The sequence below is a fragment of the Streptacidiphilus jeojiense genome (genome assembly GCF_000719095.1).
Taxonomy (GTDB): Bacteria; Actinomycetota; Actinomycetes; order Streptomycetales; family Streptomycetaceae; genus Streptacidiphilus; species Streptacidiphilus jeojiensis.
Map to the genome: position 1 here is coordinate 1 of NZ_JOEH01000009.1, position 57,671 is coordinate 57,671.

Annotated in this window: 45 protein-coding genes and 1 pseudogene (1 of these 46 running past the window's edge); 17 read left to right on the top strand and 29 right to left on the bottom strand. The window is 71.7% G+C overall.

The features are described 5' to 3' along the window. From cydC to IF29_RS0112595, 3 genes are all read left to right on the top strand, one after another. Window positions 1-1,813, top strand: a 1,813-nt coding sequence (cydC, locus tag IF29_RS0112585; protein WP_030253468.1) for a thiol reductant ABC exporter subunit CydC, incomplete at its 5' end; no start/stop codon positions are given. Window positions 1,814-1,906: 93 nt separating this feature from the next. Further along, a complete protein-coding gene (locus IF29_RS0112590; protein WP_157623706.1) occupies window positions 1,907-3,718 on the top strand; it encodes a GAF domain-containing sensor histidine kinase in 1,812 nt (603 codons plus the stop codon). Window positions 3,719-3,839: 121 nt separating this feature from the next. Beyond that, window positions 3,840-4,220, top strand: a complete 381-nt coding sequence (locus tag IF29_RS0112595) for a hypothetical protein (RefSeq protein WP_030253472.1) — start codon at window positions 3,840-3,842, stop codon at window positions 4,218-4,220. Between the two features lie 110 nt (window positions 4,221-4,330). Here the strand turns inward: IF29_RS0112595 and IF29_RS0112600 are convergent, their stop codons facing one another. The 7 genes and pseudogenes from IF29_RS0112600 to IF29_RS0112630 form a co-directional block, all read right to left on the bottom strand. After that, window positions 4,331-5,155: an HAD family hydrolase gene (locus tag IF29_RS0112600; protein ID WP_157623707.1), complete on the bottom strand. Its 825-nt coding sequence runs from the start codon at window positions 5,153-5,155 to the stop codon at window positions 4,331-4,333. A gap of 89 nt (window positions 5,156-5,244) precedes the next feature. After that, window positions 5,245-6,945 (bottom strand): MFS transporter, encoded by a 1,701-nt coding sequence (locus IF29_RS0112605; RefSeq protein ID WP_063757487.1) that lies wholly within the window; start codon window positions 6,943-6,945, stop codon window positions 5,245-5,247. Window positions 6,946-7,067: 122 nt separating this feature from the next. Next, the gene (locus IF29_RS0112610; protein ID WP_380521381.1) at window positions 7,068-9,311 is read right to left on the bottom strand and encodes an ATP-binding protein; all 2,244 of its coding nucleotides are present in this window, start codon (window positions 9,309-9,311) and stop codon (window positions 7,068-7,070) included. Window positions 9,312-9,476: 165 nt separating this feature from the next. Further along, window positions 9,477-10,091: pseudogene (locus tag IF29_RS48955) on the bottom strand (AfsR/SARP family transcriptional regulator); the annotation flags it as partial. A gap of 226 nt (window positions 10,092-10,317) precedes the next feature. Then, the gene (locus IF29_RS0112615; RefSeq protein ID WP_030253479.1) at window positions 10,318-11,205 is read right to left on the bottom strand and encodes an LLM class flavin-dependent oxidoreductase; all 888 of its coding nucleotides are present in this window, start codon (window positions 11,203-11,205) and stop codon (window positions 10,318-10,320) included. A 76-nt stretch (window positions 11,206-11,281) separates the two neighbouring features. Further along, a complete protein-coding gene (locus IF29_RS43440) occupies window positions 11,282-13,804 on the bottom strand; it encodes a right-handed parallel beta-helix repeat-containing protein (protein ID WP_198037427.1) in 2,523 nt (840 codons plus the stop codon). Between the two features lie 230 nt (window positions 13,805-14,034). Next, window positions 14,035-14,427, bottom strand: a complete 393-nt coding sequence (locus tag IF29_RS0112630; protein ID WP_030253487.1) for a winged helix-turn-helix transcriptional regulator — start codon at window positions 14,425-14,427, stop codon at window positions 14,035-14,037. A 158-nt stretch (window positions 14,428-14,585) separates the two neighbouring features. Between IF29_RS0112630 and IF29_RS0112635 the strand changes: the two genes are divergently transcribed. The 10 genes from IF29_RS0112635 to IF29_RS0112680 all read left to right on the top strand — a co-directional run bounded on the left by IF29_RS0112635 (window position 14,586) and on the right by IF29_RS0112680 (window position 24,812). After that, entirely contained in the window at window positions 14,586-15,431 is an 846-nt protein-coding gene (locus tag IF29_RS0112635; protein WP_030253488.1) for an SDR family oxidoreductase, read from the top strand. A 126-nt stretch (window positions 15,432-15,557) separates the two neighbouring features. After that, entirely contained in the window at window positions 15,558-17,144 is a 1,587-nt protein-coding gene (locus IF29_RS0112640; protein ID WP_198037428.1) for a hypothetical protein, read from the top strand. A gap of 363 nt (window positions 17,145-17,507) precedes the next feature. Beyond that, window positions 17,508-18,221 carry a hypothetical protein gene (locus IF29_RS45940; RefSeq protein WP_030253492.1) on the top strand — a complete coding sequence of 238 codons (714 nt, stop codon included), beginning with the start codon at window positions 17,508-17,510 and terminating at the stop codon, window positions 18,219-18,221. Between the two features lie 212 nt (window positions 18,222-18,433). Continuing rightward, window positions 18,434-19,405, top strand: coding sequence for a hypothetical protein (locus IF29_RS0112650; protein WP_157623708.1), 972 nt, complete (start codon window positions 18,434-18,436; stop codon window positions 19,403-19,405). Next, window positions 19,402-20,259, top strand: coding sequence for a hypothetical protein (locus IF29_RS0112655; RefSeq protein WP_030253495.1), 858 nt, complete (start codon window positions 19,402-19,404; stop codon window positions 20,257-20,259). The genes IF29_RS0112650 and IF29_RS0112655 overlap by 4 nt, the downstream gene beginning before the upstream one ends. Then, a complete protein-coding gene (locus IF29_RS0112660) occupies window positions 20,256-21,152 on the top strand; it encodes a hypothetical protein (RefSeq protein WP_051725227.1) in 897 nt (298 codons plus the stop codon). Before IF29_RS0112655 ends, IF29_RS0112660 begins: the two co-directional genes overlap by 4 nt. Window positions 21,153-21,285: 133 nt before the next feature. Next, window positions 21,286-22,236, top strand: a complete 951-nt coding sequence (locus tag IF29_RS0112665) for an ABC transporter ATP-binding protein (RefSeq protein ID WP_030253499.1) — start codon at window positions 21,286-21,288, stop codon at window positions 22,234-22,236. Next, window positions 22,229-23,137 (top strand): ABC transporter permease, encoded by a 909-nt coding sequence (locus IF29_RS0112670; RefSeq protein ID WP_051725229.1) that lies wholly within the window; start codon window positions 22,229-22,231, stop codon window positions 23,135-23,137. The genes IF29_RS0112665 and IF29_RS0112670 overlap by 8 nt, the downstream gene beginning before the upstream one ends. Window positions 23,138-23,146: 9 nt before the next feature. After that, window positions 23,147-24,070: an ABC transporter ATP-binding protein gene (locus tag IF29_RS0112675; RefSeq protein WP_030253503.1), complete on the top strand. Its 924-nt coding sequence runs from the start codon at window positions 23,147-23,149 to the stop codon at window positions 24,068-24,070. Window positions 24,071-24,095: 25 nt separating this feature from the next. Next, window positions 24,096-24,812 (top strand): ABC transporter permease subunit, encoded by a 717-nt coding sequence (locus IF29_RS0112680; RefSeq protein WP_030253505.1) that lies wholly within the window; start codon window positions 24,096-24,098, stop codon window positions 24,810-24,812. A gap of 122 nt (window positions 24,813-24,934) precedes the next feature. On the opposite strand, the gene IF29_RS0112685 is transcribed toward IF29_RS0112680, so the two are convergent. From IF29_RS0112685 to serS, 5 genes are all read right to left on the bottom strand, one after another. Beyond that, a complete protein-coding gene (locus IF29_RS0112685; RefSeq protein WP_037595093.1) occupies window positions 24,935-26,185 on the bottom strand; it encodes a CynX/NimT family MFS transporter in 1,251 nt (416 codons plus the stop codon). Between the two features lie 32 nt (window positions 26,186-26,217). Next, entirely contained in the window at window positions 26,218-26,928 is a 711-nt protein-coding gene (locus IF29_RS0112690) for a FadR/GntR family transcriptional regulator (RefSeq protein ID WP_030253509.1), read from the bottom strand. 91 nt (window positions 26,929-27,019) lie between these two features. Then, window positions 27,020-27,757 (bottom strand): SDR family oxidoreductase, encoded by a 738-nt coding sequence (locus IF29_RS0112695; protein WP_030253511.1) that lies wholly within the window; start codon window positions 27,755-27,757, stop codon window positions 27,020-27,022. A gap of 165 nt (window positions 27,758-27,922) precedes the next feature. Next, window positions 27,923-28,759 (bottom strand): HAD family hydrolase, encoded by an 837-nt coding sequence (locus tag IF29_RS0112700; RefSeq protein WP_030253513.1) that lies wholly within the window; start codon window positions 28,757-28,759, stop codon window positions 27,923-27,925. Further along, window positions 28,756-30,033 carry a serine--tRNA ligase gene (gene serS, locus IF29_RS0112705; RefSeq protein WP_030253515.1) on the bottom strand — a complete coding sequence of 426 codons (1,278 nt, stop codon included), beginning with the start codon at window positions 30,031-30,033 and terminating at the stop codon, window positions 28,756-28,758. Before serS ends, IF29_RS0112700 begins: the two co-directional genes overlap by 4 nt. A gap of 238 nt (window positions 30,034-30,271) precedes the next feature. On the opposite strand from serS, the gene IF29_RS41830 reads away from it, so the two are divergent. Continuing rightward, window positions 30,272-31,087: a polysaccharide deacetylase family protein gene (locus tag IF29_RS41830; RefSeq protein WP_030253516.1), complete on the top strand. Its 816-nt coding sequence runs from the start codon at window positions 30,272-30,274 to the stop codon at window positions 31,085-31,087. Between the two features lie 504 nt (window positions 31,088-31,591). Here the strand turns inward: IF29_RS41830 and pheA are convergent. From pheA to IF29_RS0112755, 9 genes are all read right to left on the bottom strand, one after another. After that, the gene (gene pheA / locus IF29_RS0112715) at window positions 31,592-32,524 is read right to left on the bottom strand and encodes a prephenate dehydratase (RefSeq protein WP_030253518.1); all 933 of its coding nucleotides are present in this window, start codon (window positions 32,522-32,524) and stop codon (window positions 31,592-31,594) included. Window positions 32,525-32,672: 148 nt separating this feature from the next. Then, window positions 32,673-35,537, bottom strand: a complete 2,865-nt coding sequence (locus tag IF29_RS47520; protein ID WP_030253520.1) for a hypothetical protein — start codon at window positions 35,535-35,537, stop codon at window positions 32,673-32,675. 40 nt (window positions 35,538-35,577) lie between these two features. Further along, window positions 35,578-38,406, bottom strand: coding sequence for a PKD domain-containing protein (locus IF29_RS0112725; RefSeq protein ID WP_030253523.1), 2,829 nt, complete (start codon window positions 38,404-38,406; stop codon window positions 35,578-35,580). Window positions 38,407-38,532: 126 nt separating this feature from the next. Further along, window positions 38,533-39,792 (bottom strand): iron uptake transporter deferrochelatase/peroxidase subunit, encoded by a 1,260-nt coding sequence (efeB, locus tag IF29_RS0112730; RefSeq protein ID WP_030253525.1) that lies wholly within the window; start codon window positions 39,790-39,792, stop codon window positions 38,533-38,535. A gap of 1 nt (window position 39,793) precedes the next feature. Next, entirely contained in the window at window positions 39,794-41,806 is a 2,013-nt protein-coding gene (locus tag IF29_RS0112735) for a copper resistance protein CopC (protein WP_037595170.1), read from the bottom strand. A gap of 14 nt (window positions 41,807-41,820) precedes the next feature. Beyond that, complete coding sequence (locus tag IF29_RS0112740) at window positions 41,821-42,351, bottom strand: copper chaperone PCu(A)C (RefSeq protein WP_157623709.1); 531 nt, start codon at window positions 42,349-42,351, stop codon at window positions 41,821-41,823. Further along, entirely contained in the window at window positions 42,348-43,028 is a 681-nt protein-coding gene (locus IF29_RS0112745) for an SCO family protein (protein ID WP_051725233.1), read from the bottom strand. The genes IF29_RS0112740 and IF29_RS0112745 overlap by 4 nt, the downstream gene beginning before the upstream one ends. 145 nt (window positions 43,029-43,173) lie before the next feature. Continuing rightward, on the bottom strand, window positions 43,174-43,986 hold the full coding sequence (locus tag IF29_RS0112750) for a YcnI family copper-binding membrane protein (protein WP_198037429.1): 813 nt from the start codon (window positions 43,984-43,986) through the stop codon (window positions 43,174-43,176). Between the two features lie 94 nt (window positions 43,987-44,080). Beyond that, window positions 44,081-44,989 carry a hypothetical protein gene (locus IF29_RS0112755; RefSeq protein ID WP_030253534.1) on the bottom strand — a complete coding sequence of 303 codons (909 nt, stop codon included), beginning with the start codon at window positions 44,987-44,989 and terminating at the stop codon, window positions 44,081-44,083. A gap of 244 nt (window positions 44,990-45,233) precedes the next feature. On the opposite strand from IF29_RS0112755, the gene IF29_RS0112760 reads away from it, so the two are divergent. Then, window positions 45,234-45,884 carry an ATP-binding protein gene (locus IF29_RS0112760; RefSeq protein ID WP_030253536.1) on the top strand — a complete coding sequence of 217 codons (651 nt, stop codon included), beginning with the start codon at window positions 45,234-45,236 and terminating at the stop codon, window positions 45,882-45,884. An 85-nt stretch (window positions 45,885-45,969) separates the two neighbouring features. Then, entirely contained in the window at window positions 45,970-46,731 is a 762-nt protein-coding gene (locus IF29_RS0112765) for a MerR family transcriptional regulator (RefSeq protein WP_030253538.1), read from the top strand. A 184-nt stretch (window positions 46,732-46,915) separates the two neighbouring features. Here the strand turns inward: IF29_RS0112765 and IF29_RS0112770 are convergent, their stop codons facing one another. The 4 genes from IF29_RS0112770 to IF29_RS0112785 form a co-directional block, all read right to left on the bottom strand. Further along, entirely contained in the window at window positions 46,916-47,914 is a 999-nt protein-coding gene (locus IF29_RS0112770) for a helix-turn-helix domain-containing protein (RefSeq protein ID WP_030253540.1), read from the bottom strand. Window positions 47,915-47,923: 9 nt separating this feature from the next. Beyond that, window positions 47,924-49,417, bottom strand: a complete 1,494-nt coding sequence (locus IF29_RS0112775) for an aminopeptidase P family protein (RefSeq protein WP_030253542.1) — start codon at window positions 49,415-49,417, stop codon at window positions 47,924-47,926. A 173-nt stretch (window positions 49,418-49,590) separates the two neighbouring features. Beyond that, the gene (locus tag IF29_RS0112780; RefSeq protein ID WP_030253544.1) at window positions 49,591-51,144 is read right to left on the bottom strand and encodes a PP2C family protein-serine/threonine phosphatase; all 1,554 of its coding nucleotides are present in this window, start codon (window positions 51,142-51,144) and stop codon (window positions 49,591-49,593) included. A 228-nt stretch (window positions 51,145-51,372) separates the two neighbouring features. Next, window positions 51,373-52,233: a glycosyltransferase family 2 protein gene (locus IF29_RS0112785; protein ID WP_084714038.1), complete on the bottom strand. Its 861-nt coding sequence runs from the start codon at window positions 52,231-52,233 to the stop codon at window positions 51,373-51,375. A gap of 401 nt (window positions 52,234-52,634) precedes the next feature. On the opposite strand from IF29_RS0112785, the gene IF29_RS0112790 reads away from it, so the two are divergent. After that, a complete protein-coding gene (locus IF29_RS0112790; protein ID WP_084714041.1) occupies window positions 52,635-53,333 on the top strand; it encodes a bifunctional DNA primase/polymerase in 699 nt (232 codons plus the stop codon). A gap of 262 nt (window positions 53,334-53,595) precedes the next feature. Here the strand turns inward: IF29_RS0112790 and IF29_RS0112795 are convergent, their stop codons facing one another. The 4 genes from IF29_RS0112795 to IF29_RS0112810 all read right to left on the bottom strand — a co-directional run. Then, on the bottom strand, window positions 53,596-54,591 hold the full coding sequence (locus IF29_RS0112795; RefSeq protein ID WP_030253549.1) for a DUF5926 family protein: 996 nt from the start codon (window positions 54,589-54,591) through the stop codon (window positions 53,596-53,598). Window positions 54,592-54,724: 133 nt separating this feature from the next. Further along, window positions 54,725-55,222 carry an ATP-binding protein gene (locus IF29_RS0112800; RefSeq protein ID WP_232242125.1) on the bottom strand — a complete coding sequence of 166 codons (498 nt, stop codon included), beginning with the start codon at window positions 55,220-55,222 and terminating at the stop codon, window positions 54,725-54,727. 332 nt (window positions 55,223-55,554) lie between these two features. Beyond that, the gene (locus IF29_RS0112805) at window positions 55,555-56,403 is read right to left on the bottom strand and encodes a glycerophosphodiester phosphodiesterase family protein (RefSeq protein ID WP_030253552.1); all 849 of its coding nucleotides are present in this window, start codon (window positions 56,401-56,403) and stop codon (window positions 55,555-55,557) included. 176 nt (window positions 56,404-56,579) lie between these two features. Beyond that, on the bottom strand, window positions 56,580-57,671 hold the 3' portion of the coding sequence (locus tag IF29_RS0112810; RefSeq protein ID WP_030253554.1) for a purine-cytosine permease family protein. The gene runs 243 nt beyond the window's last position; 1,092 of the gene's 1,335 nt are visible here — the last part of the coding sequence; the start codon falls outside the window, past its right edge; its stop codon occupies window positions 56,580-56,582.

Below are 57,671 nucleotides of genomic sequence, written 5' to 3' on the forward strand. Positions count from 1 at the left end.
CCCCGCCCCGGCCCGCCCCCGCCCCACTGCACCAACAGCGCCGCAGGCAAACCCGAACCCCCTGTCCCGCATCCGCATAGCCGCCCACCGCAAGGGCCAGTCCCCCCGCACCGCCCTGGCGGTAACCCTCTCCGCCCTGGCCCTTCTCAGCGCCACCGCCCTCCTCGGCACCTCCGGCTGGCTGATCGACCGCGCCTCCCAACAGCCGCCGATCCTCTACCTGATGGTCGCCATGACCGCGGTCCGCACCTTCGGCATCTCCCGAGGCGTGCTCCGCTACGCCGAACGCCTGCTCAGCCACGACAACGTGCTGCGCTCCCTCGGAGAGCTCCGCACCACCGTCTACCGCCGCCTGGAACGCCTCAGCCCCGACGGCGCCGACGGCCGCCTCCGCGGCGACCTGCTCTCCCGGATGGTCGCCGACGTCGACGCGATCCAGGACTACGTCCTCCGCTACCGCCTCCCCGCCGCCGCAGCAGCCCTCACCGCCACCGCCACCGCCGCCGCCCTGGCAGTGATCCTCCCCACCGCCGGAGCGATCCTCGCCGCGGGCCTGCTCCTGGCCGGCGTCGCCGTCCCCGCCCTCACCGCCCGGCTGTCCTCCCGAGCCGAGGAACTCCACGCCCCCGCCAAGGGAAGACTCACCGCCGAGGTGGTCGACCTCCTCGACGGCACCCCCGAACTCACCATCAGCGGCGCCCTCCCGCACCGCCTGGAGACCCTCCGCCGAACGGACGCCACCCTCACCGCCCTCTCCCGCCGCTCCGCCGCCGGCGCAGGCGTCGGAACCGGCCTCAGCACCGCCCTGACCGGCCTCACCGCCGCCGCCTGCGGTGCCGCAGGCGTGGCCGCGGTAGCGGCCGGCACCCTCCAGGGAGTCTGGCTGGCCGTCGTCGTCCTCACCCCCCTCGCCGCCTTCGAGGCCGTCACCGGCCTCCCCGTCGCCGCCCAGATCCGCCGCCGCAGCGCCCGCTCCGCAGCCCGCGTCCTGGAACTGGTCGACGCCCCCGAACCCATCACCGAACCCACCACCTCCAACGACCTCCCCACCACCCCCCTCCCGCTCCGCACCACCGCCCTCACCGCCCACTGGCCCGGCTCAAAAACCGAAAACCCGGCCCTGACCGAAATCACCCTGGAACTCCCCCAGGGCCACCGCATCGCCGTAGTCGGCCCCAGCGGCTCCGGCAAGACCACCCTCGCCCACGTGCTCCTCCGCTTCCTGGACCCCACCTCCGGAACGGTCACCCTCAACGGCACCGACACCACCACCCTCCTCAGCGACACCGTCCGCACCGCCGTCGGCATCTGCGCCCAGGACGCCCACATCTTCGACAGCTCGCTCCGCGAGAACCTCCGCCTGGCCCGCCCCGACTGCACCGAGGACGACCTCTGGCAGGCCCTCGACATCGCCCGCCTTGGCGACTGGATCCGCGACGACCTCCCCGAAGGCCTGGACACCATGGTGGGGGAGCACGGCGCCCGCCTCTCCGGCGGCCAGCGCCAGCGCCTCGCCCTGGCCCGGGCCCTGCTCGCGGACTTCCCGGTGCTGCTCCTGGACGAACCCGCCGAGCACCTGGACCTCGCCACCGCCGACGCCCTCACCGCCGACCTGCTGACCGCCACCGAGGGCCGGACCACGCTCCTGATCACCCATCGGCTGGCTGGCCTGGACGCCGTCGACGAGATCCTGGTGCTGGACCACGGCCGCATCGTCCAACGCGGCACCTGGACCGAACTGGTCGCCACCGACGGCCCGTTCCGCCGCAGCTGGGACCAGGAACGCCAGGCCGAAACACTCCTCCCCGTCTGACCTCCCGGTCTGACCTCCCGGCCTGACCTCCCGGTCTGACCAACCGGGCTAATCGACCAACCACCCTGAACAACCGCAAAATACCCTTTCCCCATGGAGCACCCCCCGCCCCCCCTGGGCCTGGACGCCCTCGTCACCGAGGTGTCCGAACGCCTCCACGCCGTCGCCGCCGTCAACGACCGGATGCGGGAGCTGCTGGAGGCCGTGGTCTCGGTCAGCTCGGGGCTGGACCTGCACGCCACCCTGCAGCGCATCGCCGCCGCAGCCGCGGACCTCGCCGACGCCGAGTACGCCGCGGTCGGCGTGCTGGCCCCGCACACCTCAGGGCTGGTCGACTTCATCCACGTCGGCCTCACCGACGAGGAGGCCGCCCGGATCGGCCACTACCCCGAGGGCCGGGGCCTGCTCGGCGCGATCATCGAGGACCCCCGCCCGCTGCGGCTGGACGACCTCACCACCGACCCCCGCTCGGTCGGCGTCCCGCCCGGGCACCCGGTGATGCACTCCTTCGTCAGCGTCCCGATCCGGGTCCGCGACGAGGTCTTCGGCAACCTCTACGTCACCGAGAAACGAGGAGCTGGAACCACACCCCCCGAACCCCCCAGAGCCTCCTTCAGCACCGAGGACCAACAGGTCATGGAAGCCCTGGCCGCCGCCGCAGGCGTAGCCATCGCCAACGCCCGCCTCTACGAGGAGGGCCGCCGCCGCGAACGCTGGATCGCCGGCGCCGGAGAGGTCACCACCGTCCTGCTGACCTCGGAGGACGCCCACGCCGCCCTCACCATCGCCGCCGAACAGGTCCGCGACCTGGCCGCCGCCGCACTGGGCATGATCCTGCTGCCCACCGGCGACGGAGGCCTCCGGGTGTCGCACGCGGCCGGCGAGGCCGCCGACTTCGTCGTCGGCGAGCACGTCCCGGCCAGCGACCAGGTCGCCCTGCTGATGGACGGTCAGAATGTGATCATCGAGGATCTGGGCAGCGACCCCCGGGTCTCCTCCAGGATCGCCAAGGCCTTCGGCCCCAGCATGGCGCTGCCGATGAAGAGCGCCGGACGCATCCTCGGCGCCGTCGCCGTCTGGCGCCGCTCCGGCCGACCACCCTTCAGCGAGGACGAGGTGCAACTCGCCGCCGCCTTCGCCGGCCAGGCCGCGCTGGCCCTGCGGCTGGCCGAGGGACAGCAGGACCAGCAGCGGCTCGCGGTCTACCAGGACCGCGACCGGATCGCCCGGGACCTGCACGACCTGGTGATCCAACGGCTCTTCGCCACCGGCATGATGCTGGAGAGCGCGGCCCGCAAGGCCCAGGTCCCCGAGGTCGGGTCGCGGATCGGCAAGGCGGTGGACGAGCTGGACGCCACCATCCAGGAGGTCCGCACCACCATCTACGCCCTCCAGCACGACGACACCCCTGCCGACGCCGACGCCGACCTGCGCGGCCGGATCCTCCGCGAGGCCAAGCAGGCGGCCGGACCGCTGGGCTTCAAGCCCTCCGTCGGCTTCGTCGGCCCGGTGGAGACCATGGTCAGCGAGCGGATCGGGCGCCAGCTCATCGCCGCGCTGCGGGAGGCCCTGTCCAATGCGGCCCGGCACGCCCGCGCCGCCACGGTGGCGGTGAACGTGGACACCACCGCCCACATCGACGACGAGGGCCGCCTCACCACCGGCCGGGACGCCTTCGAGCTGCCCGAGGGCGCCGACCTCTCCACCGCCCTGCGCGAGGCCGGGGCGGGCCGCCCCGCGGTGCTGCTCACCGTGCTCGACGACGGCATCGGCATCCCCGAGGGCGGCCGCCGCAGCGGTCTGCGCAACCTCGCCGACCGTGCCGCGGCGCTCGGCGGCGCGGCCTGGCACCAGCCCGGTCCGGACGGAAAAGGCACCCTGCTCTCCTGGACGGCCCCGCTGTAAACCGGACCGAATCCCAGGCGCGACGAGTCGCACGTGATTGCTAACCCGTGCACGGCTCGCTGACAGGACCTCGTGGTGGGCTGATGTTTCGTCCGCATAAGTAACTGAGGAGCCCACAGCGATGACCACTGCCCTGAGTAGCACCCTCAAGCGCCGGGTCGCCCCCGCAGCGGCGATCCTGGTGGCGGGTGGCCTGATGCTGACCGCATGCGGATCCAGCTCTTCTTCCTCGTCGACCACCACGACCAGCAACGCCAGTTGCAGCCGCCCGTCGGGGATGCCGTCCGGTGGGGCGATGCGCTCGGGCGGTGCCAGGCCCTCGGGGATGCCCTCCGGCGGTGCGATGGCGTCCGGCGGTGCCAGGCCGTCCGGGATGCCGACCGGAGCCCGTCCCAGCGGCAGCGCCGGCTTCGGCGGCGGCCAGGGCGGCGGCTGCGGCTTCGGCGGAGGCCAGGGCGGCCAGGGCGGTGCTCCGGGCGGCGGCGCCCCCAGCGGCAACTAGGTCCCAGGACCTGGCCGCCGCCGAAGCCGCAACCGGGGTCCGGGGCAGCAGCCCCGGACCCCGCCGCGTAGCCCCGACACCGCCCCGTAACCCCGACACCGCAGCGACCCTCAGCCCTGCGCCCCGGCCACCAGTGACTCGATCACCTCGGCGACCCCGTCCCGGTCGTGGTCCCCGGCCCGCAGCGTGCAGCTGCCCAGCACCGCCGGGTGCGCGTTCGCCATGGCGTAGCCGCGGCCGGCCCAGGCCAGCATCGGCAGGTCGTTGGGCATGTCGCCGAAGGCCACCACTTCGTCCGCGGCGATGCCCTTCTCCGCGCACCACCGGGCGAGCGCGGTGGCCTTGGTCACGCCCCGGGCCCCGATCTCCAGCAGCGGGCTGGACCGGGTGATCTCGGCCAGGTCCCCCGCCGCGCCGCAGGCCCGCCGCAGCATCTCGTCCGGGTCCATCCCCGGCACCTGCGCCAGCAGCTTGAACACGGTGCCGCCCTCCGCTCCGCCGAGCAGCTCCTCGACGGAGGCGATCCGGTTGGCCGGCGACCAGTCGAGCATCGAGCGGTAGCCGGGCTCGTGCGAGAACCCGCCCGGGTACTCGATCCCGAAGGCCACCTCCGGCAGCTCGGCCCGCAGCGCGGTCACCACCGCCAACGAGTCCTCGACCCGCAGCGGCGAGGTCTCCACCAGCTCCTTGCGCCGGACGTCGTACACGGCGCCGCCGTTGGAGCAGATGGCGACGCCGTGCCGGCCGGTGTGCTCGGCCAGCGACTCCAGCCAGCGCGGCGGCCGGCCGGTGACGAACACGATGGAGATCCCGGCGTCCTCGGCGAGCGCCAGCGCGGCCTGGGTCCGTGCGGACACCGTGCCGTCGCTGCGCAGCAGGGTGCCGTCGAGGTCGGTGGCGATCAGGCGGGGGCGGGTGGCGGGGGTGGCTGTCACCTCCCCATCTTCGCTCAGTGGAGCCGAGCGGCATGCCGGTGGGCCGCACCCCGGAGGGATGCGGCCCACGGCTCGACGGGACCGACCGGTCAGCCGACGGTCGGGAGCGGGCCCTCCGCCACCTCCTCGTCCCGCTCGGAACCCACCCGCTGGTAGCCCGGCTGCCCGGAACCGGGCTGACCGGAACCCGGCTGCCCGAGACCGGACTTCCCGGACTTCCCGGACTGCCCGGACTGCCCGGACTGCCCGGACCCCGCCAGCCCGGACTCCGGGTCCTCGATCACCGCCGGTACCCCGCGCAGGGCGTACAGCGCCGCCACCGCGCCGACCGCGAGGATGCACGCACCGATCACGGTGCTGACGTGGATCCCGTGGACGAAGGCCTGCTGTGCCGTGCGGACCAGCGCCGGGCCCTGCGGCGCGGGCAGCGCCGCCCCGGCGGCCATCGCACTGCCGACGTTCTGGTGCGCCGCGGCCACCACCTGCTCGGGCAGCCCGGCCGGCAGCCGCAGCCCGCCCCGGTACGCGCTGGTCAGCACGGAGCCGAGGACCGCGATCCCCAGACCGCCGCCGAGCTCCATCGCGGTCTCGCCGATCGCCGCCGCCGCGCCGGCCCGCTCCTTGGGGGCGGTGGCCATCATGGTGTCCTGGGTGACGCCGAAGATGAAGCCCATCCCGATGCCGTTGACCACCACGATCGGGGCGATCATCCAGTACGGGGTGGACACGCCCACCCAGCTGAGGCCGACCATGCTCACCGCCATCAGACCCAGCCCGATCGCGGTGGTACGGGCCCGGCCCAGCCAGGCGATCATCGCCGCGCTGCTCGGCCCGCCGATCATCGCGCCGAGCGGCCCGGCCAGCAGCGCCAGCCCCGCCGACAGCGGGGACCAGCCGCGGACGTCCTGGAAGTACTGCGAGAAGGCCAGCGACAGCGCCGACACCGAGACGATGGTGACCAGGTTGGCGCCGACCGAGCCGGCGAAGGCCCGCTCCCGCAGCAGCGGCAGGTCGATCAGCGGGTTGGCGATCCTGGACTGGCGCAGGACGAACACGGTCAGCACCACGATGCCGCCGATCCCGGCGACCAGCACCGGCAGCGACCCGAAGCCGTCGTGCGCACCGGTCTGCACCGCGTACACCGCACCGAACAGCCCGACGACCGACAGCAGCAGGCTGGGCCAGTCCATCCGCCCGGGGGCCGGGTGCCGCGACTCGACCAGCAGCACCGAGCCCGCACCGACCAGCAGCACCAGCACCGGCACATTGATCAGGAACACCGAACCCCACCAGAAGTGGTTCAGCAGCGCACCGCCGACCACCGGCCCGATGGCGAAGCCCATCGCCGCGACGCCGCCGGAGATCCCCATCGCCAGGGTGCGCTCCTTGGCCACGGTGAAGGTCGAGCGGATCAGCGAGGCCGTGGACGGCATCACCGTCGCCCCGGCGACGCCCTGCAGCACCCGGGCCAGGATCAGCAGGTCCGGGCTGCCGGAGTAGGCCGCCAGCAGCGAGGCCAGCCCGAAGCAGCCGGCGCCCACCAGCAGCAGTTTCTTGCGTCCGATCCGGTCCCCGAGCCCGCCCATCACCACCAGCAGGCTGGCGAGCGCGAAGCTGTAGGCGTCGGCGATCCACAGGATCTGGGTGGAGGAGGGGTCCAACTCCCGCACCAGGTCCGGGATGGCGAGGTTGAGGACGGTGTTGTCGATTCCCAGGAGCAGCCCGGCCACCGTGCAGATGGCCAGCGTGCCCCACTTACGAGCGGCGGAGATGTTCGTCGAGGAGGTCATGCCCCAACATTCGAGCCCCCCGCTGACCAACCCCTGACCAACCGCTGACCGTCACCACGCAGCCCCTCAGGGGCGCGGGGAACTGCGCGAGAAACCCACCCAGGAGCCGCACCCGCCGCAGCTCAGCACCCCCCACCCTGCTCCTGCGCCGCCTCCGTCAACACCTGCGCCGCCGCCTCGACGGAGCCCCCTTCCCCCCGCAGCACCCCCGCCACCCCCGACAACTCCTCGGCCCGCTCCGGCTGCCCCTCCACCCGCAGCAACTCCGCGACGACTTCGGCCGCAGCCGCCAGCGCCGGCCGGTTACGGATGTCCACCCCCACCGGCAGCGCCTCCCGCAGGTACCCCCGAGCCGCCACCGGATCCCCCTCCGCCATCGAGATCCGGCTCAGCTCCAGCAGCACGCTGATCCGCTGCCAGTCACCGCCGAACCACCCCGGTGCCTCCGCCTCCAGCAGCCCCGCGCACAGTTCCCGCGCCGACCGCAGATCCCCCCGCAGCCGCGCCACCGTGGCGAGCAGCAACCGGGGCCGTCCCACGTTGTCGACCGCGCCGACCCGTCGGAACAGTGCCTCGGACTCCTCGCAGTCGGCGACGGCCGCGTCCAGCTCCCCGCTGCTGATCCGGCGTTCGGCCCGGGCGTACAGCTGGTCGGCGATGTCCTCGGTGGCGCCCAGCTCGTGCGCCAGCTGCAGCGCGCTCGCCGAGTACTGCTCCGACGCCGCCGCATCGCCGCGCCGGTAACTGAGCACCGCCAGCTCGCCGGCGGCCATCAGCCGGCCCCAGCGGTCGCCCAGTGCCCCGAACTCCGCCGTGGCGGCCAGGAACTCACGTTCCGCCACCGCCATGTCCGCCAGGACGTACTCGGCCCGGAAGCCGTTGCCGATGTGCATCAGGCCGCGGTACCAGGGGTCGGCCAGCCACTGTTCGGCCGAGGCCAGGTCGATGTCGTCCAGGTCGGCGGGTGCGCCGGTGATCGGCGCCCACAGCAGCAGGACGGCCGGCAGCCGGCAGGGCGACATCCGCAGCCGGCCCATCAGCGCCTCGGCGACGGCGTAGTGCTCGGCCAGGGCCTCGCGTCCGCCGGGGGTCTGCACGCCGAGGATCACGCAGATCGCGTACTCCTCCTCCAGCCCGGGCACCGGCTCCGGGGGGAGTGACCGCAGCGCGGCCCGGGCGTACGGGCCGCCCTCGAACCGCAGGCCGCGCAGCAGCCAGTAGCCGCTGAGCTCGCCGATCAGCCGCAGTGCCTCCCGGGGTCCGGCGCTGCCGAGCGCGGCGTGGAAGTTGTCGTGGTCGGCGGACAGCCGGCGCAGCCAGTACAGCTGGTCCGCGCCGCGCAGCAGCGGGCCCGCCTCGGCGGCCAGCCCGGTGAACCAGCGCAGATGGGCCTGCCGGGTGCGTTCCTCCTCGCCGGACTCGGCCAGCTTCTCGCCGGCGTAGGCGCGGACCGTCTGCAGCAGCCGGTAGCGGACCTCCCCGTCCCCGTCCGGCTCCATGCCCACCAGGGACTTGTCCACCAGCGCGCCGAGGAGTTCCACCACATCGTCAGCCTCCGTGCAGCAGACCGCCTCCGCGGCGTCCAGGGTCCAGCCGCCGGAGAACACCGAGGCCCGGCGCAGCACCCCGCGTTCGGCCTCGGGCAGCAGCTCCCAGCTCCAGTCGACGACCGCGCGCAGGGTCTGCTGCCGGGGCTGCGCGGTCCGGCTGCCGCCGGTGAGCAGCCGGAAGCGGTCGTCGAGGCGGTCCGCGACCTGACGGGGCGACAGCATCCGCAGCCGGGCCGCGGCCAGCTCGATGGCCAGCGGCAGGCCGTCCAGCCGGCGGCAGATCTCGGCGACGGCCTCGGCGTCGCGCCGCAGCTCGAAGTCGGGGCGGACGGCGGTGGCCCGTTCGGCGAACAGGGCGACGGCGGCGGGCTCCGGCAGGGCCGGCACCGGGAACAGCCGCTCGCCGGTGATCGCCAGCGCCTCCCTGCTGGTGGCCAGAACGGACAGGCCGGGGCAGGCGGCGAGCAGGTCGGTGGCGAGCCGGGCCGCGTCGGCGATCAGCTGCTCGCAGTTGTCCAGGACCAGTAGCAGCTCGCGCTGGGCCAGGGCCGAGGTCAGCCGCTCCAGCGGCGCGGGGCCCTCGTGCGCGCCGAGCAGCCCGGAGCCGCGGAGCCCCAGCGCACTGAGGACGACCTGCGGCAGATCGGCGCCGGCGGCGAGGCCGGAGAGGTCGGCGAAGCAGCTGTCCGCGGGGTGCCGGGCGGCGGTCTCCACGGCCATCCGGGTCTTCCCGGTGCCGCCGGGGCCGGTCAGCGTGACCAGCCGTCCCTCCCGCAGCAGTGCCGCGACCCCCGCCAGTTCCTCCCCCCGCCCCACCAGCCCGCTGAGCCGGACCGGCAACGCCAACCGCTCCGGCCCACCGTCCCCGTCGGCCCCACCGTCCCCGTCGGCCCCACCGGCCGTCCGGCCCGGGACGCGATCCACCCCCCTCGGCGATGTTCCACGTGAAACATCGGCCGCAGGCCCCCGCAGCACTGCGAGGTGCGCCGCCGCCAGCTCGGGACCCGGATCCGCGCCGAGCGCGTCGGCGAGGGCCTCGCGGGCATCAGCGAACGCGCTGAGGGCCTCCGCCTGCTGCCCGCTGCCGTGCAGCGCCCGCACCAGCTGGGTGCTGAGCCGTTCCCGCAGCGGGTGTGCGGCGACGAGCTCCCGCAGTTCGGGGACGACCGCGCGGGGGTCGTCCAGTCGGAGGTCGGCCTCGATCCGGTCCTCGGTGGCGGTGAGCCACTGCTCCTCCAGCCGGACGGCCTGCGGTCCGGCGAAGGGTGCGTCCCCCACATCGGCCAGCGCGGGCCCGCGCCACAGCGCCAGCGCGTCCCGGAGCAGTTCGGCCGCCTTCGCCGGATCCCCCGCGCCCAGCGCTTCCCGCCCCTGGGCCGCCAGCCGCGCGAAACGGTGCACATCCACCTGCTCGCGGTCGACGGCCAGCCGGTACCCGGCCACATGGTTCTCGATGACGTCGCCACCACCGCCACTGCCGCCCGCCCCACCACCACTGCCCGCGCCCCGCAGCGCCCTCCGCAGCCGGGAGACCTGCGACTGCAGCGCGTTGCCGACGCCGTTCGGCGGGTCCTCCCCGTACAGCCCGTCGATCATCCGTTGGACCGTGACGATCCGTCCGGCGTCCAGCGCGAGCAGCGCCAGCGCGGCTCTCCGCCCCGGTCCGCCGAGCGCGACCGGGGCCCCCTCGGCGTCCCACGCCTGCGTCGCGCCCAGAATCCCGAATCTCACCCGACGATTCTCCCGCACGCCCCCACCGACCGTCGGAGAGATCGTCCACCCCGGCGGAACCTTCCGGCCCGGTGCGGCCGGCGAGAGCCGGTCAGCCCAGTTGGGCCAGGCCCTCGGTGGCGATCTTCTCGAAGACGGCGAGGTCGTTGGCGAAGATGGAGTCGGGGACCGGCCAGTGCACGACGATCTCGTCGATGCCCAGCGCCCGGTAGGTGCCGGCGTAGTCGACGAAGGCGTCGAGGGACTGCAGCGGCCGCTCGGCGGTGGAGCCCTGCAGCAGCATCCGGTCGATGGTCGCGTAGTCCCGGCCCCGGGCCTCGCAGGCGCTGCGGAGCTTGGCCAGCTGGGCCTCGATCACGGACGGTGCCTGGTCGACGGGCACGTCGGCCGGGCCGCGCGGGTCGCCGTAGCTGACCCAGCCCTGGCCGTACTCGGCGGTGAGCCTCAGCCCGCGCGGTCCGGTGGCGGCCACGTAGAAGGGCACCCGGGGCTGCTGCACACAGCCGGGGATGTTGCGGGCCTCGACAGCGGAGTAGAACTCCCCCGAGCGGGTGGTGGAGTCATGCGTCAGCAGTTCGTCCAGCAGCGGCAGGAACTCGTCGAACCGGTCCGCCCGCTGCCGCGCGGTCCACTCGTCCTGCCCCAGCGCGGTCGCGTCGAACCCGGTCCCGCCCACCCCGATGCCGACGGTCAGCCGCCCGCCCGAGATGTCGTCGACCGTCAGCAGTTCCTTGGCCAGCGTCACCGGATGCCGGAAGTTAGGCGAGGTCACCAGCGTCCCCAGCCGGAGCCGCTCGGTCGCGGTCGCGGCGGCCGTCAGCGTCGGGACCGCACCGAACCACGGCTCGTCCCGGAACGACCGCCACGACAGGTGGTCGTAGGTGTAGGCGGCGTGGAACCCCAGCTCCTCGGCCCGGCGCCAGACCTGCCGGCCTTCGGACCAGCGGTGGATCGGCAGAATCACAGTGCTCAGACGCATGGATCCGACCCTACGGGAACGCATGCGCTCGGGAGCACGGCTCTGCCCCCGTACGGATGACATGCGGTCCGGATTCTCAGGCGAAGTAGCCCTCGACGTCGACGATCAGTTCGGTGCTGCCCTTGGAGCCGTTGTGGAACCAGACCCATCCGTTTGATCCGGTCGTGGCGACGTCGGCGTTGGCCACGGTCTCGCCCGCGGTGAAGTTGACGTTGGACGTCGTCGGGGCCGATGACTCCGTCGGGGTCAGCGACATGAATCCGGCGGCCTTCGGACCGGTGACGGTCGTGTTCAGCAGTGCGGCTTCGGGCATGTGGTAACTGCCGTCCCTGCCCGACATCGAGAGGGACTCGCCGACGCCCAGGCTGAGGCTCAGGCCCGGTGTCAGCGGACTGTCGACCGGGGTTCCCTGCGTGCCGGGCTCGGACCGGCTGTCGTACAGCCGGGTCTGGTCCGGGAAGAAGCTGAGGCCTTCCCCCTGCTGGTAGTAGCCCTGCAGATCGGCGATGAGGTCCACCGGTCGGCTCGAGCCGTTGTAGAGGGTGACTGTTCCATCGGTGCCGACCGGGACGGTGACCAAGTTGGGCACAGTGCTTCCAGCCGTGAAGTCCAGGTTGGAGGCCGTGGGCAGAGCGGTGCCGCCCGGGTAGGCGGTGATGAAGCCGGCCGCGGTGGCACCGGTCTCGGTGGTGTTCATCACCACCGCCGTGACGCCGGTGCGGGGGATGCCGTCGGTACCGGTGATCTGGACGGTGACGGTGCCCCTGGCCGGGACCTGCCCGGCGTGGCGGGCGACGTTGGTGGTGCGGGTGTCCAGCAGGCGCTTGGGCGTGGTTGGCAGGTACCCGTTGGCGGCCGACTGGGTGTAGTAGCCCTGGAGGTCGGCGACCACCTGCACGGTCCCACTGGATCCGTTGTAGAAGTCCACATAGCCGTTGGCCGCCACCGGGACGGTGACCTGGTTGGCGACGGTTCCGCCACGGGGGTAGTTCAGGAAGGACGTGCTGGACGAGCCGCCGTCCGCGTAGCCGGACAGGTAGCCGGCCGCCGTGGGGCCCGTCGCCGTCACATTGAGGACGGCCGCCGTGACCGGGCCGGTCGGCAGACCAACACCCTGCGCGACCTGCAACCGGACCTTGGCGTGCGCGGCCACCGGCGTGGTCCCGTCGCGGGTGTCGAGCAGTCGGCGCGGGGTGAGCGGTACGTAATCGCTTCCCGGTGGGGTGACCGTGCGGGTGTACGTCGCCGACTGGCCGGCCGCTGTTTCGCTGAAGACGAGTTGGTAGCTGCCCGCCCTCGCATAGGTGTGCGTGATCGTCGGACTGGTGGACGTGTGCGAGCTGCCGGTGGTGCTGGTCCCGTCGCCCCAGTTCACGGTGTAGCTGTCGGCCACGTTCAGGTCGGCGGTCACCAGGGGCTGGAACATGACCTCGTGAGTGCTGTTCCACCACAGCTCGGTGAGGTCCTTGTTCGTCGTCAGGCAGAGCGGCAGTTGGACGGCGCCGCGGTCGTAGGCGTCAGCGTCGGGAGCGGTGCGGCCCGCCGCGATACTGGCGATTCGTGGCGCGCCGTTGATGTCGGTGGTGAGTTCGCCTGGTGCGAGCGGGTCGGCCGAATCGATCACCGGTGAGCCGCTGCCCGGTGTCGGCGTCACGCTGCACGCCGTGCCGTTGTTGACGTACTCGGGGTTGGACGCGAGGTCGTGCCCGCCCTGCCCGGTGGCCGCGTTGAAGGCGGCGCCGCTGGTGTATCCCGTTCCGCCCCAGGTGTAGAGCGCCCCTCCACCGGGGGAGTAGATGTCGTTGTAGTCGGCGGTCGTGCCGGAGATGGAGTCCGTCGAGACCTCCATCCCGGTCTTGACGGGCGAGGTGCAGTAGGCGACTGCTCCGAGGGACGGCGTGAGCACGTTGTTCTCGACCACTGAGTTGACCGATCCCCCGGAGAGGTCGATCTCCGCCCCGGCGCAGGGCGTCTGCAGAGTGTTGCTGACCACGTCGGTACCCGGGGCACCGTCGACCGAGAGGATCGGCGTGCCGACCGCATCGGTCGAGCTGTCGAGCAAGTTGGTGGTGATGACGATGCCGGTCGATCCGGGATCGACGACGACGGCTGACGCCCGGTCGCCGTACACCCAGTTCCGGCTCACTGTGACGTCAGAGGAATCGCCGCTCAGGTGTACGCCGTCGGTCCCTTGGGAGGGAAGGACATAGAGGCTGTCGAGCGTGACGTTCTGCGAACCGCTGACGGTGACGCCGCCCACGGTGGTCTCGATGCCCCGGACCAGCACATGGGAGGCCCCGCTGAGGCTGATGCTCCTGACCTTCGGCTGCTGCTCGAAGGCCGGGTACTCAGAGGTGATGGTGATCGGTGCGGCAGCCGTCCCCGAGCCGGTGACGCTGACGTTCTCGGCGTAAGCGGCGCTCCTGCCCTCCAGGATCACGGTGTCCCCGGGCCCGGCCGCGTCGACAGCCGCCTGCACCGTGCAGAACGGAACCGCCTGGGTCCCCGTCCCGCTGGGACTGCAGGCGGAACTCTTCGCCACGTAGAGGGTTCTGCCGGTCGTGCCATCGGCATGGGCGACCAGTGGTGCTGCCGCCACGCCGAGCACCGTGACAGCAGAAACCACTCCAAGTCTCGTTATTCGCAACGCAACCCCCCAATGGTCCCCGCGTGTTCCCGACAGGAATCACAGGAGTAGTTCTACGCGCACCCGCCTCCCGGCCGTTCACCGCCCCGGCACCTTCGGCGATGAACTCTCGCAGGAACAGGAGGATTCCGGGCAACTGCGGCCCAAGCGAACTGTCGAGAACCGCACGAGCGGGTCCGACCTCACGGGAGCGTCCCGCCGTCGTAGGCAAGGCGGGCCGTCTCGACGCTGTCGAGGTGGTCGGCGGACCATTCCGCGAGCTTGGCGAAGAGCGGGGCCAGGCTCCGACCCAGCTCGCTGATCTCGTACTCCACCCGTGGCGGCACCTCGGGGTGGTAGGTGCGCAGGACCAGGCCGTCGCGTTCCAGCTGGCGCAGCCGCTGGGTCAGCACCTTGGGGGTGACCGTGCCGATGTGCCGCTGGAGCTCCACGAAGCGCATGCGGCCCTCCCGGTGCAGGGTCCAGAGGATCGGGGTGGTCCAGCGGCTGAAGACGATGTCGACCACCGGGGTGATCGGACAGGCCAGCCGGGCGTCGTCCGACCCTGCTGACGTCCAGCTCTCCTGCTTGCTCATCCGGCTCCGCATCCCTTCGGCATAGCCACTATCTCCTAGGTACCTACTATCCCGACGATGTTAGCTTCGTCCAGTCGCCGCGGGGAAGCAATCGGGGCGGCGACAACTCCGCCTGTTCCGGCGTGAGTTGACCCGACGAATACACAGAGGTGTTGATCATGATCGTAGTCACGGGAGCCACCGGCAACGTCGGACGACCGCTGGTGCGGGCACTCGCGGCGGCCGGTGCGCAGGTCACGGCGGTGTCCCGGGCGAACCCCGGCGATCCGTTGCCGGAGCGGGTCCGGCACCGCGCGGCGGACCTGAACGACGCCGAGACCCTGCGGCCGGTCCTGGACGGTGCCGAAGCGCTGTTCCTGCACGACGGCGGCGGAGGCACGCAGGGGTTCAGCGTGCCGGACCTCCTCGACGTCGCCAAGGCCGGCGGGGTCCGGCGGGTGGTGCTGCTGTCCTCCCAGGGGGTCGGCACCCGGCCGGAGTCGGTCTCGCACGGGGTGGTCGGGCGGGCCAGGGAGGACGCGGTCCGGCAGTCGGGGCTGGAGTGGACCGTGCTGCGGGCCGGCGGGTTCGACTCCAACGCCTACGCCTGGGCGGAGTCGGTACGGACCCGACGGACCGTCAGCGCTCCGTTCGGCGACGTCGGCCTGCCGACCGTCGACCCGGACGACATCGCCGAGGTCGCCGCGGCGGTGCTGCTCGGGCAGGGACACGGCGGCCAGGTGTACGAGCTGACCGGGCCTGCGGCCGTAACGCCGCGGCAGCAGGCCGAGGCGATCGGCGCGGCGCTGGGCGAGCCGGTCCGCTTCGTCGAACTGACCGCGGATCAGGCCCGCGAGCAGATGCTGCGGTTCATGCCCGAGCCCGTGGTCGCGACCACGCTGGACATCCTCGGCGCCCCGACCGCCGCCGAGCTGCGGACCAGTCCCGACATCGAGCGGATCCTCGGCCGTCCGGCCGGGACCTTCGCCGGCTGGGCGGAGCGCAACGTCGCGGCCTTCGGCTGACCACCGGCCCCCGCCGCCCCAACGGGCTTGCCCGGCAAGGCAACCATTCCGGTTTCCCGGGCCACTTGGGGGTACGGCGCGCACCGAGCGGGCCGTATCCGCCAGAGACGGACCCAGGGAGCGCGCATGGCCGGCACACGACGCAGGAGCCACGGCAGGGGATGGCGACGCGGGACCGTCGTGGTCCTCCTCGCGGCGGTGGCGACCGCCGTGGGGGTGTCCGTGCACGCGGCCACGGGGGGAGCGCCGCACGAACGCGCGGTGGGCAATGTGGCGGGAGTCGCCGAGGCGAGCCGCGCCGCCGCCGGGTCGGTGTCGTCGTCGCTCTCGTCGTCATCGTCGAAGACGCCGACCCCGCCGTCCAAGCGGCCCTCCAAGTCCGCCGCAGCCGTCGCGTCGGGCGCCGCCGCCTCGGCTGCCGCGTCCGCAGCCGCCGTCTCCGCCGCCACGCCGCTGGCCCAGCGGATCAGCAGCACGACGCTCACCCTCTCCAGTCCACTGCACTATCTGGAGCAGGGCTACAACGAGACGCCCCAGTGGACCCGGGTCGCCGTCGCCGCCGCGCCCGGCGGCAAGGTCCAGGTCGCCTGGCCGGCCGCGAACGGCATCCATGTCACCCCGCTCGGGACGAACCTGACCCGCAGCGGCGCGGACACCGTGGTCGCCGGGGCCCAGGAGGTCGGCGGGCTGGTGGCCCACGACGACGGCTTCGCGCTGCTCACCAGGGTCGCCGACAGCAACAAGTGGAACGAGACCGCCGCCGCGCTGATCCGCTACCGCAACGGCGCCCGGGCCTTCACCGACAAGCTGACCGGAACCGCCAGCGACGACACCGCACCGGTCCTCGACGGCCAACTCGCCTGGAACGGCACCGAGTACGGCGCCTACTTCGTGGTGCACGGCGCGGGCGGATTCGCGGACGGGCACTTCGGCGACAAACTGGTCTACACGGGCGCGACCGGAACCCGGCTGAGCGGCGGCTGGAGCTGGGGCTGCAGCCACAACGAGGGCATCGCCCTCTACCCGGAGAAGTCCGCCCCGTTCACCTCGGTCTGCCTGGACGACTGGCGCTCCGGACTGTTCGTCAGTACCGGAATCGGAGCCCCGGACATGGCACCGGTGCTGGGGCGGGAACAGTGCTGGGCGGGCTACTGCGGCGGGGCCTTCCCGGACGGAACCGGGGCGATCGTCAAGTCGGCGGCGGGCCGCTACGCCGTCGCCCTGGCCTCCCGCGGAGCCGCTTCGGCGGTGAAGAACGCCGCCGACACCAGCGGCCGCGGCTGGACGGTGACCCCGCGCTGGAACACCCACCAGGTCGCCGTGGACTTCCTCGGCAACTCCTCCACCCCCAGCGGGAAGACCGTCTACCTGACCGACGACCCGGGCACCGACCACGTCAACGTCCGCATCGCGCCGTACGGCGGGAGCCGACTGCTGGTCTCCTGGGAGTCGGTGACCGGGGCCAAATGCGCCAGCGGCACCTGCACCGGCAGCTTCGGCGGAACCCACCTGGAACTGATCGACTACACCGGCAAGGTGGTCACCCCCGCGGTGGTGGTCCCCGAGCACATCTCCGGAGACATCGCGGTGCTCCCGGACGGCGACCTCGCCTGGGCCTCGGTCAAGGCCGCGCCGAACTACTCGGCGGCATTGGGGACTTCCCCCAGCACCACGACGCTCTCCGTCTCCAGGATGCGGCTGGTCGGTGGTTGAGCGGGATCCCGCCGAATTCCGGCGGATTCGCATAAGGGGCGGAAGGGGTTATTCCACAACGCAATTCCCTTGGCGCAGCGGTATTGCGTATCGATCCTATAAACGAGTTGTGCGGTAGGTAAGGAGATGGACATCATTGCTGTTCGTGCCCCTGCCAATCCTCTCCTGGCGGTTGCGGCGCGTTCGGCCTCCCCAGGGTGGGAATGAGGCGAATCACCATTCTGTGGGGTTGTCGTGGGGGAAAGCGAAGACGTGTCCGGTGTGCCCCAGGGCGGCTACTATCCGCCCGTTCCGCCGCCACCGGTGGGATATGCGGCAGCCCCGGCCGAACCCCCGGCGCCTGGCTCGCGCAAGGGTCGACGGGTGGCCCTGGCCGTCACCTGCTGGCTGGTGATCGCAGCGGGTACGGCCACCGGCGTGGTGCTGGTGGGCGACGGCGGCGGTACCACGCAGGCCGCCGCGGCGGCACTGCCCAGCGCGAGCGCCTCGCCCTCGGCGGCGGCCAGCAGCTCGGCACCGGTGATCGCCCCCACGCCGACGGTCGCGCCCAGCCCCAGCTCCACCGTGAAGGGCACCGTCCAGGGCTCCACGCACAGCGGTGACCTGCGCTTCTTCCTGCTACCCGTGCCCTCGGACGCCGAGGCGTACGGCGACTCCGACGGCAACAAGATGACTGTCGCCGACATCGCCAAGACCCTGGGGAACCCCACCACCAGCAAGAAGATCCTCAACGAGTACGGCTGCTCCGGCGGCGCGTACCGCAGCTACCGCAGCAACGACGGCACGGTCACCGTCGACGTCCAACTGCTGCACTTCGACGGCTCCGGCCACGCCGGTGATTGGGCGTCAGGACTGACCTTCGGCAAGGGCAAGGAGTTCAGCGTCTCCGGGATCGACAACGGCAGGGGCATCGCCTTCGACCCGGCCACCGCCGACGGCGACGGCGAGTTGCTCGGGATCTCCCATGTCGGCGACGTCGAGTACGAGATCACCGTCTCCGGGACCGGGAAGCTGGCCCACTCGCTGCTGACCCCGCTGATGAAGCGCGAGGAGCAGCGGCTCAGCACCGGCCACTGAGGCGCAGGTGCGCTGCCGCGCCTTCCCGAACTCCCTTCCCAGACCGTCCCGTGGAGGACCGACCGTTGACCACCGAAGCCGCCGAGCCGGCAACCCCTGAACCAGAGGCTGTTCCCGAAGCGGCAACTGACGCACCCTCTGATGCTGTACCAGTAGCTGAGACTGAGCCGGAGCCCGAGGCCGGGCCCGAGCCCGAGCCCGAAGCCGAGGCCGTGCCGAAGGCAGAGCCCGAGCCGGCGCCCGAAGCCGAAGCCCAGGCCGAGCCCGAGCCCGAGCCCGAGCTGGCGCCCGAAGCCGAGGCTCAGGCCGAACCGGAGCCGAAGCCCGAAGCCAAGACCGTGTCCGAAGCTGAGCCCGCTGCCGGTGCCGCAACTGCGCCCGCAGCTGCTGCCGACGCCGTGGCGGAGCCGGCTCCCACCGTCGCGCCCGAAGCCGTCGCGCCTCAGGCGGTGGCGCCCCCCGCAGCCCGGAAGCCCCGACGCCGTGGGAAGACGGCGCTGATCATGGCGGTCGCCGTGGTCCTCGGAGTCCTGGGCGGCGCCGGCGTCGGCTACGCCGTGCAGCAGCACCGTGCCCCGACCCCGTTGCCCCCGCTCTCCGTCGCCCAGCCGTCCTACCCGGCCGCCCACTCCACCGCCGCAGCACTCACCGCGGCGCAGGACGACCTGGTCAGGACCGACGGCGACCTCACCAAGCTCCTGATTCCGGTCCCCAAGGGCGCCAAGAAGAACGCCGACGAGTCCGGCGACAACGGCTGGTTGGCCCTCGACAGTCTGGCGGAGACCTACACCAAGCCCGGTGTGGAGTTCACCTGGCAACTCGACCACGGCTTCCGCAGGGCTGCCGTGGTGGCCTGGGACCAGGGCGGTGTCAACTACCAGGTCAACCTGATCCAGTTCCAGCACACCGCCGAGGCGTCCACCGCACAGTTCCTCGTCGACCAGTCCGACTACCTGTTGACCGATGCCGGTGGGGCGAAGTACCGGACCGCCGTCCCGGGAACCGTCAACGGCGCCGTGTTCGCCGGCCACAAGCAGTTGCACGACGACGGCGGCACGTACTACCGGGGCGGGGGTCTCGCCGTCCACGGCGACATCGTCGTCGCCGTGTGGGTCGACTCCTCGCACCCGATCGACGGGAAGGCCCTGATGGCCGTCGTCCAGGACCAGTTGGAGCGACTGTGACCACCGAACTGCCCACCCCCGGGCTGCCGCAACCCGAACCGCAACCCGAACCGCAGCCGGCCGAAACATTCGGGACCGAACCACCCGCTGCCGAGCCGGCCGCAGGCCAGGACCCGGTGCGCCGTCCCGGCAGGCGCCGGGCGCTCGTGCTGGGCACCCTGCTGGTCCTGTCGGCCGTCGCGGTCGGCGGCGGTGTCGGCTTCGGCATCCTCCAGGCCGACAAGAAGCCGGACAAGCCCGTCGCGGCCGCCGGCGCGTCGCCCGCACCCTCGGCGTCGCCCTCCTACGGCGCCCACGCCGACGGCGACCACTTCGGTGCGCTGAGCGATCTGCTGCTGCCGCTGCCCGTCGGGTACAACCTCGGTCCGGACGACCCGGGAATCGGCAACGACACCACCCTGACCACGGCGCAGTACCGGGCGATCTTCGACGAGGACATCGCGTCCCTGTCCGACAGCGACCGGAAGAAGCTCGACGGCGGCTTCAACGCGAGCTTCGTCAAGGGCGACGCGGTACGCACCTACCAGTCGACGGGCAACATGGTCATCGAGGTGGAGCTGCGCCAGGAGAACCAGCAGGCCGCCTCCTACGGTGCTGCCTGGCTGAAGGAACTGGCCGACAGCACGCAGGCGTTCCGGGCGGGCCCTGCGGTGCCGGGCTTCCCCAAGGTGCACTGCTACCTTCCCCCGCTGGCCAGCGGCGACAAGCTCGACTACATGGACTGTGACGCCTCGGTGGGCGACATCTATGTCCGCCTGTCCGCCTACGGAGTCGCGCCGCTGGACTCCACCTCTGCCACGGATCTGCTCCGGCAGCAGCTCGAACGACTTGCGATCCCGGGAGCCCAGATATGAGCGAGCTGACGGAACCCACGCCGGCGCCCACGCCCACGCCCGCACCCGCACCCGCATCCACACCCGTACCCGTCCCCGCCCCACCGCAGTTCGACCCCAGCACCGTCTGGGCGGTGCCACCGCTGCTGTCCCCGGCTCCCCCGCGCAACCGCACCTGGCTGCGCACCGCGCTGCGCTGGACCACCGCCGTGGTGGTCTGCGCGGCCGTCGGCACCGGTGCCGCCTTCGCGGTGGCCGCCCCGCGCCGCACCGACATCCCCGGGCTGAAGACCCCGACCGACGGACGCTATGCCTTCCCCGCGCTGACGCTGCCCGCGCTCCCCTCCGGGGCGGTCGGTCCGGCCGAGCAGAAGACCTCCTCCGGAGTCGAGGAGACGCATGCGGCCGACCTCCGGCAGCTGCTGCTCCCGATGCCGGTGGGCGGACAGGCCGACGCGTCCTACCCGGGCCGTTCCGGCTGGTACTCCACGACCGCCTTCGCCCAGAAGTTCGTGGACGCGTCCGGCATGGCGAAGCACCTCCAGGACGACGGCGTCCGCCACATCGCCGCGACGGCCTGGACCGGCCCCGACGGCACCCGGACCGAGATCTACCTGCTGCAGTTCCGTTCCTCCTCCAGCGCCGGCGATCTCAACAGCCTGACCTGCGACACCTCACCGGCGGCGGCGCCGGACGCGCTGGTGGATCCGGAGTTCTCCGCACCGGACATCCCCACCGGCATCTTCCTCTCCGGTCGGGCCGGGGACGCTCAGGGCGGACATCCGGCCGCCCGGGTCACCTGCTTCGACCACGGGGAGGTCGCGGCCGTGGTGATGATGACCAACCCGTCGAAGGTCAACCCGGTCGTCGCCCAGCAGGTGGCCACGCTCCAGAGCGAGCTGCTGCTCGGCTGACCGCAGCCGTCGCGGGTGGGTCCCGGGGTGCGTCCCCTAGGGGACGCACCCGCACCGGTACGCCGGAAGAGTGGGGCAAGCCGCTGCCTCCGGACTGATGCGGTGCGGATCGCCGCCCCGATACGGTCCTCCTGTGTCTGTCATCATCACGGACAACCTCACCAAGAGGTTCCCCCGGGTCACCGCGCTGGATCGACTGACCGTCGATGTGCAGCCCGGAGTGGTCGGCCTGGTCGGAGCGAACGGCGCAGGCAAGTCCACACTCATCAAGATCCTGCTGGGGCTCGCCCCGGCCACCGAGGGCACGGCCCGGGTACTCGGGCTGGATGTCGCCACCGAGGGCGGTGCCATCCGGGAACGGGTCGGCTACATGCCCGAGCACGACTGCCTGCCACCGGACGTCTCGGCCACCGAGTTCGTCGTCCACATGGCGCGGATGTCCGGCCTGCCGGCCTCCGCCGCCCGTGAGCGGACCGCGGACACGCTGCGCCACGTCGGCCTCTACGAGGAGCGCTACCGCCCGATCGGCGGCTACTCCACCGGCATGAAGCAGCGGGTGAAGCTGGCCCAGGCGCTGGTGCACGACCCGCAGCTGGTGCTGCTGGACGAGCCCACCAACGGCCTCGACCCGGTCGGCCGGGACGACATGCTGGGCCTGATCCGGCGCGTCCACGCCGAGTTCGGGATCTCCGTGCTGGTCACCTCGCACCTGCTCGGAGAGCTGGAGCGGACCTGCGACCACGTGGTCGTCATCGACGGGGGCCGGCTGCTGCGCTCCTCCTCGACCGCCGACTTCACCCAGGTGACCCAGCTGCTCGCGGTCGAGGTGACGGACAAGCAGTCCGACCCGACCCTGGACACCGACAAGGCCCTGCTGGAGGCGCTCGCCGCAGCCGGGCTGACGGCCAAGGCCGACGGCGGCCGGGTGCTGCTGGTCGAGATCAAGGGCGAGGAGACCTACGACCTGGTCCGCGACGCCGTGGCCGACCTGGGCGTGGGCCTGGTGCGGATGGAACAGCGCCGGCACCACATCTCCGAGGTCTTCAGCTACGACCAGGCCGAGGAGGAGACCGCGCATGTCTGAGGCAACCACCCCGGCGCTGCCCGAACCACGGGCGGACGTCATCCATGACATCGGCTACCGCCACTACGACGGACCCCGCCTCGGCCGCTCCTACGCGACCCGCTCGCTCTTCACCCTGAGCCTGCGCGGCAGCTTCGGCCTCGGACGGTCCGTCAAGTCCAAGATCCTGCCGATGGCGCTGCTCGCGGTGATCTGCCTGCCCGCGCTGATCATCGTCGCGGTCAGCGTCTACACCAAGCTGTCGAAGTACCCCGAGACGGCCAGCTATCCGCACTACCTCTCGATCATGCAGTTCGTCATCGCGGTGTTCGTCGCGGCCCAGGCGCCGGTGGCGCTCTCCCGGGACCTGCGCTTCATGACCCTGCCGCTGTACTTCTCCCGCCCGCTGACCTCGCGGGACTACGTCCAGGCGAAGTTCGGCGCGATGGCCTCGGCCATCTTCGTGCTGACCGGCCTGCCGATGCTGATCATGTGGATCGGCTCGATGCTGGCCTCGATGGACTTCGGCTACAACCTGGAGCACTTCGCCTACGGGCTGGTCGCCGCAGCCTTCTACTCCCTGCTCTACGCCGGGATCGGACTGGTGATCTCCTCGGTGACGCCCCGTCGCGGCTTCGGGGTGGCCGCCATCATCGCGGTGCTGCTGATCTCCGAGGCGATCGCCGGGATCATCTACGCGGTGCTGCATGTGCACGGCCATGCGTCCGGGGCCGGCTGGGCACTGGTGATCAGCCCCAGCAGTCTGGTCGCCACGACCGTCGACTGGCTCTTCGGGCTCAGCAGCAGGGGCGACGGCCCGCACGTCCCCTCGGACCTCGGCGGCTTCGTCTTCCTCGCCGAGATCCTGGTCATCGCCGCCGCCTCGTTCTGGCTGCTGGTCCGTCGCTACCGGAAGATCTGAGAGGCCGCCATGACCACCATCAGCATCGACCAGGTCTCCCGCTGGTTCGGCAACGTCGTCGCGGTCAACGACGTCAGCATGACCATCGGACCCGGGGTCACCGGCCTGCTCGGCCCCAACGGCGCGGGCAAGTCCACCCTGATCCACATGATGAGCGGCTTCCTGCCGCCCTCCTCCGGATCGGTCACCCTCGACGGCGTCCAGGTGTGGAAGAACCAGCAGGCCTACCGGCAGATCGGACTGGTCCCCGAGCGGGAGGCCATGTACGACTTCCTGACCGGCCAGGAGTTCGTGCTCGCCAACGCCGAGCTGCACGGTCTGCCCGACCCCGGCGCGGCGGCCCAACGCGCCCTGGCCACCGTCGAGATGGAGTACGCGCAGGACCGCAAGGTCACCACCTACTCCAAGGGCATGCGGCAGCGCGTCAAGATGGCGTCCGCGCTGGTCCACGAGCCTGACGTGCTGCTGCTCGACGAGCCCTTCAACGGCATGGACCCGCGCCAGCGGATGCACCTGATGGAGCTGCTGCGGCGCTTCGGGGCCGACGGCCGCACGGTGCTCTTCTCCTCCCACATCCTGGAGGAGGTCGAGCAGCTGGCCCGCCACATCGAGGTCGTCGTCGCCGGACGGCACGCCGCCTCCGGCGACTTCCGCAAGATCCGCCGGCTGATGACCGACCGTCCGCACCGCTACCTGGTGCGCTCCAGCGACGACCGCAAGCTCGCGGCGGCGCTGATCGCGGACCCGTCCACGGCCGGCATCGAACTGGACTGGACCGAGAAGGCGCTGCGGATCCAGGCCATCGACTTCTACCGCTTCACGGAGCTGGTGCCCCGGGTCGCCAAGGAGGCAGGCATCCGCCTGCACACCGTCTCCCCAGCCGACGAGTCCCTGGAGAGCGTCTTCTCCTACCTCGTCACCTCCGCCCGATGAAGCCCGACAAGAAGGTGACCCGCCCGTGAACATCACCGTCGCCCGGCTGACCGTACGCGGCCTGCTAGGCCGCCGCCGCGGCCTGCTGCTGCTCGCGGTGCCCGCGCTGCTGCTGATCCTGTCGGTGGTGATCCGGGCCGCCGCCGGCCAGGACGAGTCCACCACCGTCAACATCCTGGGCACCCTGGCCCTGGGCACCCTGGTCCCGCTGCTCGGCCTGATCGCCGGGACCGGGGCGATCGGCCCGGAGATCGACGACGGCTCGATCATCTACCTGCTGGCCAAGCCGCTGCCCCGCTGGAAGATCATCACCACCAAGCTGGCGGTGGCCATCGGCTGCACCGTGGTCTTCGCGGCGGTCCCGACCTACATCGCCGGGGTCATCCTCTTCGGCAACTTCGAGAACCTGGCGCTGGCCTACGGCGTCGGAGCGCTCATCGCCGGGGTCGCCTACAGCTCCATCTTCCTGCTCTTCGGCGTGATCACGCGGCACGCGGTGGTGGTCGGCCTGATGTACTCGCTGCTCTGGGAGAGCATCGTCGGCAACTTCGTCTCCGGGGCGAAGACACTGAGCGTCCAGCAGTGGGCCCTCTCGGTGGCCCGCAAGATCGCCGACCCGGGCGTGGTCAGCTCCTCGGTGCACCTGCCCACGGCGATTCCGCTGCTCATCGTGGTGACGCTCGGTGCAACTGCCTTTGCAGCCGTCCGATTGAGCAGGTTGACGCTGGCGTCGGAGGAATAGGCTCTACCGCCGTTTCGCGCACGCAGTTGAACAAGCAGAGCCCCGCGCCCCTAAAAAGGACTTTGCAACGGACCGTCAGTTGCAATCACCTCAGGGGCGCGGGGAACTGCGCGACAAGCCAGCTACGGCCTGAGCGTGTGAGCCCGTCCCGCACCCAACCCCGCCGTAAGCGCCACCCCGCAGCACCCCAGCAGCAGCACCAAGGGAAGAGTCCACCCCCCGGTCAGCTGATGAAGGGCCCCGAACCCCACAGGCCCGGCCGCCGCGATGAAGTACCCCACCATCTGCGACATCCCCGAGAGCTGCGAAGCCACCGCCGCACCCCCCGAGCGCAGCACGATCAGTGCCATCGCCAGGCCGAAACCGCCCCCCTGCGCGATACCGAGCAGCACCGCCCAGAGCCATGCGCCGCCCACCGGCGCCAGCACCAGGCCGAGGATGCCGCCGACGTTGCAGGACACCATCAGCGCCACCAGCACCCGCTGACTGTGCATCCGTCCGGCCAGCGTCGGCACGACGAACGCCCCGCCGACCTGGACCAGGTTGCAGAAGGCGAAGACCGCCCCGGCCGTGCCGCGGTCCATGCCCTGGTCGGTGAGGATCGTCGGCATCCAGGCGATCAGGGTGTAGGAGAGCAGCGACATCACGCCCATGTAGACGGCGAGCTGCCAGGCCAGCGGATGCCTCCACAGCCCGGCCACCCGCTCCCCGACCGGCTGGGCCACCCGCCCGGCCGACCCCGCCGGACGGCGGACCTGCGGGAGCCACACCGCTGCGGCGAACAGCGCCAGCACCGACCAGGACGCCATCGACCCCTGCCAGCCGCCGAAGGCGTGTTCCATCGGGACGGACAGCGCCGCGGCCAGCGTCGCGCCGACGATCATCGAGGTCGTGTAGACGCCGGTCATGGTCGCCGCACGGTCCGGGAAGTCCCGCTTCACCAGGCCGGGCATGGTCACGTTGAGCAGCGCGATGGCCGCGCCGATGACCACGCTGCCGGCGAACAGCGCCCAGGTGCCGGAGACCACCCGCAGCCCGATCCCCGCCGCGAGCAGCGCCAGCGCGCCGAGCACCACCCGTTCGGGGCCGAGGCGGCGCACCAGCCGGGGGACGAACGGCGCGGTGAGGCCCATCAGCAGCACCGGCAGGGTGGTCAGCAGCCCGCCCGCCGTCGCGGAGAGTCCGTAGCCGTTGCTGACATCGGTGAGCAGCGGCGACACCGCCGACAGCGCGGCGCGCATGTTCAGCGAGACCAGCAGGATCCCTACCAGCGCCGTCGCCGGGTGGACGGCGATCCTGGCCGCCCGGGAGGGTACGGGGGTGTACGGCGTCCCTACGGAGGGGGTCGGGGCGTCGAGGGTGGTGCGCGGCATGGCGTTCTTTCCGGAGTTGCAGGTGGGGTGGATCAGTTGTCACCGAGCAGGCGGCCCACGGCCGCCGTCGGCTCGGCCAGCAGCAGTCGGCAGGCGGCCTCGGCCGCGTCCGGGTCGCCGGACTCGACCGCGTCGATCAGCGCGCGGTGCGAGGCCAGGTCGACCTCGGGCATGTCCTGGTCCCCGGAGGAGGAGCGCATGGACTCCCGGACCGAGGCGCTGAAGTAGCGGTAGACCTCGGTCAGCGCCGGGTTGTGCGCGGACTCGACCAGGGCGGTGTGGAACTCCAGGTCGTGCTCGACGGTGGCCTCGCGGCCGCCCCGCTCCGGTTCGTCGCGCAGGATGGTCTCCTCCGCGTCCAGCGCGGCCCGCATCCGGGCCAGGTCCTCCCGGGTGTGCCGGAGCGCGGCGAAACGCGCGGCCTCGGTCTCCAGCGCGCCGCGGACCTCCAGCACGTCCCGCACCCCGGCCCGCTGCACCCCGTGCAGCACGGCGGCCGGGTCGCTGCTGCTGCGGACGAAGGTGCCCTCGCCCTGCCGCGACTGCAGCATCCCGGAGTGCACCAGCACCCGCACCGCCTCGCGCACGGTGTTGCGGCCGACCTGGAGCAGCGCGGCCAGCTCGTGCTCGGTCGGGATACGGTCGCCGACCTGCCAGGCGCCGCCGCTGATCTGGGCCCGGAGCTGTTCGATGGCGGAGTCGACCAGGGAGGTGCGGCCGGCGGCGTGCAGGTTGCTGCTCATCGGTACGAGGTCCTCCGGTCGTCCTACATCCTCTTGCCCAGTCATCCTACAACTGGAACTCGACCGGTCCGGCCACCGGGTGGGCCGACTCTCAGCCCCGGCCGAGCAACGGCATCGCGCTGGCCATCACCGTCACGAACGGGATGTTGGCGGCCAGCGGCAGCGAGGCCATGTGCAGCACGGTGCGGGCGACGTCGGCCACGTCCATCGTCGGCTCGACCGCGGTGCGGCCGTCGGCCTGGAGGGTGCCGGTGCTCATCCGCTCGGTCATCTCGGTGGCGGCGTTGCCGATGTCGATCTGCCCGCAGGCGATGTTGTGCCGGCGTCCGTCCAGGGCGAGGGACTTGGTCAGGCCGGTGATGGCGTGCTTGGTCGCGGTGTAGGCGACGCTGTTGGGACGGGGCGCCTGCGCGGAGACCGAGCCGTTGTTGATGATGCGGCCGCCCTGCGGGTCCTGGGCCATCATCAGCCGGTAGGCGCCCTGGGCGCACAGGAACGAGCCGGTGAGGTTGGTGTCCACCACCCGGCGCCACTGCTCGTGCTCCAGCTCCTCCGGCGGGGCGGACAGCGCGGCGACTCCGGCGTTGTTGAACAGCAGGTCCAGGCGTCCGAACCGGTCCTTCACCGCGGTGAACAGGGCGTCGACGGAGCCGGGATCGGTGACGTCGGTCGGCACGACCAGCACGTCGTCGCCTGCGGCGGTCTCCCGCAACGGCGCCTCACGCCGTCCGGCGAGGGCCACCGCCCACCCTGCTCCGAGCAGGGCGCGCGCCGTCGCCCGACCGATGCCCGAGCCCGCTCCGGTCACCACTGCGACCCGTGTGTCCATGGCGGCACCCTAACGCGGTGGGTGGTCACCGTGGTTGGAGGGCTCTACGGCCGTAGCTGGCTTGTCGCGCAGTTCCCCGCGCCCCTGAGGTTCTGCAACTGGCTCAGTTGCAATCAGCCAGGGGCGCGGGGAACTGCGCGACAAGCCACCCACCAGCGGAGAGGTTCACGCAGTGGGGAACAACAGCTCCAGCACCACGGCCACCCCGTCCGCATCGTTGCTCGACGTGACCTCGTCCGCCGCCGCGACCAACGCGGGGTGCGCATTGGCCATGGCCACCCCGTGCGCCGCCCAGGCGAACATCGGCAGGTCGTTGGGCATGTCGCCGAAGGCTAGTGCGCGGTCCCGCTTCACGCCCAGCCGGGCCGCCGCCAGGGCCAGCCCGGTCGCCTTGGACAGGCCCAGCGGCAGCACCTCGACGAACCCGGGACCGGCCATCACCACATCCACCAGCTGCCCGCCGACCTCCCGCACGATCTGCGTGAGCTCGTCGTCGGTCAGCGTCGGGTGCTGCAGGAAGAGCCGGGTGATCGGCTCGGCCCAGAACTCCGCGGGGTCCGTGACCGCGCGGAGCTCCTCCTCGCCTTCGCCGTCGCCGGGCATCCGGTAGCCCTCGCCGACCAGGATCTCGCCGTCCAGCCCTTCGCGGCCCACCGCGAGGAACACCGGGCCGGCCTCCGCCTCGATCTTGGCGAGGGCCACCTGGGCCAGCTTGCGGTCCAGGGTGATCGAGGTGAGCAGCCGGTGCGCGCCCGCGTCGTAGACCTGGCCGCCCTGGCTGCAGACGGCCAGGCCGGTGTAGCCGATGGCGTCCAGCGTCGGCCGGGTCCACGAGGCGGAGCGGCCGGTCACCACGATGTGCTGGGCCCCGGCGGCGGCAGCCGCCGCGAGTGCCCGCCGGGTGCGCTCCGACACGGTGTGGTCGGAGCGCAGCAGCGTGCCGTCGAGGTCCGTCGCGATCAGGTCGTACGGGCGGGAGGGTTTCCCGCTGGTGCCGCTCACTTGCCGACCGGCTCCAGGACGGAGCGTCCGCCGAGGTAGGGCCGGAGCGCCTCCGGGACCACCACCGAGCCGTCCGCCTGCTGGTGCGTCTCCAGGATCGCGACGATGGTGCGCGGCACCGCGCACAGCGTCCCGTTCAGCGTCGCCAGCGGACGGTTGCCGCCCTCGCCGCGCATCCGGATGTCCAGCCGGCGCGACTGGTACTCGGTGCAGTTGGAGGTGGAGGTGAGCTCGCGGTACTTGCCCTGGGTGGGGATCCAGGCCTCGATGTCGAACTTGCGGGTCGCCGAGGAGCCCAGGTCGCCCGAGGCCACGTCGATGACCCGGTAGGCCAGGCCCAGCTTGTCGAGGAACTGCTTCTCCCACTCCAGCAGGCGCTGGTGCTCGGCCTCGGCCTCCTCGGGGGAGGTGTAGACGAACATCTCGACCTTGTCGAACTGGTGCACCCGGATGATGCCGCGGGTGTCCTTGCCGTAGGTCCCGGCCTCGCGGCGGAAGCAGGGCGAGAAGCCGGCGTAGCGCAGCGGCAGCCGGTCCGCGTCGATGATCTCGTCCATGTGGTAGCCGGCCAGCGGCACCTCGGAGGTGCCGACCAGGTAGAAGTCGTCCTCCTCCAGCCGGAAGACGTTCTCGGCGGCCTGGCCGAGGAAGCCGGTGCCCTCCATGGCCCGCGGCTTGACCAGGGCGGGGGTCAGCATCGGGATGAAGCCGGCCTCGACCGCCTGGGCGATGGCCATGTTGACCAGGGCCAGCTCCAGCAGCGCGCCGATGCCGGTCAGGTAGTAGAAGCGCGAGCCCGACACCTTGGCGGCTCGCTCGATGTCGATGGCGCCGAGGATCCGCCCCAGCTCCACGTGGTCGCGGGGCTCGAAGCCCTCCGCGGCGAAGTCGCGGGGGAGGCCGACCTCCTCCAGGGTGACGAAGTCCTCCTCGCCGCCGATCGGGGCGTCGGGGTGCAGCAGGTTGGCGAACTGCCCCTGCAGCCGCTTGACCTCGTCGTCCGCCTCGGACTGCTCGGCGTTGGCGGCCTTCGCCTCGGCGGCGAGGGCGGAGGCCTGCTTGAGCAGGCCGGCCTTCTCCTCGCCCTGGGCGCTGCGGATCTGGTTGCCGATCAGCTTCTGGGCGTTGCGCAGTTCGTCGAAGCGGGAACCGGAGGACCTGCGCCGCTCATCAGCACTGAGGAGGGCGTCGACAAGGGCGACGTCCTCTCCTCGGGCACGCTGCGAGGCGCGCACACGGTCAGGGTCCTCACGGAGCAGGCGAAGGTCAATCACGGGGACGAGCCTACCGGTCCCGGGCTGCCGCCTGCCGCTCCTTATGCTGCGCAGGGTCCGTGCCACTGCCGGGCCACTGCCGGGCCACTGCCGGTGACCGCCGATGGTCTGCTGTGCGGTGGTTTGTCACACATTTGTCCCTGTCCGCCACCAGGACGGTACAGCGGCTCCACAGCCGCCCGACGGCCTGCAAGGGTGGGGACCGGCAGCAGAACGACTTCGGGGGGACCCCATGGGCATGCGTACGAACATCCGAATAGCGCTGGCGGGTGCGGCGGTCGCGGCGCTGGCCGTGACGCTGACGGGATGCGGGTCCGGCGGACGGGTCCAGGCCGGCAAGCCCTCGGCGGGATCCTCCGGGGCCTCCGGCGGCGCCGTGCAGCCCTCCGGTTCGCCGACCGCGAAGAGCACCTCCGGCGACAACGTCCCGCCCGGCGGGACGGCGGCGGTCAACCCGCTGATCGAGTACACCACCGGGGCCAAGGGCCATGTGGTGGCGCTCACCTTCGACGACGGTCCCAGCGCGGTGTGGACGCCGAGGATCCTGGCGGTGCTGGCCCAGTACCACGCCCATGCGACCTTCTGTGAGATAGGCCCCAACGCCAAGGCCTCCCCGGCGACGGTCAAGGCGATCAGGGCGGCCGGCGACCGGCTCTGCGACCACTCGGTGTCGCACAACGAGGCCATGAGCAAGTGGACCGCGCAGCGGCAGACCTACGAGATCGCCGGCGCCAAGACGATGATCGAGAACGCGGGCGGTCCGGGAACCCAGGTCGACTGGTTCCGTGCGCCCGGCGGTGACTTCTCCCCGCTGAACCGGCACATCTCCGCGCAGAACGGATTGCGTCCGCTGGGCTGGACCGTGGACAGCCAGGACTGGATGCGACCGGGCGTTCCCCGGATCCTCTCCAATATCCACAAGGAATTGGTGCCGGGGGCGATCATCCTGATGCACGACGGGGGCGGGGACCGCTCGCAGACGGTGGCGGCACTGAAGCAACTGCTGCCGGAGCTCGTCAGCAAGGGCTACTCTTTCGAATTCCCCGTCAAATGATCACAGACTGACACTCTCTGTCCTACTATGACTGCAATGAGTGAGTCTGTGACAATGGGGCCGCCTGGGGATAACCCGCTCCGCCCTGTGGATATCTCGATGACTCCCGAGGATTCATGGATTTGTCCACAGTTGGCGAAGCCGGCCTGTGGATCGCCGAGGGGGCTCGGGATGGTACTCCGGACCACCTTGATGGGCGGCTAAACCTCGGCTTTGGTGGCGTGGGTGTGATTTTTGGCGAACCTCGGGCGGCGAAAAGGGAAACAGGCCGCCCGTATGCCGAAATGTCCGACCTGACCGAAGGGCTCGATCCAAGGCCGCCGCAGAGGGATTTGTCGATTCATCCCCAGCCTGTGGATAACTCACCCTCCATCCACACCCGGCCTGGCCTGGGGAAAACTCGCACCCGTGGATGAAGGGTCGTCAACGCGGTCGCAAAAAAGGTGATCCAAAGCGATCCAACATGATCACCGGGGCTGCGCGGACAGGAACGCAGGCGGCCTGCTACTTCTCTCCGCGCCCGTCCAGGCAGCGGGAGAGCCAGTCGGCGGCCCGGCTGAACTCCTCGTCCGAGGTACCCCGGCGGACCTGCGGCGCGACCTCGTCGGCCCGGGGATAGGACCCGAGGAAGCGCACCTGCGGGCAGATCCGGTGCAGGCCCATCAGCGCCTCGCTGACCCTGCGGTCGGTGATGTGCCCCTCGGCGTCCACCGAGAAGCAGTACTGGCCCAGGCCCTCACCGGTCGGCCGGGACTCGATCCGCATCAGGTTGACCCCGCGCACCGCCCACTCCTGCAGCAGCTCCAGCAGCGCGCCGGGGTGGTCGTCGGCGAGCCAGAACACCGCCGAGGTCTTGTCGGCGCCGGTGGGCGCCGCGGTCCGACCGGGGCGGCCGACCAGGACGAAGCGGGTGGTCGCGCTGGACGCGTCGTGGATGTCGGTGGCCAGCGGCTCCAGCCCGTACAGCGGCGCCGCGAACTCGCCCGCGAAGGCCCCGTCGAAGCGCCCCTCCTGCACCAGCCGGGCGGCGTCCGCGTTGGAGGCCGCCGACTCCCAGTGCGCGGTCGGCAGGTGCTCCGCCAGCCAGCGGCGCACCTGCGGCTGGGCCACCGGGTGCCCGCTCACCGTCTTCACGTCCGCGAGCGCCGTCCCGGGCCGCACCAGCAGTGCGAACGCGATCGGCAGCAGCACCTCGCGGTAGATCATCAGCGGCCGGCCGGTGGCCAGCTCGTCCAGGGTGGCGGTGACCCCGCCCTCCACCGAGTTCTCGATCGGCACCAGCGCCGCCGCGGCCTCCCCGTTCCGCACCGCGTCCAGCGCCGCCGGCACCGACACCGAGGGCACCAGCTCCCGCGTCGCCGCTTCGGGCAGCGTGCGCAGCGCGGCCTCGGTGAAGGTGCCCTCGGGACCGAGGTAGGTGTAGCGGGTCGCGGACAACCGGGGCCTCCGTAGGACGGGCTGCCGACCATCGGCCGACGACAGTGGACCACAGCAACGGTAACCACTGCCGCCCCGCGGCGTCCCGAGGTCTCATCCTATGGTCGCTGCTGCTGCGATGCGTGGCAATCCTCCAGGTCGAGGGCTTCTACGGTGCGTAGTAGCCCTGGACGTCGGCTACTACGTCAATGCTGCCGGTGTAGTTGTAGATGAGGACGGTGCCGTCTGCGCGAATGGGGACAGTGACGAGGACGGGGCGGGTCTGGCCCGGGACCAGGTTGATGTTGGACGTCTTCGGGACTGTTCCGCTGCTGTACGCCGTGAGGTAGGTGGCGGCGGTTGAGCCCGTGCCGGTCAGGTTGAGGGTGACCGCGGTGGCACCGGTAGGGATGCCATGGGTGCCGCTGACGTTGATCTGCAGGGTCGAGTTCGGGCCCAAACGCTTCTTCGCGGTACCGAGTCCGGAGCGGGTGTCCACCAGGCGGGCGGGAGCGAGCGGAACATAGAAGGTCCCCCTGGCCTCGTTCGTGAAAACACCGAGGACATCCGCAATGATCGCGGTCTGACCGGCCCGGTTATAGAACTTGATCTTATGGGAGCTGTCCACCGGGACGATCACCAGATTGGAGGTGGTCTGGCCGACGCTGAAATTGAGATTGGACGTGGTCGGCAATGTTCCGTCGCCGGCGTAGGCGGCGATCCAACTGCGGGCACTCGGCTGAGTGGCGGTCACATCGACCATGACGGCGGTGGTGCCGCTGTCTACCAGGGAGGACGGCAGAGGCACCGAGATGGTGCTGCCCGGGCCTACGGGCTTGGCAGCCACGCCTATGCCGTGACGGGTGTCGAGGATCCGGGTGGGGGTGTTCGGCAGGAACGTACTGGCATGCCCGTCGTTGGACGGGGTGATGTCGTACTCCCCCTGGATGTCGGCGATGAGGTCGACGTAGCCACTCGCGTTGTAGAGGTCGACACAGCCATCGGCGCCCACAGGGACCGTAACCAGGTTGGGATTGCTCTGTCCGGCCTGGAAGTTGAGATTGGAAGCGGTGGGACGTGCGGAGCCGTCCGGATAGGCGGTCACCCAACTGGCGGCGGTGGCATCGGCATCGGTCACGTTCAAGGTGACTGCGGTCGGTGCAGTGCCGGTGTCTGCTGACGTCCCGGTGATCCTCAGCTTCAGGACGCCTCCTGGACCGACCTTGCGCTTCGCCGCTCCGAGTCCGGACCGAGTGTCGAGGATCCGCTCAGGACTGCTGTAGGCCTCGTATGCGGTGCCGGCGACCCCCTGGACGGTGTTGGACACTGAGTGCCCGGCGGCATCGATCACCGTCTGTACGGCGGTGTGAACGCCGGGGTCGGCGTACCCGTGCCGGATGATCTCGCTATTCCCCGGGGTGAGATTCTCGGGTGCGGAGACCGTGGGAGCGGAGCCGTCGCCCCAGTCCGTGGAGATCTTTGTGATCTTGTAGGGGTCGTTCGACTGGTCGTAGAGCGTGACCACCCCGGCTTCCTCCGGATGGGCCAGAGTCGACTGCCACGCCTCGGCTACCAGTGGGCCGTCCTTCAGCACGCTGAGCCGCTGGGAGAAGGTGGTCGACGTACCCGAGTCCCGTTGGACGGTGACCCTTACGGTGAAGACGCCGCTGTCGTCGGAAGGGGGCCCGGTGTACGTGTGCTGCTGGGGACTGGGGTCCCTAGTGACTGTCGGCCTCGTGCCGTCACCGTAGTCGTAGCTGTAGGTGGCACCTTCCGACCAGGGATTGTTGACCGAGGTGGTCGTGGTGACGGCCAGCGGATAGGTCTGGTCGCCGAGGCCGGTCGTGGTCGTGGTGGCGGAGGCTGAGAAGCGGTCCTGGTATTCCATGCCGCCCCGGTCGACGTAGCCGTTGCCCGTGCCGGTGTTCGCCACCAGGAGGTCGTCGACTCGGGGCTGCCCGCGGTAGTCGGTGCTGGACTCCCCGGGGGCGTCGGCGTCCCCCGAATCGATGACGGGCGACCCTTCCACGGGGGTGGCGGACAGACCCGGTGGGTTGTCCACATCATGCAGGCCCTGGCCGGTAGCGGCATGAAAGGCCGAGGTGGACGTGTAAACAGTGGCGCCCCAGGAGTACTCCGCCCCGTTATTGAAGGGGGTGACCACGTTGTAGTCGGCGCTGACGCCGCCTGACGCCTCGGCCGAGACATAGACGGCGACGTTGCCGACCGTGCCGGTTCGAAAGTCGGGGACTACCACCGTGTTCTCGACCGAACCGGTGGACGTTCCGGTGATCCGGACTCCACCGCCGACGTTCAGGATGGTGACGCCCGCGACTTCGAGGTCGTCGACGCTGTCCGCGTTGACGGCGGAGCCGACCGAGACAAGCGCGTCGCTGGCCAGGACGATATGAGCGGCCCCAGCCTTGGCGGCGATCGCGCTCCCTGCACTTCCCTGGTTCTGGGAGTGGCTGATCACCACATCGGACGACGTGCCGTCGATGTCGACACCGTCCGCGGGAGAGGCGACGGGCGTGAGAGGGGAATCGGAGCCGATCACGTCGACGTGATCGAGTTCTATGTGCTGAGAGTTGATGGATCTGACCGCCGTCTCCGTGTGCGACTCCAGCCGCAGGTTGCTCAACGAGACATACTGCGCGTTCTCGATGGAGACCAGGGCTTGACCTGTGTTCGGGGCCGAGGGCGCGGCAATGGCGGTGAAGTCGGGCGAAGAGCCAGAGCCGACGAAGGAGACGGGTGCGTCCGGCGTACCTGATCGGCTGATGACTATGGGTGCCGTCGGCTGAGCCGAGCTCAGAATGTGTACGGTCTGCCCAGGGTCCACCACGTCGGCGGCCTCCTGGACGGAGCAGAACGGAATCGCCTGTGTGCCAGGGCCGGTCTGGTTGCAGGTACTGGAACTGCTGTTGACGTATAGGTCCGTGACCGGTGCCTCGGCGTGGGCCGTGGCTGTGCCGAGGCCGCTGAGTAGGAGGGCGGCACTGGTGATGGCTATTACGGCGCGGGTGCGCGGCATGTGGGAGGCTTCCTCTGGGCTTTTCGGTACGGCCGGGCGGCTAGGGAAGGGGCGCGACGGGCGCGTAGTAGCCCTCGAGGTCGGCTACGACGTCGACGGTGCCGTTGTAGTTGTAGACGGTGATGTAGCCGCTGCTGTCGACGGGGACGGTGGCCAGGATTGGCCGAGTTTGGCCGGGGGCGAGGTTGATGTTGGACGCGGTGGGGCGGGTGCCGCCGCTGTAGGCGGTGAGGTAGGTGCCCTTGTCGCTGCCGATACCGGTCAGGTTGAGGGTGACCGCGGTGGCACCGACGGGGACGCCGTGGGTGCCGGTGACCTTGATGCGCAGGGTGGAGTTGGGGCCCAGACGCCGCTTGGGCGCCCCGGTCCCGTTACGGGTGTCGACGAGCCGGCTCGGAGCGAGCGGGAGATAGCCGGTGGCCGGTTGCCCGCCGTAGGAGAAGTAGTACCCCTGTACGTCGACGATCAGGCTCACACTGCCTGCGTGGTTGCAGAACTGAGCGCCGTCGGAGACCGGGACGACGACGAGGTTGGAGGTGGTCTGTCCGGCCTGGAAGTTCAGGTTCGAGGCGATGGACTGGACCGATCCCCCGCGGTAGACACCGATCCAGCCGCCTGAACTCGCCCCTGTCGCGGTGACGTTGAGTACTGCCGCCGCCACCGCGCCGTTGCCGGGCAGCACGGCGGGAAAGCTGTGGGTGAGGCACTGTCCGGGCTGCAACGGCGCCTTCTGTCCACCGGTGCCGATCCGGGTGTCGACGACCCGGGTGGGCGTCGTCGGCAGGTAGTACGTAGCGGACGGATCCCAGGCGTTGACGGGGGAGGTGCGGAAGTACCCCTGGATGTCGGCGACGAGGTCGACACTGCCGCTGGCGTTGTAGAGGTCGACGTAGCCGTCGTTGCTGACCGGGACCGTCACCAGGTTGGGGTTGACCTGCCCGGCCCGGAAGTTGAGGTTGGAGGTGCCGGGGCGGGCCGAGCCGTCCGGGTAAGCGGTGATCACGCCGTCGGTGGAGGCGTTGACATCGGTCACATTCATCGTGACCGCCGCTACTCCCTTGGCGGGGATGCCCTGCGCGCCTGCGACCTTGATCTTCACGATGCCGCCTGGGCCGATCTTCGCCTTGCGTCCCCCGGTGCCGATACGGGTGTCCAAGACCCGCGGCGGGTACACCAGCGGAGTGAAGGACGTGCCCAGCGTCACCTGCTGGGTGGCCGTCGCGGACCGGCCGCCGGCGTCGGTGGCGGTGTCCGTGACCGTGTAGGTCCCCGGGCCGGGGAAGGTGTGCTGCAGCTGCGGCTTGGGTCCGTCGGCGTGCACCACGGGTGAGCCGTCACCGAAGTCGACCGTGTGGCCGGTCACCGCCCAGGGGGAAATGGCGGAGAGGGTTGCCCCGACGGAGCTCGGACTGGTGGACGACGTGCTGAAGCCCAGGTGCGGGACCAGCGGCCCGGGGCTGCCGACCTTGATGGTTCCCGTTCCCTTGCCCGACACCCCGTCCGCCCCGTGCACGGTGACGGTCACCGTGTAGGTGCCCCCGGCGGCCAACGCGGGGTTCTGGAACGTGTGGCTGATGCTCGGTACCGTCGAGTCCTGGGTCGGGGTGCCGTCGCCGAAGTCGAAGGTGTAGCCGGTGACCGGAGTCGACCACGTGTTCTGGACAGCGGCGGTCACGGTCACCGGCAGGGGCGCCGGTCCCTGGGTCGGCGCCATCGTCACGGCCGAGACGGTGAGCGGGTCCTGGAACTCGGAGTCGCCGCGGTCGGTCGTACCTGCGCCGGTCCCGGTGTTGGGCACGAGCGGGTCGTCGACACGGGCACGACCGCCGACGTCGGTCGCGGACTCGCCCGGGGCGTCGGCGTCGCCGGAGTCGATCAGCGGGGACCCGTCGGCGACAGCGGGGAACGGGGCATCAAGCGCCAGGGTGTCCAGATCGTGTCGCCCCTGGCCGGTGGCCGCGTAGAACTCCGCGCTCGACGTGAACCGCTGTCCGCCCCAGTTGTAGGCGGAGCGGTAGGTGTCGGTGCTCGGGTCCGCTGTGACGGCGTTGTAGTCCGCCGTGACGAAGGCCGCCGAGTCGGCCGAAACGACGATCTGTGTATGGGACAGCGGCGAGATCGCGGTGTTCTCGACGGATCCGGATGAGCTTCCGGTGATGCTGAGACCCGTCCCGTTCTGCACTTCCACGCTGACGCCTGCGACACGCAGATCGGTCGTGCCCTCGGCGTCGAGACCTATGTCGTTCGCCTGTGCGACAGTGAGCCAGGAACTGGCCACGGTGACGTGGGACGCACCGGCGGCCACCTTGACTGCAGTGCCGAGGTAGGCGAGGAAGCTGCTGGCTGTCACGTTCACATCGGACGAACTGCCATCGATGTCGAGACCGTCCCTGGTCCCTGAGCCCGCGCTCATCAGCGTCGACCGACTCAGGTTGATGTGCTGTGCGTTGACCAGAGCGACGGAGGCTGCGCCGCCGGTCGCATGCGTCCGCAGACTGTCGAGGTTGACGTACTGGGCGTTCCTGATGGTCAGCAGAGCGCCGTCAATACCGGGGACGCTTTGGTTCGTGAGCACTCCGGAGAAGGTGATCGGTGCCGCTGCCGTCCCCGACCGACTGATGACAACCGGCCCAGAGGCGGTTGCGTTGCGAAGCATGACGGTCTGTCCGGGTTCCACTGTGTCGGCGGCCGCTTGCGCTGTGCAGAAGGGGGCAGCGTCACTGCCCGGCCCGGTGTCGCTGCAGGCGGTGGACGTCCGGTCGACATACAGCGTCGTCGGGGTGTCGGCGCGGGCGGCGGCGGTGCCGAGGGCGGTGAGGAGCAGGGTGGTGACGGCGGTGGCTGCGGTCAGTGCGCGTCTGCGCGGCATGCGGATGTCCCCCCGGGCCGGGGGAGCGCGTGTGGGCGCGCTGCTGACTCCGGCCGGTGCTTCGTGTGAGGTCTGTGTGGGGGCTGAGCGTAGCGCGTGAGAATGCTTCCAGGTCAAGGGGGTTGGTCAGGACTCCAGGAGGGCCTGGCCGACATATCCCCCACCGGCGGGCACACCGCCCGGGACGGCGTAGAGGCCACTGGATTCGTGGCGGATGAAGACCGAGAGGGCGTCGCCGCGGGCGAGCTTGCGCTGGACCGGGACGAAGCCGGTGAGCGGGTCGGCCTGGAAGGCGGTGAAGAGCAGGCCGGCGTCGGGGGCGCCGTCGCTGCGGAAGCCGTCGTGGTAGGAGTAGCCGCGGCGGAGCATCGCGGCGCCCTGGTTGGCGTCCGGGGTGGCGACCCGGATGTGGGCGTCGCCGGGGATGGCCAGCGAGCCGTCGGCGTTCTGCTTGTCGAGGTCGACGGCGGTGGTCTCGGTTCCCCCGGACAGCGGGGCGCCGGAGCCCTTGCGGCGGCCGATGACCCGTTCCTGACGGTCCGTGGACTGCTGGTCCCAGCTGTCCAGCAGCATCCGGATCCGCCGGAACACGGCGTAGCTGCCGCCGGCCATCCACGCCGGGTCGCCCTTGGCGGGGACGAAGATCCGGGCGTCGAAGGTGGAGTCGGTGGGCTTGGGGTTGTTGGTGCCGTCGATCTGCCCCATCAGATTGCGGCCGGTGTGCGGCTGCGCGGTCGCGCCCGGGGAGCGGCTGAAGCCGCTCATCTGCCAGCGGACCGTGGCGGCGCCGGCCGCCAGCCGCTGCAGGGTGCGCATGGCGTGATGGGCGACCAGGGCGTCGTCGGCGCAGACCTGGACCCAGAGGTCGCCGTCGCTGCGGCTGCGGTCCAGCGCGTCCTCGGGGAAGGCGGGGAGCGGGGCGAGGGCCGCGGGGGCGGTGGCGGAGATCTTGGGGAAGACCGAGGCGCCGAAGCCGAAGGTGACGGTCAGTGAGGAGGGGCCCGCGTCCAGGGCCACGTCGTCGTCGGCCAGGCCGGGCGGGGTACGGCCCTCGGCCAGCGCCGCCGCCGCTGCCGACCAGCGCTTCATCAGCGAGACCAGGCCGGGCCGGGCCGTGCCCGGGGTGAGGTCGAAGGCGGTGGCCACCAGCCGCGCCTGCATCGGCTGGACGATCCCGACCTGGTGCGCGCCGTAGAAGGGCACGCTGTCCGCGCCGAGCGAGGTCAGCGCGGTGGCGGCCGGGGCCGCCGCCAGCGCGTGCGCGCCCAGGCCGCCGCCCGCGCCGACGGCGAGGCCGGCCGCGCCCGCCGTCCCGGCGGTGGCGAGCAGCCGCCGCCGGGACGGCCCCTGCCGGGTGTCGTGCCTGTCGTCCTGGTCCTGCGTCATCTCAAGCGCTCACGTTCATGGTCGCGGTCACGGTCGTCTCGTCGATGGCGTCCGAGCGGACGCTCACCGACAGCTGCCAGCTGCCCGCCATCGGCAGTTGCAGGGCCGAGGCGGCCCAGTGGCCGATGTCGAGCTTGGACAGCTTCACCGGCAGCGGGCCGAGGCTCTTCGCCGGGAGGGTGAGGGTGACGTCCAGCTCCGGCTCGTCCACGGGCTTGCCGTTGCTGTCGTAGACATAGGCGTGCAGCACGTTGCTGCCCACCCGGGCCGGGTCGACCTCGATGCTGACCTTGCCCTTGGCGTTGGCGCCGGGGCCGCCGGTGTCGAACGGCAGGGTGAGGTCGGCCGGACCGCTGGTGATCTGCTGCACCTGCCCGGCGGCCTCGGCCTGCTCGCTGACGGAGCGTCCGGGCGGTGCGTTGGTGAGCAGGGTGGTGACGATCAGCACGATGACGGCGAAGGTCACCTCCAGCAGGACGGAGCGCAGCAGCATTCCGCGCGCCGGGCTGGCCTCGCGGACCCGCTGCGCGGTCGCCGTGCGGCGGGCGGCGTCCTGGCGTTCGAGCTGCGCGCGGCGGACCGGGTCCGGTTCGTCGGCGGGTGCCTGAGCGGGGTCGGCCTCCGCCGTTGCCGTTGCCACCGCCGTGTCCGCTGCCGCCTCCGTGACCGCCACCGCCTCCGGCTCGCTGCCGAGCAGTGCGGTCCAGCGGCGGGACATCCAGGCTGCAGCGAGGATCACCACCACCGCGCCGATCTTCACCAGCAGCAGCCGGCCGTAGGTGGTCGAGGTCAGGGCTCCCCAACTGCCCAGGCCACGCCAGGCCTGGTAGACGCCGGTGGCGACCAGCGCCGACACCGAGCCCATCGCCACCGCGGAGAATCGCCGCACCTGGGCGACGCCGATCCCTCCCTCGGCGACCGGGGTGCGCAGCCCGACCAGCACCGTGGCCAGTCCGCCCAACCAGAACGACATGGCCAGGATGTGCACCACGTCCAGCGGGACGGCGAGGCCGACCTGGATGCCGACCGAGGCGTGGTCGGCCAGTGCCCAGGTGCAGGCGAGAGCGATCGCGATCACCGCGCCCGCGATGCCGAGGGTGAGCCGCAGCCGGCGCTCGGTGGCGGGGTCCGTCTCCCCGGCGGCCCCGGCAGACCCGTCGACCGCGCCGTCCTCGCCGACCTCGCCGACCTCGACGGAGTCCCCGGCGTCCCCGGCCGGCCGGCCGATCCCGTTCTGGCCGCCCAGCATCGACAGGAACACGCCCGCCGCTGCGAGCAGCAGCATCCGCACCACCAGCATCGTCCCCAGATGCTCACTGAGGGTGCGTTGAATGACCGTCAGATCGAAGGCCTGACCGATCCCGGTGGCGGCCTCGTACGGCCCGCGCAGCAGCAGTTCCGCGACCGTGGCCAGCAGCAGCCCGGCCCAGCCGGCCAGCATCAGCCGCTGCACCGAGCGCCGCCGTACCCCGGCCGGCCAGCACAGCAGCACCAGCGCCACCGAGCCGACCAGCAGCGCGCAGGCGGCGTACTGCACCGTCCGCGAGCCGCCGTAGAGGGCGCCGACCAGGGTGGTGCCCTTGATCGGCTGCTCCCCGGCCACCGGGGTGGTGCTGGAGGTGTGCCCGTAGGAGAAGGTGAAGGCGCCGGAGACCGGGTGGGTGTCGGCGGAGACGGCGCGCCAGGCCACCGTGTAGGTGCCCTGGGCCAGACCGGACGCCAGTGCCACTCGGGCGGTGGTGTCGTCGCTGCCGTTGTGCCCGGTGGGGCCGCTGTCCACGCGCTTGCCGGACGGGTCGAACACCCGGAGGTCGTCCGTCGCCAGCGTGACCTGCTCGCTGAAGTGCAGCACGATCTGCGTCGGCGCGCTCTGCACCACGGCGTTCTGGGCCGGGTCGCTGGACAGCAGCGCGGCGTGCGCGGACGCGCTGGTCGCCCCGGCGAGCATCAGCGCGAGCAGCAGCCCGAGCAGGACGGTCAGGGAGGCGACCCGGGTACGGGGGGCAGTCTGCATGGTCCGCATGGCCGTCACTTGGTCGTCGGGGTCGGGGAACCGGTCGGGGGCTCGTAGGTCAGCGGCTGCACGGTGGCCTCGACCGTGACCGTTCCCGAGTGCTGGAACGACAGCCGCAGCTCGATCTGCTGGCCCACCCTGGGTGCGGGTTCGATGCCCATCAGCATCACATGGGTGCCGCCCCGGGCGAGCTGCGCGCCGCCGTGCGCGGGCACGTCCACGCCGTCGATCTGCTCCATGGACGTCTCGGTGGACCGGTTCAGCGCCGCGCTCTGGACGGACGGGCTGCTCACGGCGGTCAGCCGGTCGGCGCTGCCACCGGTGTTGCTGATGTCGAAGTAGGCGACGGCCATGTCCGGGGTGGCGGAGAGCGGTATGTAGGCGTTGCTCACGCTGATCCGCGCGGCGGAGCCGGCCGTGGACGTGCCGCCGCCGGAACCCCCGGACCCGCTGGACCCCCCGGAGCCGCCGCAGCCCGCCAGTCCGAAGCCGAGCGCGAGCGCCGCGGCAACGGCTGCGCCGGCCAGGGCCGCCCTGCGCATCATGCCGTCACCCCTTTGATCAGCAGCGGCAGGTCGTGCAGGTAGGTCGCCGAGGTGGTGCCGCTGGTGTAGAGGAGGTGCGCCTTGCCGTCGGTCGGCGAGTACGCCAGGACCTGGGCGCCGTGCACCGGTTCCTGGCCCTTGGTCGGGGCCTCGACCGCGACGCCGACCGACTTGGCGGCCGCGATGATGGTGTTGATGTCGCCGGTCAGCCCGATGAAGCCGCTGTTGAAGGAGTTGAGCCAGCTGCGCAGGGTGGCCGGGGTGTCCCGGGCCGGGTCGGTGGTCACGAACACCACCTCGACCGACTTCTGCTGGGCCTTGGGCAGCTTGGAGATCGCCACCGCGATGTCGCCGATGGTGGTCGGGCAGACGTCGGGGCAGTGGGTGTAGCCGAAGTAGAGCAGCACCGCCTTGCCGGCGGTCTGCTTGGCGATGTCGAAGGGCTTGCCGCTGGTGTCGGTGAAGGTCGCGGCGGGCTTGTCGAAGGTGCGGCCGAGGCTGACGCCCTGGTAGCCGGAGCTGCTCTGGCCGCTCAGCTGGTTGACGGTGCCGGTGCTGTCGCCGGAGGACGATCCCGAGGAACTGCCGCAGGCGGCGAGCAGCAGGCCGGCGGAGGCGGCGACGGCACCGGTGAGCAGGGAGCGGCGGCGGAGGTGCGGCGGCTTCGGTTCATTCATGACGCGGTCCATTCCTACGGCGAGGCTGGTCGTTCGGCTGGTCCGGAGACCTTCTGGGTTCAAGGGGGGTGCCGGTGCGCGGGGGCGGGCCTTCCGGCCCCGGCCGGTGGGGAGGCCCGAAGGCCCGCCCCCGCGCGGGATCAGATCACTCGCCGCCGGTGCCGCGCGGAGAGCCGCCGCGGCGCCAGCCGAGGAAGCCGAAGCCGACGCCGAGCAGGCCGATCACCACGCCGACGCCGGCGAGCACCCGGGCCGTGGTGTCGCTGCCGACCTTGGTGGCGGCCGTCGTGGTGGTGACGCTCGGCTGCGCCGAGGCGGAGGCGCCGGCGCTGTCACTGCTGCCGGAGGCGGCCGCAGCGGTCAGCCGCAGCACCGGGGCCGGGTTGGCCGGCTCGGCCTGGCCGGCGACGGTCGGCTGGATCCAGCGGACGACCGAGCCGTCGCTGTAGGTCTGCAGTGCCTTGAAGGTGAGCGAGTCGGTGTCGGTGGGCAGCGGGCCCAGCGACAGCGCGAAGTCCTGGAACTGACCGGGCTTGATCGTGCCGCCGCTCCAGGTGATCTCCGAGACCGCCTCGGTGACCTGGCCGTCGTCGGTGGTGATCGGCTTGGTCAGCTTGGTCTTCTGCACGGTGACGGTCCAACCGGGGATCGCCTCGGTGGCCACCGAGGCGATCGGGTGGTCGACCGGCAGGTACAGCTCCACCTTGGTGGTGTTGGTGCTCGTCTCCTCGTTGGGGACGCGGACGTTCACCTCGGTGTAGCTGCCCTGGACGGCGGTGCCGGGGTTGACGGTGACGTGCGCCGAGGCGGGCCCGGCGAGCAGCAGCAGGGCCGTTGCGGCGAGACCGGTGACGGCCGCCGCACGGCTGCGCAGCAGCTTGGGACGGCGCGGTTCGGGGCGCGACTCGGACCGGCGTGGTTCGGAACGGCGTGACGCCGACAGGATGGTGGAACGCATGGTGGCAACTCTCCAGTGGTGGAGGTACGGGGGCAGGGAGGCATGGCCGACCTGCCCTGCCCGTACTGCCGGAGAGATGCGGCGTCGGGGCGGGTCAGGCCGGAAGGGTGCCCAGCGGGGGCCCGCGCCTGACCACCTGGTGGCGCAGCAGTGCGCCGCGCGGCCGTTGCCGTCGCTCCCGGCCGTGCCGCCGGCGGACGGCCGCGGCGCCGTCCTCGGAGCCGCCGAGCCGGCCGCGCAGCAGCGCGGCGGCGAGGGCGAGCAGGGTGCGCAGCGGCGCGGTCCAGGTCTGCGCGAGGGTCTCGGCGACCTGGCCGGTGAGCCGGAGCAGCCGCCAGAGCGCCGCCTCACCGCGGCGGAGCCACCAGCCTGCGGTGAGCGCGGCGAGGAGGTGGCCCAGCAGCATCAGCGGGGTGAGTCCCAGCAGCCCGCTGTGGGTCCAGAACGAGGACAGCTGCGGGGTGGTGCCGCTGACCACCAGGTGCGGGTCGATGCCGGCCCGCTGGACGATCTGTGCGGCGGTGGTGCCGCGCGGCAGCGCGGCCGTGGCCGAACCGGCCGGGCCGCAGAGCAGCTTGGCGGCGAGCGCGGCGAGGGCGCTGCCGCTGCCGGACGAGCTCCCGACGCCGTCCATGCCTGCCATACCTGTCATGCCACTCATGCCGGACATGCCATCCATGCCGCTCATGCCCTGCATGCCCGCCATGCTGCCCATGGCCGCCTGGTGGAACAGCAGGTGCAGGCCCAGCTGGCCCGCCGCCAGGGCCCCGACGATGGACGGCAGCCGTCGTTCCCGTCCGGCCAGCGCCGTCGCGATCGCCCACACGGCGAGGCCGCCGAGCAGCAGCGCGGCCGTCGGGATCCGTCCGCCACCGCCGAGGCAGTGCCCGAGCGCGGACACGACGACGCAGACCACCGCGAAGGGCAGCGCCCTCAGCATGCGGAGGTCCAGTGCGGCGGCGCGGTCCGGCGTGGCGGCCGGGGCGGCTGGGGACACAGACATGACGTCGGTCAGTCTCTCACCGTGCCCGGGGCCGGCTGCGGCTGGGTGCCGCGAAGACCGCTCCGACGGGTGGAGCGTGCGCCCGCGTACGCGCCCGTGGATACGCCCCGGCGATGCCTCCCACTACGCGCTCCGCTTCGGTACGTCCGCTAAGGGGGTGACAAGTTCCCGCCGTGACGATTGATTCCCCTGACGGTCGGTTATAGGTAGTGGTATGTGGAGCCGCAGCCAGGAGGAGCCTGCCGTGGACATCTGGTGGTCTCTGCACCTTCGGCGTGAGCCGGCGAGCGTTCCGCTCGCCCGACGCATCCTGTTGGGGACCATGGCCTCGGCCGGTGTCGACCCCGACATCTCGCACGAGGTCGGCGTCGCCCTCACCGAAGCCTGTGCCAACGCGGTGGAGCACGCGGCGCATCTGACGGACACCGGCGAGGACAGCGGGTTCCAGGTCACCGCGACCATCGAGGACGGCTGCCTGCGGGTCGAGATCACCGACACCGGTCCTGGCTTCTCGGCCGACCCCGACTGCGCCTCGCCCGCCCCCGGGACCGCGGCCGAGACCCCGGCGTCGACCCGGATCCGTCCCTGCGTGACGGCCCGCAGCCGGCACGGCCGCCGCCGGGCCGCACCGGCCCGTACCCGTCCGGTTCCGGTCCCGGTGCGGGCGGGCCGTCCCGCCGCCGGCCTGGACCTCGGCCCCGGCGAGACCGCGGCGGCATTCGCCGACGCCGGCCATGAACTGCCGGACCTGTGCGCGGAGAACGGCCGCGGCCTGTTCCTGATCCGGGCGCTGATGGACCATGTGCAGTTCCGGAACCACCCCGGCAGCGGCGCCGTGGTCTCCTTCGACAAGGTGCTGAAGTACCGCGACCGGCCGCTGCTGCACGCCTCCTGAGCGGGACTCCTCCCGGTCCGGTCCCGGTCCGCTTGACCCTCACGCGACGTGAGGATCCAGGCTGGTCCGCGGAAGGGAGAGAGCCATGAGCTACTCGGTGGGCCAGGTCGCCGGCTTCGCCAGGACCACGGTGCGCACCCTGCACCACTACGACGAGATCGAGCTGCTGACGCCGAGCGGTCGCACGGCGTCCGGCTACCGCCGCTACGACGACGCCGACCTGGACCGGTTGCAGCAGATCCTGTTCTACCGCGAGCTCGGGTTCTCCCTCGAAGAGATCGCCACCATCCTGGACGACCGCGAGGTCGCGCCCTCCGAGCACTTGCGGCGTCAGCATGCGCTGCTCACCGGGCGGATCGAGCGGCTCCAGCGGATGGCGGCGGCCGTCGCGGAAGCACTGGAGGCACGCACCATGGGAATCAAGCTGACCCCCGAGGAGAAGTTCGAGATCTTCGGCGAGGGCTACCAGGAGTATGAGGACGAGGCGCAGGAACGCTGGGGCGGGTCCGACGCGTGGAAGCAGTCCCAGCAGCGGACGGCGAAGCTCAGCAAGGACGACTGGATCCGGATCAAGGCCGAGGGCGACGAGATCATGCGGCGCATCTCGGCGGCGGTGCGGGGCGGCGCGGCCGCCGACAGCGAGGTGGCGATGGACATCGCCGAGGAGCACCGGCAGCACATCTGCCGCAACTTCTACGACTGCAGCTACACCATGCAGCGGGGGCTGGCCGAGATGTTCGTCGCCGACGAGCGGTTCCAGGCCACCTACGAGGGGTTGGCCGAGGGCGCGGCTGTGTGGTTCCACGACGCCGTCCTCGCCAACGCGGACCGGGGCGAGGGTCGGTAGCGGCCTTTACGTCGGCGATGGTTGCTGTTCGCGCACGCCTTTGAAGCAAGCAGAGCCCCGCGCCCCTAAAAACACATGCAACCGGGCCAGTTGCAACCCCCCAGGGGCGCGGGGAACTGCGCGACCAACCCGCTACGAGGGTGCACGGTCGGCAGCGCAGTTCCCCGCGCCCCTGAAAAGACGGCTACGCCGCCGTTCCGAAGGAACGCCGGTACCCGGTGGGGGTGGTTCGCATGGCGCGGGTGAAGTGGTGGCGGTAGGTGGCCGGGCTGTCGAAGCCGACCGCCGCGGCGACCTCCTCGACGGTGCCGTCCCCGGCTTCCAGCAGCGGGAGGCTGGCCGCCACCCGCTGTGCGACCACCCACCGGATCGGGCTGGTCCCGTTGCGACGGGTGAAGTGCCGCAGGTACGACCGCTCCGACATCCGTGCGACCCGTGCCAGCGCCGGCACGGTCAGCGGCTGCGCCAGCCGGCCGAGCGCCCAGGCCATGCTGCGGGCCACCCCGTCGTCCTCCTCGGCCACCGGCCGCACCGCCGCCTCGATGAACTGGGCCTGCCCGCCCTCCCGGTGCGGCGGCACCACGAAGCGGCGGGCGACCGCGTTGGCCACCCGCGCGCCGTGGTCGCTGCGGACCAGGTAGAGGCAGAGGTCGATGCCGGCCGCGCTGCCGGCACTGGTCAGCACGCTGCCGTTGTCGACATAGAGGACGTCGGGATCGACCTCCACCCCCGGGTACCGCTCCGCGAGCAGCGCGGCGTAGCGCCAGTGCGTAGTGGCCCGCCGGCCGTCCAGCAGCCCGGCCGCGGCCAGGGCGAAGGCGCCCGAGCAGATCGACACCAGCCGGGCGCCGCGCGCATGCGCCGCCCGCACCGCCGCGACCAGCGCCGGCGACACCGCGCCCCCGGCGTCGGGGACGCCGGGCACGATCACGGTGTCCGCGGCGGCCAGCACGTCCAGGCCGTGCTCGGCCTTCAGGCTGAACCCGCCGACGGCCCGCAGGTCCCGCCCCGGCTGCTCGGCGCAGACCTTCAGCTCGTACCAGGGGAGTTCACCGAGCTCGGGCCGATGCAGTCCGAACACCTCGACCACGACGCCGAGTTCGAACGGCGCCATGCCGTCGAACGCGAGCACGGCAACCGTGTGCGCGCTCTCGGACGGCGGACGCGAGGCGATGGTCAGCATGGCGGCGGATCAGCCCTTGAGTCCCGCCATCCAGGCCTCGACCTCGGTCGACGACCGCGGGAGCGACGCCGAGAGGTTGCGGTTGCCGTCGGTGGTGACCAGGATGTCGTCCTCGATCCGCACGCCGATGCCGCGGTACTCCTCGGGCACCGTCAGGTCGTCGGCCTGGAAGTAGAGGCCGGGCTCGACGGTGAGCACCATGCCCGGCTCCAGCACGCAGTCCACGTAGGCCTCGGTGCGCGCCTGGGCGCAGTCGTGGACGTCCAGGCCGAGCATGTGGCCGGTGCCGTGCAGGGTCCAGCGGCGCTGCAGGGCGAGCTCCAGGACGCGGTCCACCGGGCCCTCGACCAGACCCCACTCGACCAGGCGCTCGGCCAGCACCCGCTGGCTGGCCTCGTGGAAGTCGCGGTAGCGGGCGCCGGGCTTCACCGCGGCGATGCCGGCCTCCTGGGCGTCGTGGACCGCGTCGTAGATCTTGCGCTGCAGCTCGTCGAAGCGGCCGTCGATCGGCAGGGTGCGGGTGACGTCGGCGGTGTAGAGGGTGTGCGTCTCCACGCCGGCGTCCAGCAGCAGCAGTTCGCCGGGGCGGACCTCGCCGTCGTTGCGGACCCAGTGCAGCGTGGTGGCGTGGGCGCCGGCCGCGCAGATGGAGCCGTAGCCGATGTCGTTGCCCTCGACCCGGGCGCGGCGGTAGAAGGTGCCCTCGATCCAGCGCTCGGAGCTGGCGACGGCCTGGGCCAGCTCGCGGACCACGTCGGTGAAGCCCTTGGCGGTGGCGTCGCAGGCGGCCTGCAGCTGGGCGACCTCCCACTCGTCCTTGACCAGACGCAGCTCGCTGAGGAAGACCCGCAGCTCCTCGTCGCCGTGCTTGGTGGTGTGCTCGGCGAGCGCCGCCTCCAGCGCGGCGTCGTAGGAGCGCACGATCCGGGTGGTCGCCGGCTTCTCCTCGGCGGCCAGCGTCAGCTCCGCGACCACCTTGCGGACGTCGCGGGTGGGCAGGCCGAGCAGGGCCTCGGCCTCGGCCAGGCTGTGCCGGCGGCCGACCCACAGCTCGCCCTGGCCGTCCAGCCAGAACTCGCCGTTCTCGCGGTTGGAGCGCGGCAGCAGGTAGGCGGTGGCGTCGTGGCCGCCCTCGGCGCGGGGCTCCAGCACCAGCACAGCGTCCTGGGTCTGGTCGCCGGTGAGGTGGACGTACTCGGTGGCGGCCCGGAACGGGTACTCGGTGTCGTTGGCGCGGGTCTTCAGGCTCCCGGCCGGGATCACCAGCCGCTCGCCGGGGAAGCGGGCGGACAGCGCGGCTCGGCGCTTGGCCGCGTACGCGGACTGCTCGACGGGGGCGAGGTCGCGCAGCTCGGTGTCGGCCCAGCCGGACTTCATGACCTCGGCGAGCTCGTCCGAGAGGGCCGGGTAGAGGCCGTTCTTGCGGCCCTTGATCGGCTGGTCCTGCTCCTCGTCGACGGTCTCTGCTGCCTCGGCCGTGGTCGGCTCGGTCGCCTCGTTCACCTGCGTCGCCTCCTGCTCGTACGGGACCACCCGCGACAAGGGGGCGGTCGGTACGATCCTAGGTCCTGCGAACAGGGGGGCGAAAGGGTCGGAGTACCCGTACGTCCCTTACCCGGAGCTGCTGCTCCGAGCTCCTGCTCCGGGCCCCTGCTCCGGGCCCCTGCGCGCAGCCCCTACTCGAAGCCCGCCGCCAGCAGCACGATGTCGTCCGCCCCGGCCGGGCCGTCGGCGCCGTCCAGGCAGGTGCTGAGCAGGTGTGCGCAGAAGCGGTCCGGATCGTGCCGGGCCTCGCGCGGGGCGGCCGCCGCGGCGGAGCGCAGTTTGGCCTGCCCGGCGTGCAGCGAGTTGCCGCAGCGGCGGGCCAGGCCCTCGGTGTAGAGCAGCAGCAGGTCGCCGCGGTCCGCCCGGAGCTCCACGCCCGGGGCCTCCCAGCAGCTCAGCATGCCCAGCGGCGCGGACAGCGAGGTCTCCACGAAACTGGCGCCGAAGGAGGTGACCAGCAGCGGCGGGCACTGCCCGGCGCCGGCGATGGACAGCTGGCGGGTGCGCGGGTCGAGGTAGGCGTAGAGCGCGGTCGCGGTGCGGGCCGGTTCGGTGGTCTTGAGCAGCAGCTCCAGGTCGCCGAGGACGGAGACCGGGTCCTCGCCCTCCAGCACCGCGTAGGCGCGCAGCGCGGCGCGGATCCGGCCCATCGCGGCGGCGCAGTCGGGGCCGCCGCCGTTGACGCTGCCGACGCTCAGCGCGAGGCTGCCGTCCGGCAGGGCCAGCGCGTCGTACCAGTCGCTGCCGGCGGACAGGTCGAGCCCGGCGGGCAGGCAGCGGGCGGCCAGCTGGATGCCGGGGACCCGGGGGAGCCGGTCCGGCAGCAGGCCGCGGCGCAGCGCCTCGGTGGTGCGCCGGAGCCGGTCGCGCTCGATCTCCTTGGCGATCAGACGGGAGGCGGCGGCGCAGTAGAGCGCGGCCAGGCGCTGCTGGCTCTCGGTGGGGGCGGTCCTCACGGCGCCGGACACCGCTGTGCCGGTCGCGGTGGTGCCGGACACTGCTGTGCTGGCCGCCGTGTCGGGTGCGCCGGGGGCGGCCGAGAAGAACCAGATGGCGGCGCCGAACGGGTCGCCGCCCTCGCCGGGGGCGACCAGCGGGAGGGCGAAGGAGGCGTCGATGCCCAGCTGCCCGGCCACCTGCTGGAAGCGGTCGCCGACCACCCCGGTGCCGCCGCGGGCCGCGGTGGGCCCGGGGCCGAGCAGACCCAGCGTCATCGCCTGGGCGGCGCCGCCGAGCAGGCCGGCGTAGGGGCCGCTGTCGCGGGGCACGGTCTCCAGCGCGCCGAGCGCCGGGCGGTCCAGGCCGTAGCCGATGGTGGTGCCGGGGGAGTCGATGGTGCCGAAGGCGGCGAGGCCCTCGGGGGCGTCGACGCCGTCGGCACCGTGCGCCGGGGCGTCGGCGAGCAGCAGCATGCCGCGCTGGGCGCCGAGGATGGCGGCGCCGGCCTGCAGCGCTCCGCGCAGTGTCTCCTCCAGGCCGGAGGCGGCGGTCAGCCGCTCGGTCAGTTCGTAGAGGGTGGTGAGCTCGGACTGCTCGGTGCCTGCGGCCGGGCCGCGGTCGATCGGGTCAGCAGCCGGTGGTGCGGTGTCGACCGGGGTCTTCGGTGCCGGGACGGCGGGTGCCTGCCCGTCGAGCGTGCAGTCGTCGAGGGTGCGGCCGGTTCGGGGTGAGGGGGAGTCAGCCATGGTGTGCGCCCTTCGCTGCGGGTGCGGGCTGCAAGGGGGACGCACCGAGGGGGATGACAGAGCGTGAAGTGATTTGTCCGAAATAACTAATTTTGCACCCCCGTGTCATGCCGTGAGGCAATTAGTGACTTACTTCTACACACACCGATCGGGTGATGTCCAGGACTGTGAGGTGCCAGGTGATTGGTGTCTTTGCCCGAATATCTGGCCGAAAAACATCGCTGTTCGTCATCGGCGCGTGGAAAGGGTCCGGCCGACCTCGCGCCACTGCCCGAACTCCCGCAACCCGGCCCGTACTCCCCCGCGGCGGGGCCGGTGGGACCAGTCGACCGGTACCTCGGTCACCCGGAATCCGTGCCGCATCAAGTCGATGATCAGACCGGCCATCGCCCCGGCTCCGCCGGACAGCGGCTCGGCGGCGGCGAAGGCCTTCCTGGTGAGACACAGTTCGGCCGCGACGGGACGGCCGGCGGACAGACCGGTGGCCCGCTCGACGCCCCGGCGGGCCCGGCGCGCGGCCGCTCCGGTCTCCAGCGCGGCCCGGCCTTCCCGCGCCAGCACCGCGTCCGCCAGGCCGGCCTGCACCGGCTCCAGCAGCCGGACCGCCTCGGCGGCGTCCGTCTGGACGTCGGGCTCCAGGAACAGCAGATGGCGCGGCGCTGACCGTCCCGATCCGGCCATCCCCCGATCAGCCCCGGACACCCCCTGATCAGCTCTGGCCACCCCCCGATCAGCCCCGGCCGCGCCCGGGTCCGTGCCGACGCCCGCCATCGCCTCCAGGGCGGTCACCTCCGCCACGCCGCGCAGCAGTGCCTCGGTCCGGCCGACCCGTGCCCCCAGCCGGATCACCCGCGCCCCGGACTCCTCGGCGACCCGCGCCGTGGAGTCGGTCGACCCGGTGTCGACCACCACGACCAGGTCCACCCCCGGCAGCCGCCGGGCCGCGATCACCGTCAGGGCGATACGTGATGCCTCGTCATGTGCCGCCATCACCACCGCGACCGAGCGTTCCGAGGGAGTTCTCCCGCCTTCGAGCTCGTCATTGAGCTCGCCGCCGTGCGGGCTGTCCGGCGTCGGTTGCGCGTCCATGTCCGGATCGTACGAGCACGAGGGGTCCGGCGCGGCCCCTTCTGGACATGCCAATGCGCCAACCGCTGCTGGAACGGCCTCCGATGACCCGAACGGTGGAACCGCCGCCGGATCGACCGCGTCATTCCGGACGATGCGTCAATCTCGTGAGTGGACGTGTTCGCGAGGCCCTTCGGCGGGGCCGCCCGGGGAAGCAGCCCGAAAACATCCTGCAAGCCGTAGCGGGAATGCTGAGGCAACATCCGGGTTCCGGGGTACAAGCCTGACGGGGACGGCGGAAAAATCGCCACCCTGCGCCACCCCCCCGCCAGGTTCCGCAGAGCGCGTCGGGCGTGGTGCGCTTCTCGTTGCGCGAGATCACGTACCGATCCTTGACTGGTCACGGAAAGGAACGAGTGCTCATGCGCGGGGTTCTCAACACGATCCGCCCTCGGTACCTGCTTGCACGGGGGCTCGCACGGGCGCTTTCCGCCGGTCGGCGCAGGGAGCGGTCACTGCTCCTGTCCGCGGCCACGATCTACGCGCAGGACTGGGGCTGGCCGGTACTGCCGGGCGCCGTCGCGGGTCGGGAGCGCTGTGCCTGCCCGCGTCCTGACTGCCCCACCCCCGGGGCCCATCCCTACGATCCGCCGCTACTCGCTGCGACCACCGACTCCAGGATGGTGCGCTGGTGGTGGCGGCAGCATCCGGACGCGCCGCTGGTGCTGGCCACCGGCGGCCCGGTCTCCGCGGTCAGCCTGCCGGCCTCGGCCGGGGCCCGGGTGCTGGAGTACTTCGACGCGCTGCGGATCAGGACGGGCCCGGTGATCGCGACGCCCACCAGGTACGTCATGCTCGTCGCGCCCTACACCATGCAGGAGTTGGCGGAACTGCTGATCGCCCAGGAGTGGGTGCCGACCAGCCTGCGCTACCACGGCAGCGGGGGGTACGTGGTGCTGCCGCCGTCCAGGACCGGGGCCGGGGTGCTGCGTTGGGCCCGTGAACCGGTGCCGGGACCGGGTGTCGACGGGGTGCCGTGGCTACCCTCGGTGAGTGATCTGATGGGGGCTCTGGTCGCCGCCAGTGCTGCGGTCCCCGACGGGGCACGGCTGGCGTACTGAGCGTTCGGCGTTGAGCGCGGCCGCCTCGGAACGGGCGGGCAAAGATAAGGCCCGGCCGCTGGCGACGGGGGATGCACCAGCGACCGAGCTGTTTAAACCGTAACAAGTTTTGGCGCCCAAGCAAATTCCCCGGGCGGAGCCAGAAGCGGTGTTTCTGCCTCCACCTGGGGAATTGTGATGCATGTCACTGAAAAATGGACCGCGTCGGACAATCGGTGTCGCCGAACGTGCCTGAACGGATGCAATCCGTAAGGCGCTCCGGTCAGCCGAGGGTGACCTGACGGTTCACCAGACCGGCGCGTGCGCGGCGCTCCTGACCGGTGAGCGGCGCGCTTTCGGCGAGTGCGCCGGCGAGTCGCTCGGCGAAAGCGGCAGCCGGCTTCTCGCAGTCCTCCGCCGTCATCTCCGCGGGCAGGTCCCACACCGGCACGGTGAGCCCGTGCGCCCGGAACGAGCCGACCAGCTTGGTCCCCTCGCCCAGCCCCGCGTCCTCGGTCGCGGCCAGCCGCGCCAGCGCGTCCAGCAACTCGTCCTCGGCGTACGGCATCACCCACCGCAGGTGGTTCTTGTCCGGCACGGAGCACCAGTAGGCGGTGTCCACCGAGGCCAGCCGCACGGTCGGGATGATGGTGGCGTTGGCGCTCTCCAGCGAGGCGGCGACCTCGCCGGTGGCCGCCTCCGCGTCGTCCAGCCAGAACTCGAAGCCGCTGTGCAGGGACGGCTCGAACGGCGCCGCGGTGTCGACCAGCTGCTGCAGTCGCGGCGCGTCCGCGGCCGGGCGGCGCGGCGGCACCGGGGTGCCCGGTTCGGCGGACAGCGCCTGGAGCAGGGCGTCGCCCAGGTCACGGCTGATGTCGCCGGAGGAGCCGTGGGTCTGCAGGCCCAGCAGCACGCTGCCGTCCTGACGGCGCATCGCGGGCCAGGCCATCGGCAGCACCGTCGCCAGGGTCACCGAGGGGACCTCGCCGTTGGCGCCCTGCAGCGCCGCCGCGGTCAGCGTCAGCGGCACCGTCGCGGCCGGGACGAGCTCACGCAGCGCCACCCAGTCGCCCTCGCCGGGCAGCCCCTCGAACGGACGCTGCACCAGTTCCTGGACGGCGTGCGAGGCCTCGCGGCCGTGGCAGGCCTTGTAGCGGCGGCCCGAACCGCAGGGGCACGCCTCGCGCGCGCCGACGACCGGGACCTCCCCCGCGGCTGCGGTGGCTGCGTTGTTCGACCCGGCGCGTACGGGCGCCTTCTTCGGCGGCTTCTTGGCCATGGTGCGGTCTCTCCCGGTGCGGCGGCTGCTTGTTCCGCACCGAGCCTAGTGGTGCCGCGGGTCCCCGCCGGTCACGCCGCAGCGCCCCGGAGGGTGTCCGCCGCGGCGCCGCCCCGCTGACGTGGTGTCACTCTCACCCGGTGGCGACGCCGTCGCGCCGGGCGTGACGGGCCCGCACCGGGAGCACCGCCCACACGGTCACCTCGCCCGGGGCGTCCCTGACCCCCCAGTCGCTCGCCAGCTGTCCGACGATGCCCAGACCGCGACCGCCCCGCGCGGTCAACGAGGGGCTGCCCCGGCGCGGCCGGGTCGGCCCGCCGCCGTCGGTCACCTCGACGGTGAGCAGTCCGTCGCTGTGCAGCTCCCAGCCGACGACGACCCGGCCGCAGTCCCCCTGCGCGGGTCCCTGTCCCAGCCAGGCTGCCTGGGCGTGCGCTCGCGCCGACGGCTCGGCGGCGGACCCCGGGTGGATCCCGTCGTGGGCTGAGGCCGGTGCCGGCTCCAGCGGCCTGGCGTGCCTGCAGGCATTGCTCAGGAGTTCGGAGAGTATGAGCACCGCGTCGTCGATGACGACGTCGGGCAGATGCTGCGCGGCGAGGTCCTTTCGCAGTCGACGCCGCGCAGTGCTCACGCTCTCGGGACCATGGGGCACGGCCATGGTCGCCGAAGAAGTCGGCACATCACGCGCTACCACCAGCGCCACCCCCGGACCTCCTCCTCAGCTGTCAGCCAGGGTGTGAATGCCCGTTGCAAGCACGGCGGAAACGAGAACAGAAGCACCACGGCATGCCGAAAAAGCAGCTGGAGACGGAGTTGTCCCACTCATTTCACTAAGCGTAGCCGACTCGTCACTGAGGGTTTATCGGGGGTGGTGAAGAATGGTGAACCGGGTGAATTTCCGGCCATTCCGCTGCGCCCGCGTACGCCTGCCGAAGCAGGCTCCCGACTCCGCCATGGTCCGCACTAGCGGCCCAACTGGTCAAGTACCCGGCGCGGATGATTGGTGATGATGGTGTCCACGCCGAGCCGCAGGCACAGCTCGACGTCCTCCGGATCGTCCACCGTCCACACGTGAACTCGGTGCCCGGCCCGGTGCAGCGCGGCGACGTAGCCGGGGTTGGCGCGCACCAGGTCGATGCCGGGTCCGGCGATCCGCGCCCCGTGCGGGAGGGTGCCGTCGCGGAAGCGCAGCGGCACCCGCTCCATCAGGAAGACCGTCGGAATGGCGGGGGCCAGCTCCCGTACCCGGCGCAGCGAGAGCTGACTGAAGCTCATGATCCGCACCGGGGTGCGCTCGCCGTCCGCCGGCGTGACCAGATCGAAGCGGTGCAGCAGCTCCAGGAGCCTGCGCTCCACCAGGCCCGCGTAGCGGGTGGGGTGCTTGGTCTCGATCGCGAGTTCGATGCGGCGGCCGCAGCCGGTGGCGAACTCCAGCAGCCGTTCCAGCGTCAGCACCGAGGTGTGCTCGGCGTCGGCCCAGTCCGCCTCGTCGGCATCGGCGTCGGTGTCGGCACCGGTGTCGTCGGCATCGGCCGTCCCGGTGGCGGCGCGGGCGGCCTTCCAGGAGCCGAAGTCCAGCTCGGACAGCTGGGCCAGCTCCAGGGTCGACACCACGCCCCGGCCGTTGGAGGTCCGGTCCACCCGGCGGTCGTGCACGCAGACCAGATGCCCGTCGGCGGTCAGCCGGACGTCGCACTCCAGGGCGTCGGCCCCCTCGTCGACAGCCAGCTTGTAGGCGGCCAGGGTGTGCTCGGCGAGGGTGCCGGAGGCGCCGCGGTGGGCCACCACACGGGTGGCCGCGCGATTGGGCAGCACCTGCTGCCGGTGGGCCTTCGACTGGGGAGCGTTCGACACGCCACCAGCCTAGGACCGGCCCCCGTGCGGCCCCGGCAGCGGCAGATGAATTCTGACGGTGTGACCGGTTAACGGTCCCGGTCACACCGCCCGGCACCGGCACCGGCACCGGTCCGGGTCACAGCTCCTCCTGCTCACAGCCCGCGGCGGAGCAGCGGCGTCAGCGCCCAGGTGATCAGGGCCGGGACGACGAAGGAGAACAGCGAGGCCGAGGTCCACACCTGGGGGTGGACGTGCAGGACGTTCTGGGCGTGGGCCCAGAACGAGGGCCAGAAGTCGGCCCAGCCGGTCAGCTGGGCCGGGGCGATCAGCTGGTAGACCGCGAACCCCACCGCCCACGGCAGCAGCGTCAGCCACCGCGTCGGCGCGGTCTCGCCAAGATCCCAGCCTCCCTCTCGCCGCCCCGCCCCGAAGTAGAAGTCCACCGCCAGCACCGCCGACAGCGGCACGAACACCGCGCCGATCAGTCCCAGGAAGGACTCGTACCCGCTGAAGTCGGTCACCAGCAGGGCCAGCAGGGTGACCAGGGCGCCGAGTCCGATGGTGAGAATCCGGCGGTCCACCCGGGGCAGCAGGTTCTGCACCGACATCGCCGTCGAGTAGACGTTGGCGAAGGACTGGTCCGCCTCGCGCAGCACCAGCACGGCGAAGAACAGCCAGCCGGCGGTGATGCCCATGAAGGTGCTGAAGATCCTGTCCGGGTCGCCGTTGACCTGCAGCAGCGCCAGCAGCCCCACCACGTAGCACCACACCTGGGAGACCGTGTAGCCGGTGAACGCGCCCCAGAAGGAACTGCGGGTGCTCCTGGCGTGCCGGGTGTAGTCGGCGGCCAGCGGGACGAAGGAGATGGAGACCGCGATTACCGAGTCGACGGCCGGCAGGAAGCCGGTCCAGTTGCCCGGGGAGGGGTCGTGCACCCCGTGCCGCACCAGCTCCACCGTGAAGAACAGCATGGCGACGCCGACCGCGACCGCGACGTACTTGCGCAGCACCCCGATGGCGCCGAGCGGACGGATCGTCATCGCGGTGGTCAGCACCCCGGCCAGCACCACGTAGAGCCAGTGCGGGCCGCCGCCGAAGAGGGCGTCGGCGCCCATCGCGATCACGGTCAGCTCGAAGACGCCCCAGCCGAGGCACTGCACGATGTTGAGGACGGTGGGCAGATAGGACATCCGGGTGCCGAACAGCCCGCGCAGGATCGCCATGGCGGGGGCCCCGGCCCTGGT

Excerpts from the sequence above, each read along its gene's own strand:
- IF29_RS47520 (WP_030253520.1), bottom strand. The coding sequence starts at position 35,537 with ATGCCGCGCACCCGCGCCGTAATAGCCATCACCAGTGCCGCCCTCCTA.
- IF29_RS0112770 (WP_030253540.1), bottom strand. The coding sequence starts at position 47,914 with ATGCTGACCATCGCCTCGCGTCCGCCGTCCGAGAGCGCGCACACGGTT.
- IF29_RS0112795 (WP_030253549.1), bottom strand. The coding sequence starts at position 54,591 with ATGGCCAAGAAGCCGCCGAAGAAGGCGCCCGTACGCGCCGGGTCGAAC.
- IF29_RS0112735 (WP_037595170.1), bottom strand. The coding sequence starts at position 41,806 with ATGCAGACTGCCCCCCGTACCCGGGTCGCCTCCCTGACCGTCCTGCTC.
- IF29_RS0112745 (WP_051725233.1), bottom strand. The coding sequence starts at position 43,028 with ATGAATGAACCGAAGCCGCCGCACCTCCGCCGCCGCTCCCTGCTCACC.
- IF29_RS0112750 (WP_198037429.1), bottom strand. The coding sequence starts at position 43,986 with ATGCGTTCCACCATCCTGTCGGCGTCACGCCGTTCCGAACCACGCCGG.
- IF29_RS0112660 (WP_051725227.1), top strand. The coding sequence starts at position 20,256 with ATGAGCGAGCTGACGGAACCCACGCCGGCGCCCACGCCCACGCCCGCA.
- IF29_RS0112685 (WP_037595093.1), bottom strand. The coding sequence starts at position 26,185 with ATGCCGCGCACCACCCTCGACGCCCCGACCCCCTCCGTAGGGACGCCG.
- IF29_RS0112725 (WP_030253523.1), bottom strand. The coding sequence starts at position 38,406 with ATGCCGCGCAGACGCGCACTGACCGCAGCCACCGCCGTCACCACCCTG.
- IF29_RS0112615 (WP_030253479.1), bottom strand. The coding sequence starts at position 11,205 with ATGCGTCTGAGCACTGTGATTCTGCCGATCCACCGCTGGTCCGAAGGC.
- IF29_RS0112670 (WP_051725229.1), top strand. The coding sequence starts at position 22,229 with ATGTCTGAGGCAACCACCCCGGCGCTGCCCGAACCACGGGCGGACGTC.
- IF29_RS0112785 (WP_084714038.1), bottom strand. The coding sequence starts at position 52,233 with ATGGACGCGCAACCGACGCCGGACAGCCCGCACGGCGGCGAGCTCAAT.
- efeB (WP_030253525.1), bottom strand. The coding sequence starts at position 39,792 with ATGACGCAGGACCAGGACGACAGGCACGACACCCGGCAGGGGCCGTCC.
- IF29_RS0112790 (WP_084714041.1), top strand. The coding sequence starts at position 52,635 with ATGCGCGGGGTTCTCAACACGATCCGCCCTCGGTACCTGCTTGCACGG.
- IF29_RS0112630 (WP_030253487.1), bottom strand. The coding sequence starts at position 14,427 with ATGAGCAAGCAGGAGAGCTGGACGTCAGCAGGGTCGGACGACGCCCGG.
- IF29_RS0112690 (WP_030253509.1), bottom strand. The coding sequence starts at position 26,928 with ATGAGCAGCAACCTGCACGCCGCCGGCCGCACCTCCCTGGTCGACTCC.
- IF29_RS0112780 (WP_030253544.1), bottom strand. The coding sequence starts at position 51,144 with ATGGCTGACTCCCCCTCACCCCGAACCGGCCGCACCCTCGACGACTGC.
- IF29_RS0112740 (WP_157623709.1), bottom strand. The coding sequence starts at position 42,351 with ATGATGCGCAGGGCGGCCCTGGCCGGCGCAGCCGTTGCCGCGGCGCTC.
- IF29_RS0112675 (WP_030253503.1), top strand. The coding sequence starts at position 23,147 with ATGACCACCATCAGCATCGACCAGGTCTCCCGCTGGTTCGGCAACGTC.
- IF29_RS0112695 (WP_030253511.1), bottom strand. The coding sequence starts at position 27,757 with ATGGACACACGGGTCGCAGTGGTGACCGGAGCGGGCTCGGGCATCGGT.
- IF29_RS0112605 (WP_063757487.1), bottom strand. The coding sequence starts at position 6,945 with ATGACCTCCTCGACGAACATCTCCGCCGCTCGTAAGTGGGGCACGCTG.
- IF29_RS0112635 (WP_030253488.1), top strand. The coding sequence starts at position 14,586 with ATGATCGTAGTCACGGGAGCCACCGGCAACGTCGGACGACCGCTGGTG.
- IF29_RS41830 (WP_030253516.1), top strand. The coding sequence starts at position 30,272 with ATGCGTACGAACATCCGAATAGCGCTGGCGGGTGCGGCGGTCGCGGCG.
- IF29_RS0112755 (WP_030253534.1), bottom strand. The coding sequence starts at position 44,989 with ATGTCTGTGTCCCCAGCCGCCCCGGCCGCCACGCCGGACCGCGCCGCC.
- IF29_RS0112640 (WP_198037428.1), top strand. The coding sequence starts at position 15,558 with ATGGCCGGCACACGACGCAGGAGCCACGGCAGGGGATGGCGACGCGGG.
- IF29_RS0112765 (WP_030253538.1), top strand. The coding sequence starts at position 45,970 with ATGAGCTACTCGGTGGGCCAGGTCGCCGGCTTCGCCAGGACCACGGTG.
- IF29_RS0112590 (WP_157623706.1), top strand. The coding sequence starts at position 1,907 with ATGGAGCACCCCCCGCCCCCCCTGGGCCTGGACGCCCTCGTCACCGAG.
- IF29_RS0112595 (WP_030253472.1), top strand. The coding sequence starts at position 3,840 with ATGACCACTGCCCTGAGTAGCACCCTCAAGCGCCGGGTCGCCCCCGCA.